53 protein-coding genes and 1 tRNA gene (1 of these 54 running past the window's edge) are annotated in these 56,596 nt (G+C 58.3%); 34 read left to right on the top strand and 20 right to left on the bottom strand.

Going from position 1 to position 56,596, the window contains the following annotated elements:
* The 8 genes from WCA10_RS08130 to WCA10_RS08095 form a co-directional block, all read left to right on the top strand.
* Nucleotides 1-1,236, top strand: the 3' portion of a protein-coding gene (locus WCA10_RS08130; RefSeq protein WP_472822010.1) for an ATP-binding protein. The gene continues 297 nt to the left of window position 1, outside the view; the window shows 1,236 of its 1,533 coding nt (coding positions 298-1,533); its start codon lies beyond the left edge, outside the window; it ends in the stop codon at nucleotides 1,234-1,236.
* Nucleotides 1,233-1,889, top strand: a complete 657-nt coding sequence (locus WCA10_RS08125) for a response regulator transcription factor (RefSeq protein ID WP_472822009.1) — start codon at nucleotides 1,233-1,235, stop codon at nucleotides 1,887-1,889. The genes WCA10_RS08130 and WCA10_RS08125 overlap by 4 nt, the downstream gene beginning before the upstream one ends.
* A 195-nt stretch (nucleotides 1,890-2,084) precedes the next feature.
* Nucleotides 2,085-2,393, top strand: coding sequence for a hypothetical protein (locus tag WCA10_RS08120; protein WP_472822008.1), 309 nt, complete (start codon nucleotides 2,085-2,087; stop codon nucleotides 2,391-2,393).
* Nucleotides 2,390-2,845 carry a hypothetical protein gene (locus WCA10_RS08115; protein ID WP_472822007.1) on the top strand — a complete coding sequence of 152 codons (456 nt, stop codon included), beginning with the start codon at nucleotides 2,390-2,392 and terminating at the stop codon, nucleotides 2,843-2,845. Before WCA10_RS08120 ends, WCA10_RS08115 begins: the two co-directional genes overlap by 4 nt.
* 87 nt (nucleotides 2,846-2,932) lie before the next feature.
* A complete protein-coding gene (locus tag WCA10_RS08110; RefSeq protein WP_472822006.1) occupies nucleotides 2,933-3,322 on the top strand; it encodes a hypothetical protein in 390 nt (129 codons plus the stop codon).
* A 55-nt stretch (nucleotides 3,323-3,377) separates the two neighbouring features.
* A complete protein-coding gene (locus WCA10_RS08105; protein ID WP_472822005.1) occupies nucleotides 3,378-5,036 on the top strand; it encodes an ammonium transporter in 1,659 nt (552 codons plus the stop codon).
* A gap of 160 nt (nucleotides 5,037-5,196) precedes the next feature.
* Complete coding sequence (locus WCA10_RS08100) at nucleotides 5,197-5,775, top strand: hypothetical protein (protein ID WP_472822004.1); 579 nt, start codon at nucleotides 5,197-5,199, stop codon at nucleotides 5,773-5,775.
* Between the two features lie 7 nt (nucleotides 5,776-5,782).
* On the top strand, nucleotides 5,783-7,123 hold the full coding sequence (locus WCA10_RS08095; RefSeq protein WP_472822003.1) for a cation:proton antiporter: 1,341 nt from the start codon (nucleotides 5,783-5,785) through the stop codon (nucleotides 7,121-7,123).
* 815 nt (nucleotides 7,124-7,938) lie between these two features.
* On the opposite strand, the gene WCA10_RS08090 is transcribed toward WCA10_RS08095, so the two are convergent.
* The 3 genes from WCA10_RS08090 to WCA10_RS08080 all read right to left on the bottom strand — a co-directional run bounded on the left by WCA10_RS08090 (nucleotide 7,939) and on the right by WCA10_RS08080 (nucleotide 10,220).
* Nucleotides 7,939-8,754 (bottom strand): dienelactone hydrolase family protein, encoded by an 816-nt coding sequence (locus WCA10_RS08090; RefSeq protein WP_472822002.1) that lies wholly within the window; start codon nucleotides 8,752-8,754, stop codon nucleotides 7,939-7,941.
* A 123-nt stretch (nucleotides 8,755-8,877) separates the two neighbouring features.
* On the bottom strand, nucleotides 8,878-9,444 hold the full coding sequence (locus tag WCA10_RS08085; RefSeq protein WP_472822001.1) for a c-type cytochrome: 567 nt from the start codon (nucleotides 9,442-9,444) through the stop codon (nucleotides 8,878-8,880).
* Nucleotides 9,445-9,692: 248 nt separating this feature from the next.
* On the bottom strand, nucleotides 9,693-10,220 hold the full coding sequence (locus WCA10_RS08080) for a hypothetical protein (RefSeq protein ID WP_472822000.1): 528 nt from the start codon (nucleotides 10,218-10,220) through the stop codon (nucleotides 9,693-9,695).
* Nucleotides 10,221-10,438: 218 nt separating this feature from the next.
* Between WCA10_RS08080 and WCA10_RS08075 the strand changes: the two genes are divergently transcribed.
* The 3 genes from WCA10_RS08075 to WCA10_RS08065 all read left to right on the top strand — a co-directional run bounded on the left by WCA10_RS08075 (nucleotide 10,439) and on the right by WCA10_RS08065 (nucleotide 14,859).
* On the top strand, nucleotides 10,439-11,170 hold the full coding sequence (locus WCA10_RS08075; protein WP_472821999.1) for a molybdenum cofactor biosynthesis protein: 732 nt from the start codon (nucleotides 10,439-10,441) through the stop codon (nucleotides 11,168-11,170).
* Entirely contained in the window at nucleotides 11,154-12,092 is a 939-nt protein-coding gene (locus WCA10_RS08070; protein WP_472821998.1) for a VWA domain-containing protein, read from the top strand. The genes WCA10_RS08075 and WCA10_RS08070 overlap by 17 nt, the downstream gene beginning before the upstream one ends.
* A gap of 229 nt (nucleotides 12,093-12,321) precedes the next feature.
* Nucleotides 12,322-14,859, top strand: a complete 2,538-nt coding sequence (locus tag WCA10_RS08065) for an ABC transporter permease (protein WP_472821997.1) — start codon at nucleotides 12,322-12,324, stop codon at nucleotides 14,857-14,859.
* A 13-nt stretch (nucleotides 14,860-14,872) separates the two neighbouring features.
* Here WCA10_RS08065 and WCA10_RS08060 read toward each other — a convergent pair whose 3' ends face one another.
* Nucleotides 14,873-16,057, bottom strand: coding sequence for a hypothetical protein (locus WCA10_RS08060; protein WP_472821996.1), 1,185 nt, complete (start codon nucleotides 16,055-16,057; stop codon nucleotides 14,873-14,875).
* Nucleotides 16,058-16,339: 282 nt separating this feature from the next.
* On the opposite strand from WCA10_RS08060, the gene lpxD reads away from it, so the two are divergent.
* Genes lpxD through WCA10_RS08045 form a run of 3 tightly spaced genes read left to right on the top strand, consistent with a single transcriptional unit; the run spans nucleotide 16,340 to nucleotide 18,387 of the window.
* On the top strand, nucleotides 16,340-17,392 hold the full coding sequence (gene lpxD / locus WCA10_RS08055; RefSeq protein ID WP_472821995.1) for a UDP-3-O-(3-hydroxymyristoyl)glucosamine N-acyltransferase: 1,053 nt from the start codon (nucleotides 16,340-16,342) through the stop codon (nucleotides 17,390-17,392).
* Nucleotides 17,393-17,394: 2 nt separating this feature from the next.
* Nucleotides 17,395-17,772, top strand: a complete 378-nt coding sequence (locus tag WCA10_RS08050) for a bleomycin resistance protein (RefSeq protein WP_472822083.1) — start codon at nucleotides 17,395-17,397, stop codon at nucleotides 17,770-17,772.
* 36 nt (nucleotides 17,773-17,808) lie between these two features.
* Nucleotides 17,809-18,387, top strand: coding sequence for a hypothetical protein (locus tag WCA10_RS08045; RefSeq protein WP_472821994.1), 579 nt, complete (start codon nucleotides 17,809-17,811; stop codon nucleotides 18,385-18,387).
* A gap of 1 nt (nucleotide 18,388) precedes the next feature.
* On the opposite strand, the gene WCA10_RS08040 is transcribed toward WCA10_RS08045, so the two are convergent.
* On the bottom strand, nucleotides 18,389-18,619 hold the full coding sequence (locus WCA10_RS08040; RefSeq protein WP_472821993.1) for an exodeoxyribonuclease VII small subunit: 231 nt from the start codon (nucleotides 18,617-18,619) through the stop codon (nucleotides 18,389-18,391).
* 4 nt (nucleotides 18,620-18,623) lie between these two features.
* The gene (locus WCA10_RS08035; RefSeq protein WP_472821992.1) at nucleotides 18,624-20,498 is read right to left on the bottom strand and encodes a bifunctional homocysteine S-methyltransferase/methylenetetrahydrofolate reductase; all 1,875 of its coding nucleotides are present in this window, start codon (nucleotides 20,496-20,498) and stop codon (nucleotides 18,624-18,626) included.
* Between the two features lie 275 nt (nucleotides 20,499-20,773).
* On the opposite strand from WCA10_RS08035, the gene WCA10_RS08030 reads away from it, so the two are divergent.
* The 3 genes from WCA10_RS08030 to WCA10_RS08020 all read left to right on the top strand — a co-directional run bounded on the left by WCA10_RS08030 (nucleotide 20,774) and on the right by WCA10_RS08020 (nucleotide 23,872).
* Nucleotides 20,774-22,270, top strand: a complete 1,497-nt coding sequence (locus WCA10_RS08030) for a hypothetical protein (RefSeq protein WP_472821991.1) — start codon at nucleotides 20,774-20,776, stop codon at nucleotides 22,268-22,270.
* 6 nt (nucleotides 22,271-22,276) lie between these two features.
* Nucleotides 22,277-23,014 carry a bacillithiol biosynthesis deacetylase BshB1 gene (bshB1, locus tag WCA10_RS08025; protein ID WP_472821990.1) on the top strand — a complete coding sequence of 246 codons (738 nt, stop codon included), beginning with the start codon at nucleotides 22,277-22,279 and terminating at the stop codon, nucleotides 23,012-23,014.
* A gap of 108 nt (nucleotides 23,015-23,122) precedes the next feature.
* Complete coding sequence (locus WCA10_RS08020) at nucleotides 23,123-23,872, top strand: class I SAM-dependent methyltransferase (protein ID WP_472821989.1); 750 nt, start codon at nucleotides 23,123-23,125, stop codon at nucleotides 23,870-23,872.
* 726 nt (nucleotides 23,873-24,598) lie between these two features.
* On the opposite strand, the gene WCA10_RS08015 is transcribed toward WCA10_RS08020, so the two are convergent.
* A complete protein-coding gene (locus tag WCA10_RS08015; protein ID WP_472821988.1) occupies nucleotides 24,599-25,336 on the bottom strand; it encodes an aquaporin in 738 nt (245 codons plus the stop codon).
* A gap of 300 nt (nucleotides 25,337-25,636) precedes the next feature.
* Between WCA10_RS08015 and WCA10_RS08010 the strand changes: the two genes are divergently transcribed.
* The 4 genes from WCA10_RS08010 to WCA10_RS07995 all read left to right on the top strand — a co-directional run bounded on the left by WCA10_RS08010 (nucleotide 25,637) and on the right by WCA10_RS07995 (nucleotide 31,336).
* Nucleotides 25,637-26,335 (top strand): winged helix-turn-helix domain-containing protein, encoded by a 699-nt coding sequence (locus tag WCA10_RS08010; RefSeq protein WP_472821987.1) that lies wholly within the window; start codon nucleotides 25,637-25,639, stop codon nucleotides 26,333-26,335.
* A 38-nt stretch (nucleotides 26,336-26,373) separates the two neighbouring features.
* The gene (locus WCA10_RS08005) at nucleotides 26,374-27,804 is read left to right on the top strand and encodes a sensor histidine kinase (protein ID WP_472821986.1); all 1,431 of its coding nucleotides are present in this window, start codon (nucleotides 26,374-26,376) and stop codon (nucleotides 27,802-27,804) included.
* 96 nt (nucleotides 27,805-27,900) lie between these two features.
* Nucleotides 27,901-28,902: a phosphate ABC transporter substrate-binding protein PstS gene (pstS, locus tag WCA10_RS08000; protein WP_472821985.1), complete on the top strand. Its 1,002-nt coding sequence runs from the start codon at nucleotides 27,901-27,903 to the stop codon at nucleotides 28,900-28,902.
* A gap of 151 nt (nucleotides 28,903-29,053) precedes the next feature.
* Nucleotides 29,054-31,336: a GH92 family glycosyl hydrolase gene (locus WCA10_RS07995; protein WP_472821984.1), complete on the top strand. Its 2,283-nt coding sequence runs from the start codon at nucleotides 29,054-29,056 to the stop codon at nucleotides 31,334-31,336.
* Between the two features lie 7 nt (nucleotides 31,337-31,343).
* On the opposite strand, the gene cyaY is transcribed toward WCA10_RS07995, so the two are convergent.
* The 5 genes from cyaY to WCA10_RS07970 all read right to left on the bottom strand — a co-directional run bounded on the left by cyaY (nucleotide 31,344) and on the right by WCA10_RS07970 (nucleotide 37,153).
* Nucleotides 31,344-31,667, bottom strand: coding sequence for an iron donor protein CyaY (gene cyaY, locus WCA10_RS07990; RefSeq protein WP_472821983.1), 324 nt, complete (start codon nucleotides 31,665-31,667; stop codon nucleotides 31,344-31,346).
* A gap of 514 nt (nucleotides 31,668-32,181) precedes the next feature.
* Nucleotides 32,182-33,174, bottom strand: coding sequence for a maleylpyruvate isomerase N-terminal domain-containing protein (locus WCA10_RS07985; RefSeq protein WP_472821982.1), 993 nt, complete (start codon nucleotides 33,172-33,174; stop codon nucleotides 32,182-32,184).
* Nucleotides 33,167-35,836: an ADOP family duplicated permease gene (locus WCA10_RS07980; protein ID WP_472821981.1), complete on the bottom strand. Its 2,670-nt coding sequence runs from the start codon at nucleotides 35,834-35,836 to the stop codon at nucleotides 33,167-33,169. Before WCA10_RS07980 ends, WCA10_RS07985 begins: the two co-directional genes overlap by 8 nt.
* 19 nt (nucleotides 35,837-35,855) lie before the next feature.
* Entirely contained in the window at nucleotides 35,856-36,170 is a 315-nt protein-coding gene (locus WCA10_RS07975; protein ID WP_472821980.1) for a PadR family transcriptional regulator, read from the bottom strand.
* A gap of 272 nt (nucleotides 36,171-36,442) precedes the next feature.
* The gene (locus tag WCA10_RS07970) at nucleotides 36,443-37,153 is read right to left on the bottom strand and encodes a hypothetical protein (protein WP_472821979.1); all 711 of its coding nucleotides are present in this window, start codon (nucleotides 37,151-37,153) and stop codon (nucleotides 36,443-36,445) included.
* 392 nt (nucleotides 37,154-37,545) lie between these two features.
* Between WCA10_RS07970 and WCA10_RS07965 the strand changes: the two genes are divergently transcribed.
* Genes WCA10_RS07965 through WCA10_RS07950 form a run of 4 tightly spaced genes read left to right on the top strand, consistent with a single transcriptional unit; the run spans nucleotide 37,546 to nucleotide 41,507 of the window.
* The gene (locus tag WCA10_RS07965) at nucleotides 37,546-38,301 is read left to right on the top strand and encodes a TetR/AcrR family transcriptional regulator (protein WP_472821978.1); all 756 of its coding nucleotides are present in this window, start codon (nucleotides 37,546-37,548) and stop codon (nucleotides 38,299-38,301) included.
* Nucleotides 38,285-39,352: an HlyD family secretion protein gene (locus tag WCA10_RS07960; protein WP_472821977.1), complete on the top strand. Its 1,068-nt coding sequence runs from the start codon at nucleotides 38,285-38,287 to the stop codon at nucleotides 39,350-39,352. Before WCA10_RS07965 ends, WCA10_RS07960 begins: the two co-directional genes overlap by 17 nt.
* Entirely contained in the window at nucleotides 39,349-40,398 is a 1,050-nt protein-coding gene (locus WCA10_RS07955) for an ABC transporter ATP-binding protein (protein ID WP_472821976.1), read from the top strand. The genes WCA10_RS07960 and WCA10_RS07955 overlap by 4 nt, the downstream gene beginning before the upstream one ends.
* Complete coding sequence (locus tag WCA10_RS07950; RefSeq protein WP_472821975.1) at nucleotides 40,395-41,507, top strand: ABC transporter permease; 1,113 nt, start codon at nucleotides 40,395-40,397, stop codon at nucleotides 41,505-41,507. Before WCA10_RS07955 ends, WCA10_RS07950 begins: the two co-directional genes overlap by 4 nt.
* 338 nt (nucleotides 41,508-41,845) lie before the next feature.
* On the opposite strand, the gene WCA10_RS07945 is transcribed toward WCA10_RS07950, so the two are convergent.
* Together WCA10_RS07945 and WCA10_RS07940 are read right to left on the bottom strand one after the other, a co-directional pair.
* The gene (locus tag WCA10_RS07945) at nucleotides 41,846-42,565 is read right to left on the bottom strand and encodes a TraB/TrbI/VirB10 family type IV secretion system protein (RefSeq protein WP_472821974.1); all 720 of its coding nucleotides are present in this window, start codon (nucleotides 42,563-42,565) and stop codon (nucleotides 41,846-41,848) included.
* A gap of 26 nt (nucleotides 42,566-42,591) precedes the next feature.
* Nucleotides 42,592-43,491 carry a hypothetical protein gene (locus tag WCA10_RS07940; protein ID WP_472821973.1) on the bottom strand — a complete coding sequence of 300 codons (900 nt, stop codon included), beginning with the start codon at nucleotides 43,489-43,491 and terminating at the stop codon, nucleotides 42,592-42,594.
* A gap of 374 nt (nucleotides 43,492-43,865) precedes the next feature.
* Here WCA10_RS07940 and WCA10_RS07935 point away from each other — a divergent pair, with 374 nt between their 5' ends.
* From WCA10_RS07935 to WCA10_RS07925, 3 genes are all read left to right on the top strand, one after another.
* Nucleotides 43,866-44,423, top strand: coding sequence for a hypothetical protein (locus tag WCA10_RS07935; protein WP_472821972.1), 558 nt, complete (start codon nucleotides 43,866-43,868; stop codon nucleotides 44,421-44,423).
* A 106-nt stretch (nucleotides 44,424-44,529) separates the two neighbouring features.
* Entirely contained in the window at nucleotides 44,530-44,712 is a 183-nt protein-coding gene (locus WCA10_RS07930) for a hypothetical protein (RefSeq protein ID WP_472821971.1), read from the top strand.
* Between the two features lie 11 nt (nucleotides 44,713-44,723).
* Nucleotides 44,724-45,275, top strand: a complete 552-nt coding sequence (locus tag WCA10_RS07925; protein WP_472821970.1) for a 3-hydroxyacyl-CoA dehydrogenase NAD-binding domain-containing protein — start codon at nucleotides 44,724-44,726, stop codon at nucleotides 45,273-45,275.
* Between the two features lie 22 nt (nucleotides 45,276-45,297).
* Here WCA10_RS07925 and bshA read toward each other — a convergent pair whose 3' ends face one another.
* A complete protein-coding gene (gene bshA, locus WCA10_RS07920; protein ID WP_472821969.1) occupies nucleotides 45,298-46,437 on the bottom strand; it encodes an N-acetyl-alpha-D-glucosaminyl L-malate synthase BshA in 1,140 nt (379 codons plus the stop codon).
* A 103-nt stretch (nucleotides 46,438-46,540) separates the two neighbouring features.
* Complete coding sequence (locus WCA10_RS07915) at nucleotides 46,541-47,410, bottom strand: ChbG/HpnK family deacetylase (protein ID WP_472821968.1); 870 nt, start codon at nucleotides 47,408-47,410, stop codon at nucleotides 46,541-46,543.
* Nucleotides 47,411-47,535: 125 nt separating this feature from the next.
* On the opposite strand from WCA10_RS07915, the gene WCA10_RS07910 reads away from it, so the two are divergent.
* Both WCA10_RS07910 and WCA10_RS07905 read left to right on the top strand, forming a co-directional pair.
* A tRNA-Val gene (locus WCA10_RS07910) sits at nucleotides 47,536-47,612 on the top strand.
* 111 nt (nucleotides 47,613-47,723) lie between these two features.
* Nucleotides 47,724-48,998: a nickel-dependent putative hexonate epimerase gene (locus WCA10_RS07905; protein ID WP_472821967.1), complete on the top strand. Its 1,275-nt coding sequence runs from the start codon at nucleotides 47,724-47,726 to the stop codon at nucleotides 48,996-48,998.
* A gap of 19 nt (nucleotides 48,999-49,017) precedes the next feature.
* On the opposite strand, the gene WCA10_RS07900 is transcribed toward WCA10_RS07905, so the two are convergent.
* The gene (locus WCA10_RS07900; protein WP_472821966.1) at nucleotides 49,018-49,833 is read right to left on the bottom strand and encodes an energy transducer TonB; all 816 of its coding nucleotides are present in this window, start codon (nucleotides 49,831-49,833) and stop codon (nucleotides 49,018-49,020) included.
* Nucleotides 49,834-50,069: 236 nt separating this feature from the next.
* Nucleotides 50,070-52,304, bottom strand: coding sequence for a S9 family peptidase (locus tag WCA10_RS07895; RefSeq protein WP_472821965.1), 2,235 nt, complete (start codon nucleotides 52,302-52,304; stop codon nucleotides 50,070-50,072).
* A 137-nt stretch (nucleotides 52,305-52,441) separates the two neighbouring features.
* Here WCA10_RS07895 and WCA10_RS07890 point away from each other — a divergent pair, with 137 nt between their 5' ends.
* The 4 genes from WCA10_RS07890 to WCA10_RS07875 all read left to right on the top strand — a co-directional run bounded on the left by WCA10_RS07890 (nucleotide 52,442) and on the right by WCA10_RS07875 (nucleotide 55,273).
* Nucleotides 52,442-53,161, top strand: a complete 720-nt coding sequence (locus tag WCA10_RS07890; RefSeq protein ID WP_472821964.1) for an SDR family NAD(P)-dependent oxidoreductase — start codon at nucleotides 52,442-52,444, stop codon at nucleotides 53,159-53,161.
* 168 nt (nucleotides 53,162-53,329) lie between these two features.
* The gene (locus WCA10_RS07885; protein WP_472821963.1) at nucleotides 53,330-54,145 is read left to right on the top strand and encodes a TPM domain-containing protein; all 816 of its coding nucleotides are present in this window, start codon (nucleotides 53,330-53,332) and stop codon (nucleotides 54,143-54,145) included.
* Nucleotides 54,146-54,295: 150 nt separating this feature from the next.
* Complete coding sequence (locus tag WCA10_RS07880; protein ID WP_472821962.1) at nucleotides 54,296-54,874, top strand: LemA family protein; 579 nt, start codon at nucleotides 54,296-54,298, stop codon at nucleotides 54,872-54,874.
* 177 nt (nucleotides 54,875-55,051) lie between these two features.
* Entirely contained in the window at nucleotides 55,052-55,273 is a 222-nt protein-coding gene (locus tag WCA10_RS07875) for a hypothetical protein (RefSeq protein ID WP_472821961.1), read from the top strand.
* Nucleotides 55,274-55,594: 321 nt separating this feature from the next.
* Here the strand turns inward: WCA10_RS07875 and WCA10_RS07870 are convergent, their stop codons facing one another.
* Together WCA10_RS07870 and WCA10_RS07865 are read right to left on the bottom strand one after the other, a co-directional pair.
* Complete coding sequence (locus tag WCA10_RS07870; protein WP_348261832.1) at nucleotides 55,595-55,939, bottom strand: STAS domain-containing protein; 345 nt, start codon at nucleotides 55,937-55,939, stop codon at nucleotides 55,595-55,597.
* 151 nt (nucleotides 55,940-56,090) lie between these two features.
* Entirely contained in the window at nucleotides 56,091-56,531 is a 441-nt protein-coding gene (locus WCA10_RS07865; protein ID WP_472821960.1) for an ATP-binding protein, read from the bottom strand.
* Nucleotides 56,532-56,596: the final 65 nt, after the last annotated feature.

The raw sequence follows: 56,596 nt of genomic DNA, 5'->3' as shown, positions 1-56,596 counted from the left end.
GCATTTGTCGTGTGTGCAATTGCCATCACCGTTGTGAGTTCGGCGCGCAAACGAGCTGAAAACGCAGTTCGCAATGCCCGAGATCATCTTGAAGCGAAGGTGCAGGAGAGAACTGCTGAGCTTCAACGGTCCAATTTGGAGATTCAGGAAAACGAGCGCCAGCTGCGAATGCTCACCGAGGCGATCCCACAACAGATATGGCGAGCCGATGCTGCTGGCTGCGTTGAGTACTGCAACCAGCATCTCCGCAATTACCTTGGTGAAGCTTCCAGCGCGCTGGGAGGTGAGTCTTTCTTTAGCATTCTCCACCCTGAGGATGCGGTGCTCTTTCGCCAGGGATGGGAAGTGGCGCTTGCGGCTGGCGGCAGATTTGAGACCGAAGCCCGCGTTCGTGGTGCAAACGGAGAGTATCGCTGGTTTCTGATTCGTAGCATCCCGCAACGTTCCGAGGACGGTCAAATCGCGCGCTGGTATGGAATCCACATCGACATCGAAGAGCAGCATCGCGCGCAACAGAGCCTTGTGCTGGCTCAGGACGATTTGACGCGTTTGTCGCGCACCCTGAGCATGGCGGAAATGGCGGCCTCCATCGCTCATGAGCTGAATCAGCCGTTGACCGCCGTCGTAACCCAGGCGTATGCCTGCCGCGAGTGGCTGAGCAGTGAGCCCGCGAACGTTGAGAGGGCGTCAGCGACGGCGGAAAAAATCGTGCAAGAGAGCACACGCGCAAGCGCCGTTGTAAAGCGTGTTCTTGCGCTCTATCGCAAAGAGGCGCAGGTAAGAGAGCCTGCTGACATGAATCAGTTGATTCAGGAACTGGCGCGTCTGCTGCGCGACGAGACGATCCGGCGAGGCATATCGATTCGATTGCTTCTGGCACGTGATCTTCCAAGGCTTGAGATGGATCCGGTGCAGATCCAACAGGTGTTGCTGAACCTCGCCACGAACAGCATGGATGCAATGACGGAGAATCCTGGTCCACGCCACCTTACAATTCGGTCACATCAGCGCGACGACAGTGAGATTCTCGTTACAGTGGAAGACAACGGCCCCGGCATCTCGACAGATATCGCCGACAGAATCTTCGAGCCGTTCTTTAGTACCAAAGCACAGGGGACGGGTATGGGTCTGGCGATTTGCCGCAGCATTGTTGAAACACACAATGGCCAGCTTTGGGCGGAGAACTCCCCGAAGGGTGGCGCGGTCTTTCAATTCACGGTGCGAGCTCAGTCATGACAGATGGATTAGGTAGCACGAGGGAGTGTCACGAGACGGTCTTCATCGTCGACGATGACGAATCCATACGCGAAGGGCTTTGCAATCTTTTGGAAGCAGTTGGAATCAACGCCAAGAGCTACGCCACGGCGGAGGGATTCAGCGCGTACTGGTCTGAAGCGATGGCAGGGTGCCTGCTCCTCGACGCGAGGCTTCCTGGAATTAGCGGGGTCGAGTTCCAGGAACGACTTCGTAAGGCGGGCGTTCGAATCCCGGTGATCTTTATGACGGCGCACGGCGATATCCCGATGGTGCGCAAGGTGATGAAGGCGGGTGCGATCGAATTCCTTACGAAGCCATTCCAGAAAGAGGAACTACTGCATGCTGTAGGCCAGGCGTTCGTGTTCGATCGTGCTCGACGCAAGGAAGAAGGAATCATCGCCACGGTCCGCGCGCGCGTCAACTCGCTTACGTCCCGCGAACGCGAAGTAATGGCAATGGTGACTTCGGGCCTGATGAACAAGCAGATCGCTGGAGAGCTGAATCTGAGCGAAATCACCGTCAAGCTGCATCGAAGACAGGTCATGGAAAAGATGCAGGCCGGCTCTTTGGCGGAACTGGTGAAGATGTGCGAGCGCGTCAAGCCGTCGTCCTGGCCTGGACCGCGGGTCTGAGCTTGATTGAGTTTCACGCTCCAATCAACCCGCCCACTATACCAAAGTATAGGTTGTCCTTATTCCATCTTTATCGGCTGTGGGCTCTACTTTAAAAGAGTTTGCACTCGCCTTCCGTAACCGGACGCATTTTCCGCGCAACGCCGCACCTTCACGTAGATTCCACCCATCGTGATCTACCTCGCGGAGGAGTATATGGGCACTAAGGAACTGCTTGTTGAAATGTTGCTTTCGGCATTTTTCGCAGTGGCGTGCTTTCGCGCGCGAGCCGAGTCACCTGGCTTGCATGGCCTTGCTCCGCTAAGACTCTTTGTCTTGGCTGATCGGCTGGAGAGATTGCGCCGCACACGTTGGCAATGGTTTGCCATGGTTCTTCTGCTGGTTCTGGTTCGCTTGCAACTGGGAGCACCCATTGTCGCAGAGCTTACCGCGTTGGCTCAATTCATTGTTTTTCTAGCATTGCCCTCGCAAAAAGCGGCAGCCGAGGCGCGGCGCCATGTATGAAGGAACTGATTGAAGCCGCAGGCTTTCTGCGAAAGGCGCGCAAATGGCTGCGTTACGGAGCGCTGTCGCGGGAGTCGATGCTCCTGCTGAGGTTCCAGTGGAAGGGAGACTCGGTGGAATGCGACTGGTTGATGCGCCCGGTCGATCCATGGGATAGGGACTTGCCTGAGCATGTGGCAAGGGAGAACCAAACGCTGCAGGCCTTGCGCGATGCACTCAAATTACGCGAGGTCGTTTTCGAGTCGTTTCCGGCCGTAATGAACGCCGATTTGCGCATGTTTCGCGCCGATGCAGATCGTCGATTGGAACTGGTGATGACGGGCAACGTGAATCGCTCTAATGAAGTGCTAGAGCGTGTCGCATCGATAGCCATGCGGGCCAGGCTGTGCGGCTTTCGCTTCGTTCGAACCGAGGGTTCGCTGGAAAGCATGACTCCGTTGGGCTGCTCCTGAGTTGAGCTGATCAGGCGGAAGGTTCTGTTTTGTCGGACAGGCGCGAAGCGCGCTTGAGATTTCGAAGTTGATTCAAGGAGGGTGTTAATGGCGGCAACAAAGGCACAAGGCAGGGCGTTCACGCTATTCATGGGGGGGCTGACCGCAGCTACCGCCGGAATCGCATTTTTCTCATCGGGCAGTGGCAAGGCGGCTTTTGTTCTGGGCGCGCTTGTCCTTGCCTTCTCTCTCTTTCGCTTTCTGAAGATCAAGCCGGAAGAGGGCAAGATCGCGCTTGGCGCGCAGCCCGCCCTACTTAAACTCGTTGGCGTGGCTGTGGTCCTACTAGGCTGGGTAACCGTTCTCTTCGGGCTACATCTGACGGCTAGTGTCTCGGGCCGAATGACCACTACGCTGATCGGATTCGCGATCTCGCTGGTGGGCGTTCTTTTCGTTCTGCCCGCGGCAGTCAACAAAAACGCGATCTGGAAACCATAACGGAATCGTCCCCAATCTTCCTCGCGATAATCAACCCACCATGGAGCTGAAATAGATGAGAATTGCTCGCATAGCATCTTGTATTAGCGCACTTGCCTTCGTGCTGACGGTTAGCGCAGGGATCGTGGCTCGCGCGGACGCCCCTCCATCGGCGTCGGCTGCGGAGCTGAAGGATGCCGCCGCAAAGGCACCCGCCACCGCTACGCTCGCGAATGGCGATCCAGGCGGCTCCCTCACCGGCACCGTCAACGACGTACCCGCCGCCGACGCCAAAGTTGGCGTCACACTGGCCGATGTTGCCAACCAGGTCGGCCAGAATAAGATCGGCATCAACTTTACCTGGACCCTGATCACGGGCTTCCTGGTCATGTTCATGCAGGCCGGATTCGCCATGGTCGAGGCGGGCCTGTGTCGCGTGAAAAACGCCAACCACACCTACATGATGAACTTCTTCGTGTACGCGTGCGGGCTTTTTGCATACTGGATTATCGGATTTGCTATCCAGATGGGCGGTGCGGCCGGTAACGGCAATCTGGGTGGCTTGCAACCGCTCGCCACTGAATTCCCAATCACGATATTCGGAACGCATTGGGGCATCTTTGGACAGAATGGCATGTTCCTGGCGGGACATACCTATGATGTGGGCGTCATGGTCATCTTCCTATTCCAGATGGTGTTCATGGATACGGCGCTGACTATCGTGACCGGAGCCGCCGCGGAACGTTGGAAGTTCATGACTTTCGCGGTCTCGTCGGTGCTGATGGGTGCCTTCACCTACCCGCTCTTCGCTAACTGGGCATGGGGCGGCGGCTGGCTCGCGCAGATGGGAACAAATCTCGGACTCGGAAAAGGCTATTGCGACTTTGCCGGTTCCGGTGTGGTGCATGCTGTGGGTGGTCTCACTGCTCTCGCGGTTGCACTGATTATCGGTCCACGTATCGGCAAGTTCAACCGCGACGGGTCTGCCAATGCCATCATCGGCCATGATATCTCCGCCGTTCTTATCGGCTGCTTCATCCTGGCTTTCGGATGGTTCGGCTTCAACCCGGGCAGCACGCTCGGAGCATCGGGAGCCGGTTGCCTACGCATCGGATCGGTTGCAGTCAACACCATGCTGGCCGGCTGCACAGGAACGTTCGGCGCACTGCTCTACATGTGGATCATGAGGGGCAAGCCCGATGCGTCGATGAGCGGCAACGGATTGCTGGCTGGCCTGGTTGCCATCACTGCACCCAGCGGGTTCGTCAACACCACTGGCGCGGCCATCATCGGCTTCGTGGCGGGAGTGCTGGTCTGCTTCAGCGTCGCCTACATTGAAAACCACCTTAAGGTCGATGATCCGGTCGGAGCTATCTCGGTGCACGGAACCTGCGGACTGTGGGGCGTACTTTCCGTGGGGTTGTTCGCCGACGGCACCAGCAATTATGGCGGCTCCTGGAACGGAGTCACAGGTTCCGTTACCGGCCTATTCTACGGCGACGCAAGCCAGTTGGTTGCGCAGTTAGTGGGCATCGCAACGCTTGTCGGCTTTGTATTCACCTTCAGCTTCGTGCTCAATTGGGTTCTGGACATCTTTCTTGGTCAGCGCGTCTCCGCGGCGACCGAGGTTGCCGGTCTCGATCTTCCTGAGATGGGCCAGCTCGGCTATCCAGAGTTCGTCTTCCGTCCGGAGCCCGATTTTCTGCTTGCCGCAGAGCGGGTAGCCGTCGCCTAGATGCCGAACCCCCTTGCCCATTGGCCGCCGGAGATGAGTTCCGGCGGCAATGGCGTACGCGGTTCTCAATTCTGCCGAAACGGAATTCTCCTGGCGCAGCAAGGCAAAGTTCTGCCAAGCCTTGCTGCCCACTTTTTAGATTGACTCTGGAGTTCACCCGATGAAAAAGGTTGCACATCGCGATTTTGCCGAAGAAGAAGAGATGTTCCTTGTTCCACAACCCCAAGCCCCTTTGGCGCTCCCAGCCACGCTTGGTGCTGAGACTTCTCGCATGCTGGAGCGGATGTTCCGCGATCCCCGTGTACTTGAGCCGCACGAGCGTGGCGATCTGATCGCCCAATTGCGGGATGCCGCGGCGTTGGCGCCGCACGTACCCGAGATCAAAGTGCTTTTGGGAATGGCGCTCTGCGTGGACCTGCTAGCGCAAGAAGCGATGGAAGTGATGCGCGAAGCAGCAAAGGCGAATCCCGACTGCTTTATCGCCAGGCTCAAATTTGGCGAATTGCTGATGCGTCTCCGTGTCTGCGATCAGGCAGCGGAACACACACATTGTGCCGCTCAACTCGCATCGAACGCAGTTCAGTCGGAACTGGCTCGCAAGCAGGCAGCGACGATCCGCACTATGCTTAGAGAGGGAATTGAGCGTGGAGGTTATCGCGGGCTCCTGCCCCGTATCCTCCATTATTTCCGCAAATCCAAGCAGCAAAGCAGTGCACCCGTACTAGTTGGTTCCAAGTAGGGAGAGGATGCCCGCAACTCTGCAATTGGCGCTGCTGATCGCCATACTCCTACCAGCAGGGAAGATCGTTGCGTCTATAAGCACGCGCTTCGGCATCCCAGCCATTCTTGGCGAACTGATGGTGGGCGTGGCGGCCGGCCCGGGCTGCTTCAACATCCTCCACATGCGTCTCTTCAGTGGCACCCCGGCAGGGGACGCCTTTCTGCTTCTTGCCCAGATCGGTGGCTTTGTCCTCATGTTCATTGCCGGTCTTGAGACTGACATTGACCGGATGCGCGAAGCAAGCGCTACGGCATTTCTGGTGGCATTCTCCGGCGTCATCTGGCCGTTTTGTCTTGGTGCGGGAGCTGCTCATCTTCTCGGGCTCCCGTGGAACAGTGCATTGTTTCTTGGTGGAGCTCTCACGGCGACAAGCGTTTCGATTTCCGCGCGCACATTGATGGACGCGGGAAAGATGACGTCGCCTGAAGCTTCTGTAATTCTCGGCGCTGCAGTCATCGACGACGTGATGGGTCTGTTCGTCCTGGCATTTCTCGCGGCTTCCTGCAGCAGTACTGGTGCAACTGCGTTTGGTGTGGCGCCTATGCTTTCTTCGTGGCTGCAGCATCATGTAGCGGTGGCAGGCCGGCATCCGCTGATCGTCCAAATGTCACTCATCGCCATCTCTGTTACCGTGTTTTTCGTTGTTGCCTATGGCGCGGCGCAACGCTGGGTCGATCCGCTGATGCGCCTCTTTCGCAAGCTCGATGCCAACGAGGCTGTGACCAGCTGCGTGCTGGCGTTGGTGCTTCTCTTCGCCGTGAGCGCGGAGTGGCTGGGCAGCGTGGCTGGGATAACTGGAGCCTATCTACTGGGATATGTCTTCGCTGGAGCAAAGCTCAAGACGCTGATCGAGCGCACTTTCTACGCCATCGGCCACGGACTTCTGATTCCGCTCTTTTTCGTGTCCATCGGACTTTCGAGCAACTTTCGTGCACTGGGTGGCCACTGGTCGCTGCTCGCTGTCATTTTTGCCGTAGCGGTGGTCAGCAAACTCCTAGGCTGCGGAACTGCGGCCTTGGGAATGGGTATGGGCAAGGTGCCCAGCTTTCGTGTCGGCTGCGGTATGATTTCGCGCGGTGAAGTGGGATTGATCGTCACCGCGATGGGAGCCAGCACTGGCATCTTCAAGGAGCCGGAGGTTGCTGTGATGGTCACCGTGGTCCTGCTGACCACGTTGCTTACGCCGCTCATCATGCGCGGCGCTTTCATGATTAGCTGTCCCCAGGACTTCGAGGAAGAGCGAAGGCCGTCATCGGAGAAATCAGCCCAGTACTCTGATATTGCCGAAATGCAGGCGGAAGGCTGATGGTTTTGTGCTTCATCTGAGCCTCCAGATTTGACCCTAATTCCAAACGCAGTGCAGTCCCAAGATCCGGCCTAAGGCAACTGTGCCCCAGGAGGGCCGCCAAGTGTCGGTCAGTGCTCCTAGATTTGACGAAGGCTATACCTTCGTATAGGTTGCGCGACGTTTTGGCGCTGGATACACTCCGCCTGACATTACTACCATCGGCGCGTCGTCTCTGTCGGATTGAGACAGACGAACGGATCGGTCGCAACAGTGATTTTCAGGCTGATGATCTGGGGCATGTACCTGCATGAAGGCATGTTCTTCACTGGACTGATCGGCTGCGTTTTTGTGGTGCTCATTAATTGGGTTTTCATCTCAAAGAAGGCTTCTCCGATAAAGCAGATTGACTATATCCACTTATCACTTCGAGAACTCCAAAGGCTATGCTCACGGGGAGTGAGACTTGGCCGCACAAACGGCTGGGAGCGATCACGGTCCGTGGCGTCTGGCCCACAGTCCGGCAATGCAATGTGCGTTTCCAAACGCTCACTTCGACTCGTTTGGACTTACGCGGTTGTTGGAGGGAACTAGCTCAATCTGACCGAACCGCCGGATGCGGACCCGCACGTCCGGCGGTGTGGCAGGGGAGCAGAGGTGACTCTCCCCCCTATGCCGATCCGTCGAATCCAACGCTGTATCATTGCGAGCAATTCCATTAGTCGTGCCATTCCGAGCGACACTGAGCGCAGCGAAAGGGGTAGCGAGAAACCCGCAGGTGCCCTTTGTCCACCCGGCACTAGAATCTGGGCAGGAGACTACGAACCCAACTCACTTCACTTCACTTCTTTCAGCAGCTTCACCAACCGCGCAAACCCCTTTTCCCGCGCCGTCTTGTTTGCCGGATTCGTATCCGTCGGGTCCTCACCCGCCCGCATGAATCCATGCCCCGCGCCATCGTAGGTTACCGGTTCATACGTTTTGCCGGCCGCCTTCATTGCCTCGGTCGTTGCTGGAATCGTAGCGCCAATGCGCGCATCGTTCCCCGCATAGAATCCATACACCGGAGCGGTGATCGATTTGACATCCGCTGGCCCCGGCCCATAAAAGACGAATGCCGCGGAAAGATCCTTGCGGTGCGCTGCAAATGCGAATGACTTGCCCCCGCCCCAGCAGAATCCCACCGAGACAATCTTGCCGTTCGCCGCAGGAATCTTCTTCGCGTAATCCGCCGCCGCGTCAAGATCGGCCAACACCTGGTTTGGATCGAGTCCGGAAACGGCCTTGACGGCTGCGTCCCGATCGGGCATCGAGTTCGAATCGCCGCCATTCGGTCCCAGCCCGGAGATCAAATCCGGCGCGACCACGATGAAGCCCTGGGCGGCAAGCTCATCGGCCATTTCCTTGGCCCAGTCGCTCAGGCCGAAGATCTCGTGAATCATAACAATGACAGTTGCCTTGTTCTTTACCTCGGGGTAGACGACAAAGGCCTGCAAGCTGCGGTTGTCGTGCTTGAGGGTCACATACTCATGGTGTCGTGGCGAAGCATCGAGTCGGGCCTTGGCCCAGTCTTGTGCGTAGGTTGTAACGGCAGCTAACAACAGCAAAGCTGCGGCAATAAATCTGGCAATGTGGGGAATCGGTCGCATCATGCGAAGGAGTCTAGCCGCGATCCATAGCTATTCGCAAGCTCCGAGCCTCGTCTTGTCCGTATAGCTGGAGGCAGATGCGACCTGGCGCCAGGAGGACACCACTCAATGCCCGGACATATCCATTCACTTGTCTTTTGTTGGGGCTTTCGTCCCCGCATCTGCGGAAACCGCCGTTCCGGGTTCAATCGCAGCAGTCTTCCAGGCAGCCAGGACTTGTGGCGGCAATTTATCCATGCTGCTCAAAAAGGTAGTCACCTGCCACGCTTCCGATTCCTTGAGACTCGTCTTCCACGCTGGCATTCCACTCAAACGCACCCCGTGCAGGATGATGTAAAAGTTCTGATTCTCCGGCATGTCTGGCGCGTCCTCGACGAATTGGGGCGCTCGTGGATAGAACGAATCGCCGAAGGGAGAGTGCCGGTGAGAGACATCCCCATGGCAGCCCGCGCAATCCGACTGGTAGATTTTCATGCCGGCCAGCAGGTTTTCCTCGGTGGGTTGAATGGGATTCTTCACATCGGGTGCGCGCCGATCCACTGAAGCATCCAGAGCCGGCATAGCAAGATTCGATTCAAGCGAACCTGGCTCAAGGTCGGCGCGTGGGTCGATGAACCCAAAGCGTACATAGCAGTACAGCGCCAAAAAGACCAAAACGACTGCCGTTAGAAATCCGACGAGAAATCTGATCATCCGGGTTCTCCCTTCGCGATACCGCCGGGTCTTCATTGGATGTTGAGGACGAGCGGTCAGTGGCCCCCAGCTCACAGGCGTTGTCAGGCATTTCCGTCTACAAGCGAATAGGTAACTTCATTTTGAAGAGCCTTTCGCACCGTGCGGCCGGGAAATTGCGCTGAAACCGCTGCCATCGGTCGCACCGAGCGAAGAAGTCTAGCCGCGAATCCTGGCTGTTCGCAAGTCCTGGGTTCGGCGGTCCGGACCTAACACTTTGGATGCGGGTTCTTGAAGTCCACTTCGATCGGCATCCAGTCTGAAATGCGCTTGTTGTTCAGTTCGGCATCGCTGGGCTGGTTGGAGAGCGACGACCGCGCAAGCGCCACCGTGAGCTTTACCTTTCCGTGAAGGCAATAGGCCTTCAGGAAGGACGACAGCCCCTTGTCTGCCGCATCCATATACTCCGCCGGAAGGGCGCCCTCCGCGGTAGGAACGTCGACCGGGCCCATGACCATCTGGTTCGACACCGGCCCGTCTTTTTTCACTCCGGAGGTGTCGAATCGCACCACGAGCGTTGCTCGCGTTTCCAACGCCTCAGGATTCGCGGAGTACTTGATGGCCGGAATCGTGACGCCCGACGGATTCGGCTTTGCCGCATTAGTTTCAAACGAGAGATGATACGCAGCCCCCGGCCACTTGGGCTTAACCGGGACCTTGGCTGCATTGTCTCCCTGGTTGCCGCACCCCGTCAAAAAGGCCAATCCCGCCATCGCCAGCATGATGCACTGTCTCAAATCATCCTCCTCGTACCCATCAAACGACGGGCCAGAATAACACCCTAGGGCACGGTCGAATGTGATCGCCATAACTTGGTTTGTGGCCAGCCGTTTCGCCTGGTTTCCCCCGCTTGATGCAAATGCGACCCTTTCCAGAAGCATCGTGACCAATGTTATGGACCACACCGCCCGCACCTTCCTGCGTCTAACACCCAAGGCGGTATTCTTACTCCATCATGCACGTACGCGTTCTCCCTTTCGGCATTCTCAAGGAGTCTCTCGGTTCCGATCCGTTCGCCCTCGACCTTCCTGGCGGGGCGACGGTCGCCGACCTCCTCGCCCGCCTCGGCGTCCACGCACCCGCCGTTGAATCCCTCGGTATAGCCGTCAGCGTCAACGCCGAATACGCCGAACGCGGGCAGGTGCTGCGCGAGAATGATGAAGTCGGCCTGCTTCCGCCCGTCTCCGGCGGCACACCATCAAACGAACCCGCGAAAACCGAAGATTGCGTTCTCATCAGGCTTGTCCGCGAACCCATCGAGGCTGAAGAGCTCGTAGCTGCCGCCAAGCAAGGCGAAGACGGCGCCGTCATCGTCTTCGATGGCATCGTCCGCAACAACTCCTGTGGGCGCAAGACCCTCTACCTCGATTACGAGGCATACGAAGAGATGGCGGTGAAGCAGATGAACGAGTTGGCGCGCGAAGCGATCACCCGCCTCGGCGTGCGCAATGTTGCCATCATCCACCGCCTGGGCCGCCTGCAGGTTGGAGAAACCAGCGTGCTCATCATTGTCGCTTCCTCACATCGCCGACAGGCCTTCGAGGCCAGCCGATGGCTCATCGACACGCTCAAGAAAACCGTGCCCATCTGGAAAAAGGAAACCTTCGTTGACGGCGCAGTGTGGGCCGATGGCGAGCCCTTTCCCCCCGGATACGCCGTGGAGGGCGCTGATGGCCCTGCGGCCTGACCTCAAAATCGTTGTCCCGAGCCTCCTCGCCATCGCCCTCTCACTCGGCCTTGCTCTTCGCCTCGCTGCGCAGGAAGACAAGCCTCTCCGTCTCGATGTCAAACTGGTCAGCCTCTTTGTCAACGTGACCGATAAGACCGGCGCCATCGTCGGCGGCCTCACCAAGGAGGACTTCAAGATCACCGAGGACGGTCGTCCGCAGACCATCCAAGTATTCGAGCGCCAGTCCGAAATGCCGCTCAACCTCACGCTGGCCATCGACACCAGTTCCAGCACGTACAAGGACCGCTATATCGAGCAGCAGGCCGCGAAGAAATTTGTCCGCGCGCTCATCCGGCAACAGGACCAGATGAGCGTCATTGAATTCAATACATACGTGTATCAGCTTACCGACTTTACGAATAAAGTCGCTCTGATCGACCGCGGTCTCGATCGCATGCGTGGCGCCGGCGGCACCGCTCTCTACGACGCTATCTATGCGGGTTCGCAGGCCCTCGGCAAAAAAGGTGGCCGTAAAGTTCTGGTGCTCGTCACAGATGGCGGAGATACGGTAAAGGGATCAACCTACGACGAAGCGCTCGAGCAGGCGCTGCGTAACGAGGTCATGATCTACTCCATCATCGATGTGCCCATTGAGGCCAGCGCGGGCCGCGACCTCGGTGGCGAGCACGCCCTTATCACGCTGGCCGAGCAGACCGGCGGCAAGCACTTCTACGTCGACCAGGGCGGACTCGACAAGGCGTTCGCCAAAGTGAGCGACGACCTGCGCACGCAGTACATGATTGGCTACTACCCGCGCAATCAGGAGCCGGGCAGGGCATTCCATCGCATTGACGTCACCATTCCGCGCGCCGCGACCGAGTCGTTTAACATCCGCCACAAAACTGGCTACTACGCCGAACCGCAGAAGAACAAAGAGTAGCTGGATTCGACACGAAACAAAGCCTGCGCCCGATGGCACAAATTCACCGCGAGATGGGTGGGAAAGCACAGGCCCAGGCTCAATTGCACCGTTCAAATTCGAACAGTTCGTCCCGATTTTGAACGCTCCGCCCACCACATCCCCTGATAAACTCCGGATTCAATGGGGTGCATCGTGGCCTCTAACGTGCAGCTTTCATCGGACATCGTTTTGTGTCCGGAGGTCGTCGATGGCGGTTTTGCTCCAGGATCTGGTCTACGCGTTTCGCCAGTTGCGGAAGACGCCCGGCTTCACCATCACCGTCGTCCTCACCCTCGCTCTCGGCATCGGCGCCAACGCCGCCATCTTCACCCTGGTCAACGCCGTCCTCCTGCGCAACCTCCCCGTCGGCGATCCCAAGACGCTTATTCGCCTAGGCGATACCGACGATTGTTGCGTCAACTCCGGATCCAAGGAGAACGGCGACTACTCGCTCTTCTCCACCGACACCTATCTCCTGATGAAGAAGAATCTCCCCGAGTTTCAGGAACTGGCTGCGATGGAAGCCGGCTTCGATTACCGCCCCCTTACCGCTCGTCGCGAAGACGCGCAGAGCGTCGCGAAATCGATCATGGGCGAGTTTGTCTCCGGCAACTACTTCCGCAACTTTGGCCTTCAACCCGTCGCTGGCCACTTCTTCACCGACGCCGACGGCGCCAAGGGCGCAGCATTTACCGCCGTGATGAGCAACGACACCTGGGCGCACGACTATGCAAGCGATCCGAATATTATCGGCTCTACATTCCGCATCAACACCCAGCCCGTCACCATCATCGGCGTGGCCCCCAAGGGCTACTTTGGCGATCGCCTTACCAGTACACCGCCGAATTTCTATCTGCCCATCGAAAGCATGGGCGTCATCTCCAACGCCCCCTACCTCCACGATCCCGAGGTGGATTGGGTTTACGTGATCGGGCGCGTCAAGCCGGGCGTTGCGCTGCCGGGCTTGCAAGCCAAGATCAGCGCGATGCTTCGCCAGCAATTTTCCACTTTCAAGATGTTCAAGACGGAACGCGGCAAGAAATTCCTCGACCGCACGCATGTCGTCCTGATTCCTGGAGGCGCCGGCATCCAGCAGTTGCAGGACAACGCCAAGTCGCAGCTACACCTGCTCACCTGGATCGCTGCGCTTGTTCTTTTGGTGGCCTGCGCCAACATCGCCAACCTGCAGCTTGTGCGCAGCATGGGCCGCCGCGCGGAAATGTGCGTGCGCACTGCCTTAGGAGCGCAGCGCAGCCGCATTATCCGCCAGTTGCTCACGGAAAGTGTGCTTCTCGCCGGCGTCGGTGGCATCGTGGGTCTGGCTGTGGCATTTCTCGGGGCGCGCATGCTGCTGGCGATGGCTTTTCCAGGCGCGCAGAATGTTCCCATCGATGCAGCTCCCTCCGCTCTCGTCATCCTCTTTGCGTTTGGACTTTCGCTCGTTACCGGCATTCTGTTCGGCGTGGCACCGGCGTGGATTGCGGCCCAGGCGCAGCCGGCAGATGCACTTCGCTCGGGCACACGCACCACCACCGGCGGCGCATCCCTGCTGCAGCGCGCGCTCGTCATTCTCCAGGCGTCGTTATCGCTTGTACTCCTTGTCGGCGCGGGCCTCTTTGCGCAGAGCCTCAACAAGCTTGAAAGCTACGACATGCATCTCGACGCGAAGAACCGCTACATCATTCACATGAATCCCCAGGCGGCGGGCTATGCCACCACCCAGGTTGAAGCGCTTTATCGCAGCATTGAGGACCAGTTTCACGCGTTACCCGGCGTTGTCAAAGTTGGCATTTCCACCTACACGCCGATGGAAGACAACAACTGGGGTACGAGTGTCCAGATTCAGGGCGAGCCCGATCCCAACAAGGGTGCGTCGTTTGTCAAAGGCAATGCCGAGTACTTCGATTCTGTGGGCACCCACGTTTTAATGGGGCGTGGATTTAAGCCTCAGGATCTGCTCGCGGCCCCGCCTGTCGCGGTCGTCAACCAGCAATTCGTAAAGACCTTCTTTAAGCCCGGCGAGAATCCCATAGGCCATCGCCTGGGTTCGCCGGGTCCTGAGGGGCAGGGAAAGTACGAGATCGTGGGTGTGGTTGAAGACACAACCTACACCGCGGTGCAGTGGAAAGACCACGCGATGTTTTTCGTTCCCATCACGCAGCGCCCCGCGAATGCGAAAGAGCCGATCACCGAGGACATCTCCCTCTACGCCGGCGCCATCATCATCCAGACCGACCGCCCCATCAACAACATGGAGAAGCTCGCCCAGCGCACGCTTTCCGGGATCAATTCGAACCTCACCATCGTGAAGTTCCAGACCTTCGACCAGCAGATCGCCGACCGCTTCAACGACGACCGCATGATCGCGCGGCTCACATCGCTCTTTGGTGCTCTTGCCCTGCTGCTCGCCACCATCGGCCTCTACGGTGTCACGTCCTATACCGTTGTTCGCCGCACGCCGGAGATCGGAATCCGCATGGCGCTGGGTGCGGAACGGATCCGCGTGATCGGCATGGTGATGCGGGGAGCCATGATGCAGGCAGTGATCGGGTTGGCCATTGGCGCACCGATCGCCATCCTGTGCGTCCGCTACATCAAGTCGCAGCTCTATGAAATCACCCGTGTCGATACCGGCGTGATGGTGGGAGCCATCTGTATTTTGATTGCAGCGGCTGCTGTTGCCGGAATGATTCCGGCGCGACGAGCTGCCTCCATCAATCCAGTGAAAGCGCTACGGGTGGAATAACAGACCCGCGGCTTCAACGTCGCTCATCCAGCTTGCCGATGCGGCCGTGGGGGCCGACAACATAGGGGAGGGAAAGGGCGTTCCAGTTGCGGTCGGCGTCGGGGGCCTCGTGGAGCGCCGGATCGGGATGGAGAGCGCGCCAGTGTTTTCCGTCGTCGGTAGAGATGTCGGTGCCGTTGGGGCCTACGGTGATCCAGGATTTGGTGGTGGGGTTGTAGGCTACGGCGGAGCGGTAGCCGTGGGGCGGGGTTTGGGCTGGCTGCCAGGTCTTGCCGCCGTCGGCGGTGATAGCGGCCGCTCGTGTCCTGGCATCTGGTTTTTTGTAATCGCCACCGACGGCTGCCCCAATCAGGTCAGTCCGGAAATCGAACGAGAAGACGCCTGCACTATCAGTTCCCTGAGAAATGGGGATTTCGGCTCTGGAAGCTTCTTGTCTGCAGGGCTCACACGTTGGGGTCTCTTCGAACCTCACTGACGACATATAGGCGTGTGCGGGTACGCCGGAGACAAATCGAAAAGCGAATTTCCATGTTGGGTCGACCTGTCTTGTGTGCGCAATCTGCAAAACCGAATTGCTCGCTGCGAAGGATCCCTCGCCGACATCACTTTTGCCTTTCATTGAGTAGCTCAATTCAAGTTCGCGCCCTTCCCACCCCTCTTTCCATTCCCACAACCGAAGCTGCCCTTGCACTGAATCTCCGAGAATGAGAGCTTCATCAGGAACTGGGGCTTTGGAAGGTTCATCGGGATCGCCCGCCTGAATTGCATCCCAGAAACCGTCCTTATCCGGATTAGTAGCTACAAGTTTCCAGGAGTGGCAGCCGTCGGTGGTTTTGTAGAGGCGGGATTGGTCGCCGGGGCCGCTGGACATGACGATGGCGGTGTTGGCGTCGAAGGCCTGGATGCCGCGGAAGTCTAGCTTCTCGGCGCCGGGTGGAATGGAGCACGATTGCCAGACGTATCCGCTGTCTTCGGTGCGCAGGACAGTGCCGTTGGTGCCGGAGGCCCATGCGACGCCGTTGCCGACACTGTCGATTCCGCGCAGATCGGCGGTGGTGTTCGAGGTCTGGAGCGTCCACTGGGCGTGGGATGATGTGGTTGCGAGGAATGCGAGGAGGATGAGGGCCAGGCGCATGAAGTCAGTGTAGAGTCGCCGACCATGGATTGTGTTTACGTAGGCAGCAAATGCAGCTAGCACCAGAAGGTTTCCAGGGATGGGGCAACGCTTTGAGTGGCTGGAGAAAGACAAAGCAGGTCCTTCGACTCCCCTTCACTGCGTTCAGGGTCGCTCAGGATGACGAAGTTGACTTTTGTGATTTCTCCCACCCTTGCGACAAGAGCGTCGCAAGGATGGGGCACCCGGCTGTGTTGTGATCCGGAAGAATTTGGGAGGAGGAGTAGTGCCCTTCGGCGTGGTTACATAACCAAAAGGGGATGGCGCGGGCGGCCGGCGGCGCTAACCTTTCAATGGAGCAATCCCATGACACTGCAAGAGCTGATTGAAGAACTGGGTGGAAACCTGGTGCAAGGCGATCCGGAGTGGATGGTTGAGGGCGTGAACGCACCCGAAAAGGCCACTGCCTTCGACCTAGCATTTGCCGACTCCGATGCGGCGGTCACTGCGGCGTTTGCGAGCAACGCGGGCGTTGTCGTGTTGAAGCCCGGCGCGGTCAAGGAGTATCCGCGCGGCAAGTGCATCATTGAATCCGACCAGCCGAAACTCTGGTTCGCGAAGGCAGCGAGGCTGGCAAAGAAGCACATCCATATTGCGGGCATTGCTCACTCCGCTGTCGTCGCGCCGGATGCGAAGGTCGATCCGGGTGTGGTGGTCGGTCCCTGCGCCGTCATCGGCTCCCACGTGACGATCGGCGACGGCACACTTATCGACGCGGGCGTGGTCCTCGGCGACGGAGTAAAGATCGGGGAACACTGCCACATTCATCCGCGCGTAGTCATCTATCCCGGCACAACCATCGGCACTCGCGTGGTGGTGCATGCGGGCGCGGTGCTCGGTGCTGATGGCTTTGGATATGTGCGGGATTCAGTGACGGGAGAGCACACGCAGTTTCCTCAGCAGGGAACACTCACCATCGAAGACGACGTCGAAATTGGCGCGAACTCCACCATCGACCGGGGAGCGCTCGAGGCCACGCGCATACGCCGCGGCGTCAAGATCGACAACCTCGTTCACGTCGGCCACAACTGCGACATCGGCGAGAATGTGATCTTGGTGGCGCTTACCGGCATCTCGGGCTCGTGCACGGTAGGCAAAGGCGCGGTGCTGGCCGGGCAGGTGGGCATGGGCGACCATGCGCACGTTGGTCCGGGGGTGATTTTGGGCGGGCAGTCCGGCGTCTTCAGTGGTAAAACCATTACAAATGATGGACGGCGGCCGGGAACGGTCATGTTCGGAACCCCCGCGCGGCCTTTGAAGCAGGTGTTGCGCGAGCAGGCGGTGCTTTCAAAACTTGCGAACGAAGCAAGACCGGTCGGGAAAGACAAAACACCCGAAGGCGGCGATGGGCCAGGGTAGAAATTCAGCGAAGGAGGGATGCGATGATCCGACGCGCAATTCCCCTGTTACATATATCGAGCGCGGCCGAGGCGGTTGACTTCTATTGTCAGGGCCTGGGATTCCAACTCGAGTTTGAGCATCGGCCCGAGGGCGTGACAACGGACCCGTGTTATTTGGGCATCTCGCGCGACGGTGTTTGGGTTCATCTTTCGTCCTTCAGCGGCGACGGTGTTGCCGGAGGCGTTGCCAATTTCATCGTCGACGACGTCGATAAGCTCCACGGGGAGTTCATCACCAGGCACGTACCCATCGTTGTTCCTCCGGTCGATCAGATATGGGGAAGCCGCGAGATGTATGTCAAAGACGCCGATGGAAACAGCCTGCGCTTTATCGCCTGACGCACCTCAATTCCAGAATCTTCGAATGGAATAACCATGGCCATCCTCGTCGTGGGCGGCAGCACTAAAGATATCGGAAAGACCGCACTCGTCTGCGCAATTATCTCGGCGCTCCGCGACTTCGATTGGACCGCCGTAAAAATCACCGCCCTTGACCACATCGGGGATAGCGTCGATGAAGTTTCCGCTGGCGCGGTAATCCGCGAAGAGACTACTGCAGGCAGCGAGACAGATACGTCCCGCTACCTTGCCGCCGGCGCTCGCCGCGCCCTGCTTGTAATGCGGAGCGGAGCGGAGGTTCCGGTCGAGGAGATTCGGCGTGCTGTTGGAGCGGACCGCAACGTGATCTACGAATCGAATCGGATCGTTGATGCAATTGAGCCGGACGTGTGTCTCGCTCTCGTCGCGGATCCCATAGTGGAATGGAAACCAAGCTTTGTTCGCTTTTTGCGGAGGGCGGACGCGCTGGTGAGTTTCGGATTTCCGGAAATTGAAGCGGCAAATCTGCGGACAGAGATTCCGCGATTCGCATTGCAATCGAAGGAACGACTGACGCCGGAAATGGTTGACTGGCTTCGATCGCGACTCAACCGATCTCAGATGCGAAACAAGTGACCTACTTGCTGGCCTTGTCGGTCGGGAAGGGTTCTGTCTTCAGCGAACCATCGCGCTGCTTGATGAGGATTTGCACCTTGCCCTCGGCGGTGTCGAGTTCCTTCTTGCAGGCCGCGGAGAGACCCACGCCCTCTTCGAAGAGTTTGAGAGAGTCTTCAAGGGTCAAGTCGCCCTTTTCCAGCTGATCGACGATGGTTTCAAGCTTCTTGAGCGAATCTTCGAACGATGGCATGGCATTACTCCGTGACTGATGCGTCCTGCGGCAATACGCTGGCGATCACTTCGGCTGCGGCGATGTAGCGCCCGAATGGCGCGCTGACCTGTACACCCTGCACCAAGGGGCGCACGGCTTCGAGCATCTCCTGCGCGATGAGAATGCCTTCCTTGCGAGCGGCGTCCGGTGTCGTAACCTGCGCCATGCGCAGCATGATCTCTTCAGGCATGGAGACGCGCAGGTCGTTCTTCATGAACTCCGCGTTGCGCAGGCTGGTGAGCGGCCAGATGCCGGCGATGACGGGAATGCGGAACGACTCGATGCGGTCGAGAAATTCTTCGAGCAGGCGCAGATCAAAGACGGGCTGCGTGATGGCGTATTCCGCCCCGGCTTCAACCTTGTAGGCGAAGCGACGCAGTTCATGCTCGATATCCGGAACGCCGGGATTGGCTGCAACGCCGATGGTGAAGTTGGTGGATGCTGAGATCGAGTTGGAGCCGATGTCGAGGCCGTGATTGAGACGCCGGACAATATTGACGAGTCCAATGGCGTCGACGTCGAAGACCGCCGTAGCGTCGGGGTAATTGCCGAGCTTGGGTGGATCGCCGGTGAGGCAGAGGATGTTCTTGAGGCCGATCGACGAAGCGCCGAGCAGGTCGGACTGGATGCTGAGAACGTTCCGGTCGCGGCAGGTGTAGTGAAGAATGGTCTCGATGCCGGTGTGCTGCTGGATCTGGATGCAGAGGCTCTGAGCGCTCATGCGCGCGGAGGCGCGGGGCGAGTCGGGGACATTGATGGCGTGGACGCCGAGTTGGGCAAGCAGCCGTGCGCCTTCAATCTCCTTGCTGCAATCGATGCCCTTGGGCGGCACGATTTCGACGAGCGTGACAAATCCCTTCTGTTCAATGAGCGAACCGATGCGGGAACGTTGGCCAAGAGGTGCGGGCGGCGTTTCAGTGGAAATCTCAGCGTGCTTGCCACCGTCGGCTACGCGGGCTTGCGCGTCGATGGCGCGCATGGCCGATCGCATCGCTCGGATATGGTTGGGTGTGGTGCCGCAGCAGCCGCCGACAATTTGAGCGCCGGCCGCGATGGCCTTGCGGGCGAAGCTGGCCATGTATTCCGGCGAGCAGAGATAGATGTTGCGGCCTTCGATGGCGCGCGGCATTCCGGCGTTGGGCATGGCGGCGAGCGGCAGCGTGGTTGAACTCCGCATTGCTTCGATCGCCGTGAGAACGGTGGAGGGCCCGGTGGAGCAATTGACGCCGATGGCCCCTGCGCCCCACTCCGTCAGGAGCGCGGCGGCCTGCTGCGGCGACGAACCGTCGAGGCAGTTGCTTTCGTCGTCAACTGTAACCATTACCAGAACTGGCAAATCGGGCGCGGTTTCTTCGGCGGCCAGCAACGCCTCTCGTGCCTCGTTGAGCGCGGGCATTGTCTCGATGATGAGCATGTCGACGCCGGTATCCGCGAGGGCACGTATCTGCTCAGCGAATGCTGCGCGTGCCTCATCGAGTCCGGTTTTTCCCAGCGGCTCCAGCCGGACGCCGAGCGGCCCTATCGATCCGGCAACGTATGCCGTACCTGCCTGCTTTTCCTGGAGGTGTTCAACGGCCTGGCGTGCCAGCTTGACGCCGGCCGCATTGATTTCGGCAACCCTGGAGGCGAGGCCGTGCCGCGTGAGGCGAAAGCGGTTGGCGCCAAAGGTGTTGGTTTCCAGAATCTCGGCGCCGGCCTGGAGATACTCCTCATGAATCGAAAGAATGAGGTTGGAGTCGGAAAGGTTCAGCTCGTCATAGCAACGGTTGATGAAGACCCCACGCGCATAGAGAACCGTACCCATGGCGCCATCGGCGAGAACGTTGCGATTTGAGAAGATATCGGCAAACTGGGCCATTCTGTTGTCATGCTATCGCAAGCCTTCGGGGAATGTATCTGAATGTGCGGCGAACGGCGACTTGAGCGGGGCCGAATGGAAGCGCGGCGCATTAAGTCGAGCGAGCGGGTTGCTTTGTTATACTTCGAGAGTCAAAAGCTATGCAGAACCGGTCCAGGATCAGCCAGTTCGGACGGGCAGGTTCTGCGGCAATCGCCATTCATTTTGTCCAAGTTGCGGTAACCGCGGTGCAATCATTTTCGGCCTGTCCGCGACGATTTTTGAGGGAAGCGATTTTGAAGAAAAGAAGTCTTTGGTGTAGCGCCGCCGGATCCCTGGTAGCGGCAATTGTGCTGGCGGGATGTGGTTCCACGACATATTTTGCGGGAAGGACGCTGCCCCCAAGCGGCCTTACGAACCGCGTTCTGATTGCCATACAGAACCCGAGCATCGCCGCGTCTGGCGCGCTGGTCTTTGTGGATGCCTTCTACGATATTCGCTTCAGCTTTGACCAGAAGGTTGGCAGTTTCAGTATCACAGGGTACTCCGGACAGTTGCCGGTCACGATCCAGAACATGCCCGAGGAGCAACTTGGAGCGGTATACGGAGCTGGTGACGGATCGCTGCACACGGTGAACTATCAAAAAGAGACTGACAACGGTACTCAAAAGGGCTTGAACGGCCTTTCGTCGAGCATTTTCATTACGCGTAATCAGAACTACATTTTCGCGGCCAGCCAGCAGGCGACGGTGCTCACGGCAGTCGACAACACCAATGGCGGCACCTACGCGTTGAGCTTGCCGGGCGTTTACCGGGTGAGCGTCAATCCTGGCGGATCGGCGGCGATGGCGTTTGTGCAGAATTCCAACTATGCGTATTACGTGCGCAAGTTGACCGCGAATGAGACGCTTACTTACTCCGGCGGGTCGAGCACCTGGCCGAAAGCTGCCATGGATTGCGAGCCGCAGAATTCGCCTGGCTGGTGCCTGTTCCAGATGCAGAGTCCTGACAATGTTGACTCGACGGGCAATGCCTACGGCGCGCCGCTCGTGTTCGATCGGCCCGTGAAGGCGGTGTTTTCGGCCGATGGCAATACGGCATACGTGTTGAATTGCGGCGCCGAGTGCGGCGGCTCAACTTCTTCGATTACCAAGATGTCGGTCGCTCCGCTGATCTTCCTGTCTGGGCAGCACTCCGGCAGCTTGCCGACCAATAATGCCCTACACGCCGACTGCGCGACAACGCCGAACGCAAGTTCCTGCACGCTGGCGATTCCCGGCGGATCGAGTAACGCGCTTGTGTCGACGACGACGATGTTTGTCGTTGGTCAGCAATTGCAACCGGATGGATTGTTTACGGGGAACCTGACGCTCGTGAACCTGGCGCAAGCCGCTTCGAGCACTATTTCGGCCTCATCGCCAATTTCGATCAGCGACGGTGCACCGGGAGCGCCGAGTCGCATGCAGATGGCTGACGACAACACACTGTGGATCGGCATGACCAAGTGCAATAACGGCGAGCGGTTCAAAACGGGCCAGGCATACGGTTGCCTCACGATGTTCAACACCAGCACCAATACGGTAACTCTGCTGGAGCCGTACCTCGGCGATCTGGATGGCATCGCGGCCGTGATCGGTTTGCACAAGGTCTACGTCGCGCAGGGTGGACAGGTCTATATCTTCCATACCACCGATGGATCGTCGATCAACAACCAGTATGTGACGGTGACGGGAACTGCGTCAGATGTCGCATTTATGGACGCGCATACAGACGGCAACAACACTGTCTACTAGTCAGCCATGCTTGCAAGCGAGGAGTCCAATGTCCGGCGTGCAGATGTACTGGCCATCGCCGCGCACCGCGATGACGTGGAACAGACTTGCGGGGGAACGCTGCTGCGCATGGCGGCGCGTGGACTGCGATCGGCAATTCTTGACCTGACAAGGGGCGAGGCTGGTACGCGCGGAACCGCGGAAGATCGTGCGCGGGAAGCATCTGAAGCGGCCCGCCTGCTAGGTGTAGGCCATCGCGAGGCGCTTGACCTGCCCGATGGGGCAATCGAGAACTCGCTCGAAAATCGAAAGAAGATTGTGCGCGTGCTGCGCGAGGTTCGGCCAAGGGTTGTCATTCTGCCTTATTGGCAGGCCCGCCACCCTGACCACGCAATCGTGGCTACGCTTGGATACGAGGCATGTTTTCTGTCAGGTCTGGCGAAAGTCGAGACTGGAACCGCTCCGCATCGGCCTTTCAAGATTGTTTATGCGAGCTTGTATGCGGATGTGAGACCCAGTTTTATTGTCGACATCACGCCGTTCATCGAACAGCGGCATGCGGCGTTGATGGCGTACAAGTCGCAATACGCGAACCAGGATGCGGGGAGCGCGCTGTTTGTTCCGGAAGAAGAGATCCGGGAGCGTACGTTTGCTGAAGCGCGGCACTATGGCTTGCTGGCGGGTGTGAAGTATGGAGAGCCATTCGTACAGAAGGAAGTTGGCCTGGTCGACGACCTGACGCTTCTGCCCGTGCAATCGATCTAGGCATACTTAGCCGCCAGATTGGCTATTACGATTTCTTATCAAAACCCAAAAGAGAATAGCTTTGCGTTATGTATCGTACCTCGCCGAAAATGAAGGTGGAGGTTGCCGATGATGCAGACGTGGGATCCCTTTGCCTACGACCGCAATGGCGGATTTGTGCACGGACTCGCGGAGGGTGTACTGGATTTGCTTGATGCGCAGAAGGGCGAGTACATCCTTGACCTCGGCTGCGGCGATGGCCAGCTAACCCAGCGACTCGCGGCAACTGGCGCTCATGTGTTGGGGGTCGATGCTTCTTCGAATATGGTCGAAGCGGCGCGTGCGAGAGGAATCGAGGCGGAACAGGCGAATGCTGAATTGTTGCCGTTTCATGATGGGACCTTTGATGCGGTCTTCTCGAATGCTGCGCTGCATTGGGTGCGCAATCAGGATGAGATGCTTGCGCAGGTGCATCGTGTGTTGAGAGCCGGAGGTCGCTTTGTGGCGGAGATGGGCGGACACGGGAATATTGCGGCGATTCGTGTGGCGCTCATGGCGGTGCTGGATCGCCATGGATACGGTGATAGTGAAGATGGCGTTAATTACTTTCCGACTGCCGAGTACTACACGGAGCGGCTGAAGCGGCATGGATTTCGAGTGGGACACATGGCGCTGATTCCACGGCCGACGCAGCTTGCGGAGAGTGGAATGGAAGGATGGCTGCGCACGTTTCGCCGGGGAGTCCTGGATGGATTGCCGGAGGATGTCGGCGACGCCGTGGTCAGAGAGACGGCGAAATTGCTTGCGCCGGCTCTGCAGAATGAGTCCGGGAATTGGATTGCAGATTATGTGCGGCTGCGATTTGCTGCCATTGCCTGATAGGTGCAAATCGCGGAGTAAGACGATAAGTGCAATTGAGATAGATTGAATTGCAACAAAAGTATCTTCGGATGCTTGATTTTGGGAATTACCTGAAAGAGAAGAGCTACTTCCCTCCCCGAAAGAACGCACAGGCGAGGAGACCTGCCGGCCGTGCTCAGTTCGCGGGGCGAGGGCGTAGTCCCGATCTGAAAGGTTCCGCGAACCAAAGGCGCCGAGTCCGCACTCCTTTTGCGAGTTACCCGGCGTGGTGTTGGTGTTGCGAGATATACGTGGTTCTGCCGGTGGTGTAGGTTACGGATACTTCGCTCCGGCACGTCGTGGAATGGCGTTGCGCGACGCGCTGGACCAGGCCAGTCGCGTGGCGGAACGTACCTGGGCAAAGCGATCGGGCAGGTTGAGGCCGATATGCGGAAGGGATACGAACGCATGGTGGTGATCACCGGCGAGCAGTCGCACGACTAGGTGCCTGCACCTCGCGGATGTGGCTATGTGATCAATGTAGCCTCGAACCGCAACGGCGTTGGATACGGACCGTGGAGCCACATCGACGGCTGAAGCGAGGCAGTGGTTGAGCTTATTTCCGAGCTGGAGACCGTGGACGGTGATTGTCTGAACCAACCGGCGGAGATACGAGGGCTCGCTTATTCGCCCCCAAAAAGTAAGACAGGGAGATCTGCGGAAGCGGATCTCCCCGTTTGTTCTGGCAGAAATTAGATGGATCAGCTAAACCGCGATTTCGTTCTCGACTCCGCGGCGGTTCTTGATCTCCGGCATAGGCTCATCGGCTTCCAGTAATTTCAAGCGGAACAGCAGCCCTGCGACAAGGCCGGCGACGCTTGGAACAACGAGAAAGAGCCATAACTGTGTGAGTGCGGTACCCCCGGCGAAAATCGCCGGGCCGAGGCTGCGTGCCGGATTCACGCTCACGCCTGTAATGTGAATGCCAAAGATGTGAATGACGACCAGGGTCAGGCCGATGCCGAGGCCCGCGAAGCCTGCGGGAGCGGCTTTCTGCGTTGCTCCGAGGATGACGATTACAAAGATCAGCGTAGCCACGAATTCAAATACTATGGCGGAGGTGACGTTGTATCCACCTTGGTAGCCGGCGCCCCAACCGTCCTGGCCAAGGCCCCTGGTTGCGATGTCGTAGCCGGTGCCGACTCCGCGAACGATCAACGAAAGCACGCCGGCTGCGAGAATTGCGCCAATGAACTGGCCGATCCAATAACCGATCATGTCACCGGTCTTCATCCGGCCCGCGGACCACACGCCGAGGCTGACGGCAGGATTGATATGGCAGCCGGAGATGGGTCCGATTCCATATGCCGCTCCGATGAGCGCTAATCCGAAGGCGAAGGCAATGCCGAGGATGCCAACCTTGTCCCCTGCGACCACGGCGGTGCCGCAGCCGAAGAGCACGAGGATGAATGTGCCAACCAACTCAGCGAAATACTTTTTCACGGGTTCCTCCAGTCCTTGTTTGAAAGCTGAGAATTGCCGCTGCCCGGTTTCGTGCGAGTGCGGGACATCGAAAACTGCACCGGTGAGGGAGGAGAGACGGGCAGAGGCCCTTTGCTTATTGCGGAGCGAGTGTCGCAGAGGGGGCCAAATAGAGTCAAGCAAGTCAATGGGATGCCGCTCTGGCGTTCCCAAATTCATCAAACGTTTGCAATTTGTTTGCCTGGCTGAATTACTCTGTTAACGATTCCGAGCGGCCTCGGCAATCGAATTCCACTGGCCGCTGGTGAAAGGCATCCCGGTTTGAGCCAAACCGTATTTGTACTGGAAGACGACACCGACATAGCGCGGCTGGTGCAGCATCATCTTGAGGCCGCTGGATTTGCACCCCGAATTTTCCATACACCCGGTAACGTGATTTCCGATGCCGAGCGTCAGCCTCCGGCACTTTTCCTGCTCGACATCATGGTTCCCGGAGGCGATGGGCTGGACGTTTGCCGGAGGCTGCGGTCTCATCCGGCACTTTCCACGATTCCTATCATTTTTTTGACGGCGCGGGCGGGCGAAAACGATCGCGTTCTTGGGCTGGAACTGGGCGCGGACGATTACATTACAAAACCGTTTGCCACCCGCGAGCTGGTTGCACGCGTGAAGGCGGTGCTGCGGCGATTTGAGCGCCCGACCACGCCTTCGGTCATCAGCTTTGAAGAAGTGGTGATCGACGCGAATGCCATGCAGCTTAAGGTCCGAGGCGAGCTGACGACGACGACAGCCACGGAATTTCGGTTGCTGGATTACCTCGCGCGGCATCCGGGACGGGTATTCAGCCGCGATCACCTGCTTGATTCGGTCTGGGGCGATGCACGTTTTGTGACACCCCGCTCGGTGGACGTATACGTGCGCCGCATCCGTGAGAAAATCGAGGTCGATCCGGAGAATCCGCGCTATCTGAAAACCGTGCGTGGAGCGGGATACCGGTTTGAGATTCCCAAGGGTGAGTGAGACCGCAGGCCAGAAACCCGGCGTGAGCAGGCCCTGAATTGACACGTAAAGTATTCACAAAACTGATGGCGTTGTTTGTGCTCCTGCTGCTGTTTGAGACGGCAGCCATGGAGATAATTCTGCGGCGGATGATGGAGCACTCCGAAGGAGAGACGCTGCATCGTCTGGGCGGGGAGGCCATTTGGTCGGGGCTGATCGCGCTGCTGGTGGCGCTGCCGATTGCAGCATGGGCGGCAAGCCGTATTGCGGCGCGGTTGCAACGTGTGATGATCTTTGCCCGCCGCATTGCGCAAGGAGATCTGAGTGCGCGCCTGGAGCACGATCGTGGAGGGGAACTGGCCGCGATAGAAGCCGCGCTGAACCAGACGGCGGAGCGGTTGGGACAGAGTTTCGCCGAGATAGAGAGCAGTCGGCACGAGCTGGCGACGATGCTGGACTCGATGCAGGAGGCAGTGGTGGCGGTTACGGCGGAGGGATTGGTCCGTTGGTCGAATACCGTGATGAAGCGCACTGCTGGAACTGAGATTCGAGTTGGCCGTCCCCTGGTGCATTCGGTGCGCGATCCGGAGTTGCTGGATTGCGTGAAAGGCGCGCAGGAATCGCGTGAAGTACGGTATGGGCGGTCGAGTTCGCTGGCACCGGGCCGGACTTTCGAAATTAGCGCAGCACCGTTACCGACCGGTGGGGTTATCGCAGTTCTGCATGACGTGACTCGAATTGAGTCGGCGGAACGGTCGCGCCGGGATTTCATCGCCAATGTGAGCCATGAACTGCGTACGCCGTTGACGTCGATTCAGGGATACGTTGAAACGCTTGTGGAGGACCCGCATCCAAATCCCGCGACGACCAATGAATTTCTGCAAGTAATCCTGAAGAATGCGACGCGCATGAACCGGCTGACGGAGGATTTGCTCGCGTTGGCCACGATCGAGAGCCCGGATTACAAGCTTGCGATGCAGCCGACGCGGGCGAGCGAAATGGTGAATGATGCAATTGATTCGCTGGGCGGCCTTGTGGTGGATTCCGGAGTGGAGTTGGAATCGTCGGGAGCGCCGGATGCTTTGGTGATGGTCGATCCCGACGCCATGAACCAGGTTTTTGGGAATCTGATCGAAAATGCTGTCAAATATGGAAAGTCGGGCGGAAGGATCCAGGTAGGCGCTCGGACACTGGACAGTGAGATCGAGTTCTATGTGCGGGACTTTGGCCCGGGCATTGCATCGGAGCACCTGGACCGGATCTTCGAACGGTTCTATCGCGTTGACAAGGCAAGATCGCGGGAAGCCGGAGGAACGGGGCTGGGGCTGGCGATTGTAAAACACATCGTTCAGGCGCATGGAGGACATATCCGCGCGGAAAGCGAACTCGGCTCGGGGACGACATTTCTATTCACTTTGCCGGTTGTTCCCGCAAAACATCGCCATGAAGAGCACGCCGATGCGCAGACAGTGGCACAAAATGGCGCTTAACTTGATAAAAATCAGAAAGCTGCCTCCTTTTCAAATCCCCGTAACATTGCGTAGCGAGAATGAATTACGGCAGTGATCCTGCATGGGAGCGAATCCGTGAAAAAAACTTTGCTTGCAATAGGTATGTTGGTTTTAGCGATGGGCGTCGCCCAGGCGCAGAAGTTAACCGCAGCCGGTGCGACTTTCCCCTACCCGATCTACTCGAAGTGGTTCAGTGAATATAGCGCTGCTCACCCAGGCGTGGAAGTCAATTACGCCTCTATCGGTTCGGGCGGCGGTATTGCGCAGGTGACGAAGGGGTTGGTGGATTTTGGCGCGTCGGACATGCCGATGACCGACGAGATGCTGTCGTCTTCGCCGGTGAAGCTGATTCATCTTCCAACCGTGTTGGGTGCCGTTGTGCCGGTGTACAACGTACCCGGCGTCAAGGATCTGCGCTTCAGTCCTGACGTGCTTGCAGACATTTATCTTGGCAAGCTCACGAACTGGAATGATGGCCGTATCGCAAAAGACAATCCCGAAGCGAAGCTGCCCGACCAGAAGATCATCGTCGTGCATCGTTCGGATGGATCGGGAACGAGCTTCATCTGGACTGACTTTCTCAGCAAGGTGAGCAAGGATTGGGCCGGCGGGCCAGGCAAAGGTACTTCACCGAGTTGGCCTGTGGGAGTTGGAGGCAAAGGCAATGAGGGCGTCGCCGGTCTGGTGCGCCAACTGCCCGGTGCGATCGGATACGTCGAGCTGATTTATGCACTTCAGAACCACATGACGTACGGTGGAGTTAAAAATGCGGCTGGAAACTGGATTACGGCATCGATTGAGAGTGTGACAGAAGCGGCGGCGGGCGTGAAGCAGATGCCGGCGGATTATCGCGTTTCAATTACGAATGCTCCGGGTGCGAACGCGTATCCGATTTCGAGCTTCACGTACCTGCTGATCCCGGTAAAAGGAATGAACCAGGCGAATCGTACGGTGATGAAGGATCTGTTCAGCTGGATCTTGAAATCTGGCGAAAGTCAAGCTTCATCGTTGTCGTATGCTCCGCTGCCGGATACGCTGGTTGAGAAGGAATTGAAGACGGTGTATTCGCTGCAGTAGAACAGTTACCCTTGGCGAGATGTTCGAGGCCGCGCTTATGCGCGGCCTCGCTCTTTGGATGGAGTGAGCGCCGATGGTTGGCCTTAAGCGATTCGGATCGGAAGAGTAGAATTCGAGGCTGAGAATTCTTTCGAACCAAAGGAACTTTCCGATGCGCGTAATTCCTGCTCTTTATACTTTGGCATTGCTGCAGATTTTTCTCATCTCGTCGGCGCAACCTCAATCGACGACATCTCCATACGATTCGGTTGATCCGCTCATTGGTACGGCGGGTGGAGGCAACACGTTTCCTGGTGCGACGCTGCCGTTTGGAATGATCCAGTGGAGTCCGGATACTAATACGGATGCGTGGTACAGGTACGACGAGAAGCAGTTGTATGGGTTCAGCCTGACGCATATCAGCGGAGCGGGATGCCCTTTGTATGGGGATTTTGCAGTGCTGCCCAAGACTGACCAACTTACGATCAGCAAGGGTACTGTAACAGTCCATGTTCCCTTTGATCGGCGCGATGAGCAGGCTCATCCGGGCTATTACGCGGTAACTCTGACGGATGGAGTGCGGGTTGAACTTACGGTTGGGGAACGCGCAGGTATCGCGCGATTTACATTTCCGAATGGAGCTGATGCCGGACTCATCGTGAACGCTGGAAGCAGCGCGAACTCAATTGCGAATGGTGAGGACAATTCTCGTATTCGCGAGGCATTTGGCGATCATATCGAAGTTTATGCCGACGGAAGTTTCTCTGGCTGGACGAGCGCGGGGCGATTCTGCGGGAGTGACTCGCATTACAAGCTCTATGTTGCCGGCAAATTCAGCCGGAGTCAGAAGTCGGCATCGCTCTGGCAGGATGATTCTCTGGAATCGAAAGCAGCGAGCGGCAAACACACTGGCGCATGGTTTGACTTTGGGAAGGAACGGGAGATCCTGCTGAAGGTGGGCGTTTCGTTTGTGAGCGAAGCGGGTGCACGAGCAAACATGGAAAAGGAGATTCCGGGATGGGACTTTGAGCGGGTCCATCAGCAAGCGGAGGGCAAATGGAGCACGCTGCTGAATCGCGTCGCCGTAGAAGGCGGGACGGACGAGCAGAGGAAGATTTTCTACACGGGCGTATACCATTCATTTTTGTCTCCGAACCTCTTTAGCGATGACGACGGGCAGTACATCGGGTTCGACGAGAAAGTGCGTTCGCTTGCGGGGACGAAGCAGAAAGCGCAATACGCGAACTTTTCCGATTGGGATATCTATCGGAACACAGTGCAGTGGCAGGCGCTTTTCGAGCCAGAGAGCGAGAGCGACATGATGCAGTCGCTGCTGAACGATGCGGAACAGAGCGGTTGGCTGCCGAAGTGGGAAGCAGCAAACGATGTTACCTACGTGATGGGAGGCGATTCTCCGGATACGGTGCTGTCGTCGGCCTATGCGTTTGGCGCGCAGAATTTCGATACTGGGAAAGCGCTCGAATATATGGTGAAGGGCGGCACGCAGCCCGGCGTGGGGCCGCATCACGATTCAGAGAGGCCTTTCCTTGCCGATTACCTGAAGCTGGGATACTCGCCGATTGACAGGGACATTGGGGCAGCTTCGCACACGCTTGAGTATGCAAGTGACGATTTCGCGATTGCACAGTTTGCGAAAGCGATCGGACGCGAGGATGAATATCATCGCTTTCTGAAGCAATCGGAGAACTGGAAAACGCTGCTCGATCCGGAAACGCACTGGATCCGGCCGCGCAACGCAGACGGATCCTGGCTGGCGGGATTTGATGCGGAGCGGTCGCTGCCCAAGCGTCCCAATGTGCCTGTGCCCAGCGACCAGATGGGGTTCGAGGAAGGAAACACGTATCAATATTCATTCATGGTGCCGTTCGACTATCCGGCACTGTTTGCTGCGATGGGCGGCGAGCATGTTGTGGAATCCCGTCTCGATCACTTCTTTACCGCGCTGCGTTGTTGGGGCAAGCCGTGTTTTAACATCGAAAATGAGCCGGATTTTGTGACGCCCTACGCTTACGTCTTTTTTGGCAAGCCGTGGAAGACGCAGGACGTGGTGACGCGCATTGGCAAGGAGACATTCAAGGCTGCGCCGGATGGCATCCCGGGCAATGACGATCTTGGAGCCACATCGGGCGTGTATGTATGGAACGCGCTGGGGTTCTATCCGGCGGTTCCTGGCGTGGGTGGGTTGGTGATCGGCACGCCGATGTTCGACAAGGCTACTTTGAGTTTTGCGGGCGGTCGAACGGTGGTGGTATCGCGCGAAGGGCAGGGCATCTATGTGCAGCAGGTGGAGCTGAACGGTGTTCCTTACGCGAGTTCATGGCTGCCGATCAGCAAGATCCGAACAGGAACGAATCAACTGCAATTCAAAATGGGCACGGAGCCAAACATGCAGCGAGGAACAGCTTCAGAGGATCGCCCACCGAGTTTCCGTTAGTGCAGGATCAGTCGTGCCTGTTCTCGTGGATGAGCCGGTCGACGAGCGGGATCAGTTTTTCGCCGGTACGGGAAAGAACGAATGTGCTGGATGAGGCGTCCCAGTCGAGCTTGAAGCTGGTGGAGAGAGCGGAGATCCAGATCTGGCGTACCGGGGTGTTGGGTGTGATTACGAATTTGACGGCCGGTTCTTCGAAAACAACGTTGAGCACGCCGCTTTGCTCCTCGACCTCGAAGCCGGCCTCGTCTTCTTCTTCACGGGCGATCAGATGTTTTTTCAACGCTTCGAGAGCGCTCTCCGCGGCACGCCGAAACTCAATTTCATCCTGCATGGTTCAAGTGTAGCAATCGATGGCCGGCTGCGGCGAGGCGACGGGCGGCGAGACGAACAGAGCGGGTAGACTGTTTTCGCGTAAGGCCAGATGTTGCGGGCATGGGCGAGGCTGACGGCCCACCAGTGAAAACAAGGCGAAGCTGGTCGACCGCGCGCAGACGCCGGAGATTCCGCCGTTTGCAGATAGGATGTGACGGTCGTCGATGGCTTAGCCGTGTTTCAATCGGCTGCGCTGTTAGGTCCGTCTGATTCAGAAACCGAAGTTAACTCTCCGCGTGAATTGACGGTCCATTTCTGTCGACGCAGATTGTGTGGTGAGTATGAAGTTCTTGAAAGAGACCCAGAAAAGCCGAAAAGCAGATTCTTCGCTCACCACCCCCAAACTGAACTACGTTTGGGGCTCCGTTCCCTCAGAATGACACCGACATTGAAAGAAGCCCGAGAAGCAACTGCAGGTTCCTCCGCTCCCGTTGGTCGGTCGGAATGACAGCGGATGGAGTGGCCTTGCATTGTTAGCCGACGATGGCCGTGAGATGAAAGATGCGTTCGGCGAGCGCGGCGTCTCCTTTAACAGATGAAAGCGCAAGGGCCTCGTTGCGATCGATGCCCTTGGTGAATACGCGCCAGGCGATTTCCTGCGGAATGATGACTCTGGCGGTTGGAGGGTTCGCGGATGTTGGAGCGAATCTCCAACGTTGATCGTTTTTCAAAAGAAGCCAGGTACCTCCGCAGTCGCCGGAGATATCGAGCTGTACGGTCGTTCCAACCGGCGAATCCACATTTCGAAACGCGTAGGGAAGTCCACGGACGAAGCAGTCGAGAACAGGATGGTAGAGCTCGGGCGTCATGATTCCGGGGCGATTGGTGGCGTGGCGTATCTGCTGCTGGTGATGCCAGCGCTCGGTGAGTTCGCGGGCGGTATCGAACCAATTGAGTGATGTGGACTCTCCGGCCCAGCTCACGTTGAAGATGGCGGGCGCGAAGGGGTCGAGGGATTCGTGGAAGTCGGCGCTCTGACGGCAGGCGATTTCCATCATGTCGATGAGAACGGGCGGGCTGAGACGGCGATAGACGGTGACGCCTTCGCGGTTGAGGCGATTGACGAGGTTGACGACGTCCTGTTCGGAGTGGATCTTAAGCTGTTCGACGAAGAAACGATCGCGGACGAGCGAGAGCTTGCGGAGAACGGTGTCGAGCAGGTGAGCGGCCACGTCGCGGACTTTCCAGGCTGGCGCGATGGTCTGCAGCTCCCATTCTTCGGTGCGGAGATCGCGGAGCAACTGGATCAGCTTTGCGTCGACATGGCGAAGCAGCGGTGCGCGGAGGATCGGTGCGGTGCCTGAGATTTGGTGGGACATGGGATGAGGGTTATGGTAAATCGGCTTCGCGGAGTGGCGCGCGATGGTTCGTGCTTTGCCACCCTTGACTTCGTCAAGGATGGGGTACCCGGCAGGTAGACATTCTTTTGCGAATGCTCGAATGATGGGCCGGTTTCCGTTATTCATTGCGCAGGGCCTGCATGGGGTCAATCGCTGCGGAGCGGCGTGCGGGAATCCAACAGGCGAGCAGCGCTGCGAAAAACAGGAGGGCGGTGACAGCGGTGAGACTGTAAAAATCAGTAACCTGAACGCCATACAGCGTGGCGTGCATCAGGCGACCGAGGACGACAGCGCCAGCCAGACCGATGCCCAGGCCAAGCAGTGACAATCGCATACCACTGCCCACAATGAGGCGAATGACTTCGCTGTATTGGGCGCCGAGCGCCATGCGCACGCCCATCTCGTGGGTGCGCTGCACCACGGCGAAGGACATAACGCCATAGATTCCGATGACGGCAAGAAGAAGGGCAACGGCTGCGAACGCTCCGAAGAGGATCATCTCAAAACGGTCGCTGGATTGTTCCTGCTCCATATTGTCGGTCATGGTTCTAACGTGGTCAATGGCAGCGCCGGGCATGACGGAACTCACGGTGCGCTGCAAAGTAGTCGTGATGGTCTCGGGATCGATCGCGAGCGTACGGACGGCTATCCGGAAGAGTGGCCATCCCACCTGCCATTGCGAAACGTACATCTGCGGCTGCACTTCGCCCGTGAGATGTTCGTTGTTGAGCACGTCGTGGAAAATGCCGATTATCTGGAATTCCTCAGCTGCCGGGATTTGTGTCGGACCGGGGTTGGCCCTGCGGAAGACAGGGATCCGAAGCAACAGTTTCTGATTCAGCGGATGGCAATTTGCCAGGTAGCGGCGTACGAATGTTTCATTCACCATGACTACGCGCGGCGACTGCAGTCCGTCTTCTTCGCCGAAGAACCGTCCGCGTACAAGTCGGATTCCGAAGGTTCTGAAGAAACTTGGAGTCACAGCCTCGAGGTCGGCCGTCGGCATGTGGTCTTTGTCCACAGTTTGATTGGCAACCTCGAAGCGGAATGAGTTGGCACCTTCCATTGGCATCCCGATGCCTCCTGCCGCGTCGGCAACGCCGGGAATCTGGCGCACGCGATCGAGGAGTTGATGCTGCTGAACCGAAGCCTCCTCAGGAGAAGAGACGGAAGGCTTGCCGCCCGGGCCGTTTTCTCGAGGCCTAAGCTCCGCCGTCAGGACGTGGTCCGCCCTGAATCCTACATCGATATGGCTGAGGTTCCAGAAGCTGTGCAGAGCCATCCCGGCGCCGGCTAGCAAAACCAGCGAGAGAGCGATCTCCGTGATTACCAGCGCAGACTGCAGTCGTGTTCGGCCGCGACCGCCTGCGGCTCGCGAGCCTTGCTTCAGCGCCTCATTCTGATTGATGCGGGCGCTGCGCCAACTGGGAGCGCAACCGGCAATAACTCCGGCGAGCAGCGCAATGAGAATGGAGAAGCCAAGAACAGGCAGGTTCATCTCCACCAGAGCGTCGGTGGCTTCAAGTGCGAGATTGGGCAAGAGAACGATGCTCAGCTTCATGATCGCCCAGCCTAAGGCGATACCGATAGCTCCGCCGAAGATCGCAATCGTCAGGCTCTCGGTGAACAACTGCATGAAGATCTGGCTGCGTGTGGCGCCAAGAGCGGACCGAACCGCCAGCTCCTGCGTGCGGGTGGTTCCGCGTGCGAGCAGGAGATTGGCGATATTGGCGCATGCGATCAGCAGCACCAGGCCAACGGCATACAGCAGCAGCCAGAGGTTGCGCTGGGTCTTCAGGTCGAGCCAGTCGTTGCGGAAGTGCTCCACCGTGAGCACGTAGGGGCTGGTGCCTTGAGGAGCCCCGTGCTGCCTCGCAATCTGATTGTTGATTACGGAAAGCTCCGCTTGTGCCTGCGCGAGCGTAGCGCCCGGCTTGAGGCGGCCGATCATGATGCCGAATTGGCGGCTGGGTTGGCCGGGTGTAAGACGAACGGGAACGTTGAATTCGACACCTCCACCGTTTTCGTGGGGACTAGGTCTCAGGACGCCAACGACGGTGTAGGGCTGATCTTCAATCAGGATGGACTTGCCGACGATGTTGGGATCGGAGTTGTAGCGATGCCGCCAAAGCCAGCTTGAGAAAATCACGACATGATCGTTGCCGGGGCTGCCTTCATCCGGCAGAAAGTCGCGCCCAAGGAGCATCGGCTGCCGCACCGTTCTGGTCTGCAGGCCGGGGCTGCAGGCTAGTCCCGCTTCCTGGTCTGCGGCGTGGTCAGCATTGGTGAGGTGGAGGGCGATCCAGGACTGAAACGAGAGGCTCTGGAACGAGTGGTTTTGAGCGGCTAACTGGGCGTAATCTTCACCGCTCGTGGGCGCGCGTTCGCCTTTGTAGTGGCCCCACACCACCACGAGCTGGTTGGCATTGGGATACGGCAGCGGCGCGAGGAAGGTGGCCCAGATCATGCTGAAGATCGCTACTACCGGCCCGATGCCGAGGGCCATGCCGAGGATTGCCGTGATTGCGAATCCCGGCGAGCGGCGCAACTGGCGCAGGGCATAGCGCACACTCTGCGCAAACCGCTCGGCTGGCTCCCAACCCCGATGCGGCCGTGTGGCGTCGGCTACGAGGAGCAGATTTCCCATCTCTTTCGCTGCGGCAGCGTGCGCCTGATCGGGCGACTCGCCGCGAGCGACGTGGTCCTCCATCGTCATGCGCAGGTGCGATTGCAACTCTTCGTGCAGATCCTGCCTCCACCGCTCCCAACTCCAGGGCCAGAGTTTCATGTCTGTTCCTTTCCCGGTCTCATGATTTCGGTTTCATGATTGCTGGTTCCATGATGGCGGCGATCGCCTGCACCATCTGCTGCCAGCGTTTGTGATCGGAGGCGAGTTGTTGTTTCCCTTTGGCGGTGATTTCGTAGAACTTTGCGCGTTGCTTGCTTTCTGTCAGACGCCACTTCGACTTGACCCAACGCTGCCGCTCGAGACGGTGCAAGGCAGGATAAAGAGAACCGGTTTCAACTTGCAACATCTCACTGGACTTGAGGCGAATGGATTGTGCAACGCCGTATCCGTGCATCGGGCCCCACTGGAGCGCCTGGAGGATCAGCATGTCCAAAGTGCCCTGGAGAAGCTCGATGCGATTGCGGTATGTTTCGCAAGGATTCATCGGGACGTAGACAATCTACGCCCAAGGAAGAAGATTGTCTAAGGGGTACTGAGCTCAACCTTTCTCGGCAAGCTGTGAAGCGGTGTCCTTTGAGGATCCGATGGCATTCGGGCGGCCACCCGGACGCGAACGGATGTTGACTGTGATCCCGCGGGTTTCACCGAGGCAATTTTTGGGCGACGCCTCTGGGGGCGGTTGTGGTTTCTGCATGATCCAAAGTGTCAGGCCGAGTCTTGGCGGGCTGTCGAGCTATGGCGTCTGACAGAGCTTGTTGACGGGTGGGTGCGCGGATTTCGAAAGAAACTTTTCGCTTTCCTGATTAATGCTGCTTCGTCGTCTGCAAAGACCTCGTCATTGTTGCCTTCATCGTTTGGTTGATAGCCGCTATCGTCGTCGAGATTTTCTTCTTCGGGCTCCTGGTCTTCGAAGTTATCGCCTGTTGAGAGTTCCGAACGGTGCTGCTCTTCCTCTTCCTCCTCTTCTTCCTCTTCTTCTTCTTCTTCTTCTTCGGGCTCTTCGTATTTTTCGCAGGTATCTTTGCGGGGGCAGTTGCGGCAATCGAGGGGAGGCTCGCAGACGGATTTCTCGGGAGCGAGGGCGACGCCGGTGGATTCTTCGAAGGTGCGCACGGACTCGCCGGGTTCGAGGGCGGGGGCTTGTTTGACGAGCTGGGCAGCGATCTGGAGGCCATAGAGGAGAAGGCCGGCGCGGCGGGTATCCATATAGGGCGAGTTGAGGGCGGCGAGGACCTGGGTGAGGGCGATCTGGATGCCTCGGACGTCTTCGATGGGGAAGACGGCGAGTTTGTCGGGATTGGCCGGATTGCCGTAGCGGTGAAGGTTCTGGTGGTAGTAGCAATACGGCAGGTTGTGGAGGGCCGGGGAGTGGCATTTTCTACCGCTCGGCATGATGTGTCGGCATTCGTTGTACATGGTTCGTTCTCCGGGATACCCCCACCCCATCTCTGGGAGGAAGTTCGGTGTTTTGAGCAGGTTGCGGGTGATGTTTTGGCCAAAGTCGTCTGCGGATTGAAGTTAGCCACAGAGTCGTCTCAGCATTGCACTTAGGGCGGAAAAGCACGAAGCAGGGACCAGGGACTAGGGACAGAGGGACAAAGGGACAAAGAGAACTGGTTCTTGAACTCTGTTTCCATTGTGCGCCGGAGGGGGGAAATTATCTGCAAAATGGAGGTTGGGGGAAGAGGCTGAAATAGAAGGAGATAGGGGAAAAGATTTGAGGAGAGGGATTGACATTTGGAATCTTGTTGCATTTTTCAGGCTTCTTCGTTAATTTACTAACCAGTTAGTTTAACTGATTGGTCAAAATGAATACTGAGACACAAAACGCATCCGTACCTGCTGATCGATCGTCGGAAACACGCGCGCGGATTCTCGATGCAGCGTTGCGGGAGTTCAGCGCGCTGGGGATGGCGGGAGCCCGCATGGATCAGATTGCTGCGGCTGCCGGCGTGAACAAGGCGCTGCTCTACTACCACTTCGACAGCAAGGAGAACCTGTACATCGCGGCGGTGGAGATGATTTCGGCGAAGATTCGGGATCAATCGATGGCGGTCTTTCTCCGTGATGCTTCTCCGGGCGAGCGGCTGTTGAGGGCCGCGCTGAATCACTTTGACCGCATCCTGGCGCAAGGGGAATTTCAGAGCCTGATGCAGCAGGAGATGATGCGGCTGCACCAGGGCGAGTCCGATGTGATGCCGGTGTTGGTGAAGCGCGTGTTTGCTCCGCTGCAAACGATGTACCAGTCGATGATGCGCGAGGGAATTGCGTCGGGCGAGCTGATTGACGTGGACTGGCTGCAGATTCACCTGGCTGCGCTGGGAGCGAATGTTTTCTATTTTCTGGCGGCGCCGGTGTGGCGAATGCTGATGCCGTTTGAGCCATTCGCGCCCGATGTTCTGGCGGCGCGGCGGCGCGCGGTGGTGGAGTTTCTGGGGCAGGCGGTCTTTATCGATCGCACCCATGGCGCAGAATTAGCGGCTGGCGTGCTTGCCGACACGCCAATGCCGGAATTGCCGAGCACGCGGCATTTATATGGGAGATCCGATGAACGCAAGAAATAGAGTTTTCATGATCCTGGGGCTGCTGACGCTGGGATCGTTTGTTTGGTATCTGTTTACGGCCCACACTTCGGGCGATCTGAAGCTGATTGGTACGGTGGATGCGAACGAAGTGCTGGTGAGTGCGAAGATACCGGGGCGCCTGCAGACGCTGAACGTGGATGAAGGGCAGAGCGTGAAGGCCGGCGAGCTGATTGCGACGGTGGAAAGCGACGACCTGGCGGCGGCGGAGAAGGCGGCGCAGGCGAATGTCCAAAGCGATCAATCGAAACTGGCCGAGACGGTAGATACGCAGCGGCAGAATGCGGGCGAAGTCTCAAGCGCGGCGGTCAATGCCGAGGCACAGGTGAAGGCGAGCGAGGCGGCACTGGCCCAGGCGCAGGCGAACCTCGCGCACCAGAAGGCGGATACTTCGCGAACGGTGGCGCTGGCCAAGCAGGGAATTGCGAGCGAACAGGCCAAAGAAGAGGCGGTGACCAGCCTGAATGCGGCTGAAGCCGCGGTGGAGACGGCACACGCGAATGTAGCTGCGGCGAAGGCGGCGCTGCAGCAGGCGAAGGCGCACGAGCTGCTGGCGCAGGTTTCAGCGCGTACCGTGGCCTCGACGCGCGGCATTGTGCAGAATGCTAAGGCGCTGGCCGATGAGGCAAATGTTGAACTCAAGTATGCGCAGGTGTTTGCCCCCGTAACTGGCAAAGTGAATGTGCTTGCTGCACGGCAGGGTGAGGTGCTGGCGGCGGGAGGGACCATCGCAACCGTGATGGACCTTTCGCAGACGTGGGTGTACGCGCCTCTGCCTGAGACGCAAGCCGACGCGGTGCAACTGGGTGACAGTCTGAAAGTTGTGATGCCGAGCGGAGCGATCGTGCAGGGAAAGGTGATTGCGAAATCGGCTGAAGCGGATTTTGCGACGCAGCGCGACATCAACGGCGGTCGCAAGCGCGACATCAAGACGGTGCAGATCAAACTCCTGATCGACAATCCGGAAGAGAAGTTTGTGCCGGGGATGACGGCCGAAGTTTATGTGCCGAAGAACAAGCTGGTGAAGCAATGACGTCGCATGCGCGTACCGTAACACCGACGCCGGAGCCGTTGCAGAGCCAGGCGGAGCCAGCGATTCGCGTGGAACACATCGTGAAGAAGTACGGCGACTTTGTGGCGGTGAAGGATGTGAGCTTCGAGGTCGCCGATGGAGAAATCTTTGGATTGCTGGGGCCGAACGGCGCGGGAAAGAGCACGCTTATCCGCATGATGACGACGCTGATTCCGGTGACGAGCGGGAAGGCAATTGTTGGCGGGCACGATGTAAGCAAGGAATCGGACGCGGTGCGCCGGATGATTGGTGTGATTCCGCAGGCGCTGACGAGCGACCAGGATCTCACTGTCGAAGAGAATTTGAGTATTTACGCAAAACTGTACAGCGTTCCGCGGGTGCAGCGGGAGAAGAATATTGCCGATGTGCTGGAAGCCGTGGACCTGACCAAGTGGCGCACGGCGCAGACCAAGACGCTTTCAGGCGGCATGCGGCGACGGCTGGAGATTGCGCGCGGATTGGTTCACGATCCGCGGATTTTCTTTCTCGACGAGCCGACAACCGGACTCGATCCGGTATCGCGCATCGCGGTGTGGGAGATGCTGAACAATTTGAAGAAGACGCGGAACCTCACGATGCTGCTGACAACCCACTACATGGAAGAGGCGGACCGCCTTTGCGACCGCATCGCGATTGTCGATCATGGAACGCTGGTGGCGTTGGGCAGCCCGGTGGAGTTGAAGCAGAGCGTGCCGGGATCGAATGTGGTTGAAGTGCAATTCAATCGTGAGGATCCGGAGTGGAAGTCGCGGCTGGAGGCGCTTCCCGATGTGACGGAGGTGCAATCGCAATCGGCCGGGGTGTATCGCGTACTGACTTCGAATGGCTCGCAAACGACTTCGCAACTGGTGGAGATGGCGAACCGTCTGGGAGAACAGCTGACTTCGCTGAGCGTGCAGAACACTTCGCTGGATGACGTTTTTGTGCATTACACGGGCCGGCAACTGCGCGATGAACAGGTGAAGACGGTGTTTCAGATGCCGCCGCGGCCGGGAGCACAACCATGAACAGATTTATGGCGATTGTTGAGCGCGAGATGCGGAAATTCTTCCGCTCGCCCGTACTGATGATCATGTCGATGATGCTGCCGCTGGTGCAGCTGGTCATTCTGGGAAATGCCTTTGGCGGAAAGATTCGCGGGGCGAAGGTTGCTGTGGTTGACAAGGATCACGGCCCGCAGGCGGTAAAAGTGCGCGAAGCCTTCGATGCGATTGCTGTGAACATCGCAACGTTTACTACCGTTGATTACGCCGATGAAGATCAGGCCAAGGAAGATGTCAGGACCGGCAAGGTGGATGCGGCGGTGATCATTCCGGCGCAGTATTCGCGGCGCGTGTATGCCGAGGATGCGCCACGGATCGGGCTGGTGGTGGATAACTCCGACCAGTTCATGAGCTCCTCACTCGAAGGCGAAATGCAATCGCTGGTGGATGCGCTGAATCAGCCGGTGATCCAGGATCGCGTGGTGAAGAAAATCGCGCTGCAGATTGTCGAGCTTTATCCCTTCGTCGAGTACATGAAGTACCTGTTGGCGGGGTCGATCTCGCTGGCGATGTACATCTCGGTGATGATCGGCGGCGGGATGCTGTACATCGACGACAAGGCGCGCGGCGTGCATGAGGGATACCTGGTGACGCCGATCAGCAAGCTTGAACTGGTGATGGGGCTCAATGCAGCAGGCGCGATCAAGGCGGTGCTGGCAGGGATTTCGCTGACGGTGATTGGATCGCTGATGGCGGGATTGGGGGTGATTTTCCATCCGATGGCGCTGCTGCAGCTGTTTCTGCTGATCGTGGGAGTCTCGATCGCCTTCAACGGAATGATGTTTCTGATGATGGTGCGGGTGGACGACCCGCTGGTGCCGCGCGCGATGTTCGGCGTGCTGAACACACTGCTTTTCTTTCCTTCGGGCGCGATTTATCCGATTGCGGCATTTCCGAAGTGGCTGCGCGCCATCGCGATTGTCGATCCTTTCACGTACGCGATTCACGGATTCAAGGCGATCCTGCTGAAGGATGGCGGATTTGTTGCGATTCGTGGGGATTTGTTGTTTTTGTTTTTGTTTGGAATCGGCACGCTGCTGATTGCTACACCGCTGTTCAAGCGGACACTGTGAAGACAGTGAACAGTGGGCAGTGGACAGTGAATGAGTGAAGAAGTGAAGAAGTGAATAAGCGAATGAGTGAAGAAGTGAAGAAGTGAATTAGTGAACTAGGGAACAAGGGTTTGGGGTTTCCGGCGGGTAAGCAGGTTAGTCCGGAATGCGATGAGGCGGTCCATTCCTTGTGGGAGGGTGGGCCGCCTTGTTGCGTTTGATGGGTAATGGAGGCCAAGTGCGAGTGTTGGTGCCCCAGGTCGCAAAAGCGAGACCTGGAGCGCCCGGGTTTGTGCTTTCCCACTCATGACGCAAACTGCGCGTCATGAATGGGGCACGGCAGGTTCCTGCTCTGGTCTTCAGTGTGCGATGGTGGTGGCGGCGGATATTTGTGCGGGATCGAGTGCCAGCGGTTCCTGCAACGCCATCTGGAATTGCCATCCCGCGTCGAAAAGGATGAAGTCCGCGCTGTTCGCGCGGTGATGACCGATTACCAGGGAGAGAACCAGAATCCCCGCGCCAGCGCCGATTCCGATGCCAGCCAACGCGCCAGGGGATGGTCCCATCGAGGGCAGGGGCGGAAGTTGCGGAGGGTTCTGGCCGGAAGCGGCGAAACCTTCGCCGAGATACGGAGCACCGTCGCGGGCGTCGGCAAGTTGATATGTGGCCTGCGTTTTCGCGTCTGGAACCAAAAAGTTTGCCTGCACATTTGTGGCGACCAGCGGAACCGAGTATCCATTTGCGAAGAGAAGGCGGGTGAAACGAAGTTGCACGCTCGCTGATCCGCCGGCTCTGGGGTGCGCATTCACCTTGTCGACAACGCCTTCAACGTAGGTGCCGGCAGGGATGGCTACCCGAGATCCAATGGCCAAAGGAAACGCTACAACGGCGCGCACAGGATCGCCGGGCCTGGTGGATTTGCTCTTGATGGAGGTGATGAGGTTGAGGGCAACGAGAGTTCCCATCGGGACTGTAATGGTGTCGGTCGTCGCGGGTGGATTCACTGGCTGCGGAATGGTTGGCGTTTGTGCAGCACTGATGGAGGCGATCAGAAGGAAGGCAACAATTCTAAGCAGCATGGTGTGTCCCCCGTTTGGCTAAAGCGTCAATGGTTGTTCGCGGATGAGGAGTTTGGGCTGCGAACCGCTGCGTATGGGATCGGCACGCTCGATATCACAATGGGAGGTCCGGGACAATCTCGTCCAGGAAATCCTGGTGTGCCCGGAGATCCTGAAATGACGGTTGGAGGTGTCGATGGGGTTCCAGGGATGACGGTATCGGGCATACCTGGACCGCCAGGAATGGTTGTATCCGGTGTTCCGGGTGAGCCGGGAATCACGGTGTCTGGTGTGCCGGGACTGCCAGGCGCGCCGGGAGTTGGGCGGCACAGAGTTGCCGATTTGAACTTGCCCAGATCGACGGCGCGACTCAGCGGAATCGCGGCCGCGACCTGTTTTGCGTCGAGCGAGAGGGGAGAGGCGAGCGTGATATCGAATTGCGTGCCGTTATCGAGCAGCAGGTCATTCGAAGAACTGACGTTGACGGTCAACTCCATTACCGTTGGCGCGAATGGAGAAAGTGCACGCGGGGTTTGAAGCGAATCTGTAACTGGTCGTGCAGGACTGGCGGCCGCAGCGAAACCGGGCAGCAAGACTGCATACCCATTGGCGAAGATGACGGTCGTAAACAGGGCCTGAATTTGAGCGCGACCTCTGAAGCGCGATGGCCGGGCGATGGACAGAATCGTACCCTGCACATAGGTCCCGGCTGGAACGGCAGTGGATTTTCCAGCGATGACTGGAAAATCCACTTGCGTGTAGAGCGCGTCTCCGGCTTTTGCGGCGCGGGCCCACACGGGTGCGGTGACGGCGAGTTCAATTCTGGTGCCGGCAGGGAGAGTTGTGAAGTCTGTGCTGGTTGTGTTTGTTTGCGCAGGTGCGGTGAAACCCAGCCCAATTGCGCATACGATGAAAGCAAAGCCTGGGAACGTTGCGATCCGTTTCACGCTTTCGCCTCCGTTTCGTCACCCGCGGGTAAACGTTCAGCTGGGTGCGAAACTGCGACAACTGATATGGAGACGGTTGCACGAAGCGATTGGTTCTACGAAATTAGCGATGGAAGTAGAGAACAGAGAACAGTGGTCAGTGAGGAGGGAGTTCTGGACGTGAACGGGGATTGCAATCCCGCAGGGGCTGAAAAGCCCGACGATTTTCAAGTTGCACTTTCGGCCCGCGACCCATAGATGGGTTCCCCGAGTCGTGCCCTTTTACAAAACCTTCGCTGCGGCGGAGGAAATTACTCACCAAAAAGTACCGTTACCCTGCACGGTAGTGGCAGTTGTTAAAAAGTGAACCTGGGCTAACATCGGAAAAGCCCCCTATGCCTACGACAGCCCAAACCCAAACCGCATCTGACGCGATTTCCAAGCGCATCGCCGAGGTAACTAAGCCGGTGAGCGGTCCTGCCGCGCCCGAGAAAAAGGTTCCCTTGACCTGGGAAGAGGAAGAACTGGAGAACTACGAGCCCAAGCGGTCGGTCGCCGTTGAGGTAAAACGGAAGGCGGACGCGAGGGCGGCTCTCCTGGTTCGGCAGCTTCCGCACCAGTGGAACGGGTTGTGCGAGGTTATGTCGATTCGTTGCGAAAGCGTCAATACCAAGGCGGGTCGCACCGTTCTGCGCGGGGCCATGCCCGATCACAATCGGCTGGAAATCCGCCGTGAAGATGATCAAGGATTTTTGGTGCAGTTTGATCCCGACAAGAAAAAGATTGTCTTCAGCGGGAAAGTGCTTGGATTCGAGCGCGTATACGAGCTGGTTGTGCAAGAGCGCGACGGTGTGGATGCGACCGCCTGGTTCTCTCAGACGACTCTGGTCACAGAGCAGACGGACGACCTGGCAAAGGGAATGATCTCCACACTCTTGCGATTTGACCAGTAAGGCAGCATTTTCCAGGAGCAGGTCCTGGTCACCGCTCATCCCGCGCGCTTTCCCTCAGTAGCCATACCGCCTACAATGGGGACTGACTTCAATCAAGAGGATCCCAATGCCGCTGTCTGGTGAAGCCATTCGACTGATGAATTATATCGATGACGTTGCGGTGACGCTCCGCCGCATTCTTGCTCTCGTACCGACGCTCTCTGCCGAGGAGCGCGCGCGGATCGCCGACCACCTCGAACACTCGAGCCCGAGTGCAGATGACGTTGCCAAAGCACTCACCGCGAAGTAATCCGGATTCCAATGCAAGTTGCCATTATCGGTGCCGGGCCTTTGGGCAGATGGCTCGCGCACGCAGCAGCCCGCGCAGGCTACGCAGTGCTGCTGGAAGATGTAATGCCCGCAAACCTGCACCATGCGCAGGAGTATCTGCGCCAGCAACTGGGGCCGGCGGCATTGCCTATGGTCAAGTTTGTCTCCACGATTGAAGATGCAGTGCGCGAGGCCGACCTGGTGATCGATTGCGTGCCGGATGAGCTGGAATCGAAGTTGGAGATTTTCTGTCTGCTCGACCGGATGGCTCCGCCGCGAACGGTTTTGATTACTCCTACAACGAGACTTTCGATCGCGGACCTCGCGTCGTGTACCTACCGGGCCGATAAGTGCGTGGCGCTTGCAGTAGATATGCGGGAGCTAACCGGCAACTCGATGAAGGATGGCGCCCAACTGGTGAGCGGCGCGGGAATTCTGCTGCGAACGCCGCCCCAAGCGACCCCGGAAACGGTGGCACTGGTGCAGGAGTTCTGGACGCGGGTGGGATTCGTTCCGAGATTCGAGGCCGACCGAACGCAGTAATCCAACTTGTCAGGAATGAATTTCAGCCTGCGAGAATCTCTTCGTAATACTTCACATATTTGGGAACAACCAAGGAGGCGCAGAAGCGTTTCTGTGCGTCTTTACGTGCTGCGTCGCGCATGGCATCAAGCCGGGTCCGATCTTTCAGGAGCGCGATAGCGGCGGCGGCCATTTCGTCGACGCTTCCCACGGGAAAGAGCAGCCCGGTCACGCCATCTTCAATGAGTTCGGAAACGCCGCCCACGCAGGTGGCGATCGCGGGCACCTTGCAAGCCATAGCTTCGAGGGCGGCCAGTCCGAAGGATTCGAGAGAGCTGGGCATGACCATCAAGTCGGCGAGAGGAAGAAGCTCATTGACGCGGTCTTGCTTTCCGAGGAAATGAACGCGATGGTTGATATTGAGGTCGTGCGCAAGCCACTCCGCGGCAGAGCGGTCGGGGCCGTCGCCGACAAGGACCAATTGAGCCGGAACTTCACGCACCACCTGGGCGAATACCTTTACGACGTCCACGACGCGCTTTACGGGGCGGAAATTTGACAAGTGGATCAGGATGGCTTCGTCGGCACCGGCTAATTTGGCTCGCGCACTTGCCCGAGTCTCTTCGTCCGCAATTGGCGTGTAGACATCGCAATTGACGAAGTTCGGAATGACCTCGATGGGTCGCGAGATTCCGAAGTCTTCGACGGTTTTTGCTTTGAGATAGTTTGAGATGCTGGTTACGCCGTCACTTTCCTGGATAGAATAGCGCGTGATGGGCAGGTAACTGCGATCAAGGCCGACGAGCGTGATGTCTGTGCCGTGCAGCGTAGTCACAAAGGGCAGCCTGCGGCCGCGCGCAGCCAGCATTTGCCGGGCGAGCATGGCGCTGACGGAGTGCGGAATGGCGTAGTGAACATGGAGTAGGTCGAGATCGCAGAATTCGGCAACCTCAGCCATCCGCGAGGCCAGGGCCAGGTCGTACGGGGGAAATTCGAAGAGAGGATAGCTTGAGACGGGAACCTCGTGGTAGAAGATACCGTCGTCGCGGCCGCTGAGGCGGAAGGGCTGTGAGTATGAAATGAAATGGACCTCGTGGCCTGAGGCGGCGAGTTCAATGCCGAGCTCGGTGGCGACCACTCCCGAGCCGCCATAGGTGGGATAACACGTGATGCCGATGCGCATACCGGTGCCTTACATTTCAGAGAACCAGGTTTTAAGAGCTGCCCTTCTCAAGTTTGACGCATGGGGTTTGACGGAAGATGCAAAACCCGCAATTTCTGTGGTTTCAGCTGGCAGCCTTCTCCTGGACCGGGTGACCGAGGCCGGCAAATGAGATGAGGTCGATGCCCCCATAGTCCCGGATCGCCATGAGGGCGTTGCGCTCGATTTCACGCGATTCCAACAGACGGGTGTTTGCTTTTGCCAACTGCTCGTCGCGATAGCCGGGGTGGGAGACCAGTTCAAACGTACCTTCGGGCATTGCGGTTATCAGCGCATGCACGGTGGCGATGTTGAGGGTGCCGGTGGCGAGCACGCCCACGGCGCCATCGGTCGTCTGGAATCCTTCTTCGGCGACGATCCGGCGAAACTTGGATTCGAAGCGGCGCAAGAAGACGACTTCAGCCCGACGCAGTTCAGGTGCATTGGTTGTGGCGTTCAAGCTCCAGATCGGCTCAAAGGGATTGCGAATGGTGTGGATGCCGGCCGCCTTCGCAGCGCGCAGCACGGACCGCAGGATCGCGGGGAACATGTGGATGTGCTTGTGGGTGTCGACATGGGTGAGCCGAAGGCCGTAACTCTGCAGAAGTGCGATCTGGGCGGAAGCTTCGGCCTCGACATCGGCGCTGCGGATGCGCGCCGTGAATGATCGCTTCAGGAAGGATCCAAGGCCCGAATAGAAGTTTCCGGTGGTTCGATCGACGAGGGAAGGAATCCTGTTTTTGTCGAAGACCGGCGTGCCGTCGACCAGGACGATATGACATCCCACGCCGAGTGTCGGCATCGCCAGGGCCATGTTTACCGCCTCTTCTGTAGCGCAGGACTGCGCCATGAGCGTGGCGCTGGTAAGCACCTCGGCAGCATGAAGCTCGAGGATGGCGCGATTGACACCTGGGGCGAGACCGAAGTCGTCGGCATTCACAATAAGACGGGGCACGAAGATTAGCTTATCAATCGAGGCTCGTGTCAATGCGGGCGTCCGGCGGAGTGGACGGCAGCCTGCCGGGGAGTTCCTTCGCTGATATGATGAAGGAGGGCTGTTTCTCGGTCCTTCGCCTCAAGGGGCGGTTAGCTCAGTTGGTTAGAGCGCCTGCCTTACAAGCAGGAAGTCGGGGGTTCGAGTCCCTCACTGCCCACCATCCACCTCCATCCAATTGTCGCTCATCCCATATCGTCCGCTGCTCAATCAGCATCTCCATGAAGGTTATAAGTTCAGATTCTCTTTAGATAATTGAGTTAGAGTTGAGCGCATGGGTATGTTTTGCGCAGTCGGCGGCGTCGACGTTGAGCTCGGGCGCGGACAGTTGAAAGAGTTGCTCGCGGAGAGCCTTGAGAAGCTCGGACGGCGCGAGAGCGTGCTCGCGGTGCCGCCGGACATTACGCGGCTGCATTCGCAGGCAGGCGTGCTAACGTGCGCGGCCAGGGAACTTCTGGGCGATCGGCTGAAGGCGGTACTGCCGGCGATCGGAACGCATGCAGCAATGACGCCGGCGCAGTTGGACCACATGTATCCCGGCGTACCGCATGAGTTATTCCGAATACATCACTGGCGCACGGATGTGGAGACGCTGGGCGAGGTTCCGGCGGAGTTCATCTATCAGCAGTCAGAGGGGAAGCTGAACGTGCCCTGGCCGGCGCAGACGAACCGGTTGATCTCGCAGGGCGGGTTTGATCTGATCCTCTCGATCGGGCAGGTGGTGCCGCATGAAGTGATCGGGATGGCGAACTACAACAAGAACATACTTATCGGCGCCGGCGGTCGCCTGAGCATTAATCTCAGCCATTACATGGGCGCGGTTTACGGGATGGAACGCATCATGGGGCGCGCCGAAAACCCGGTGCGCGCGGTGCTGAATTATGCTTCGGATCGTTTTTTGCGCACGCTGCCGATTGTGTATGTGCAGACGGTAGTGGGGCGGCGTGCGGACGGCGGGCTAGCGGTGCGGGGGCTATTTATCGGGGACGATGTGGAGTGCTTCCATCGGGCGGCAGAGCTGAGCCTGAAGGTGAACTTTGAACTGGTGGCGGAGCCGATCAAGAAGGCCGTGGTGTATCTCGATCCGCACGAGTTTCATTCGACCTGGCTGGGGAACAAGGCAGTGTATCGGACGCGGATGGCGCTGGCCGATGGCGCGGAGTTGATTATTCTTGCGCCGGCGGTTCGGGCGTTTGGCGAAGACAAGACAATTGATGGGCTGATTCGCAAGTACGGGTATCGCGGAACGCCGGCAACGCTGGCGGCTGTCGAAGCGAATGCCGATCTGGCGGCGGAGTTGAGTGCGGCTGCGCACCTGATTCACGGATCGTCAGAAGGGCGGTTCACGATTACGTGGTGCCCCGGGCGGATGAGCCGAGAGGAACTTGAAGGCGTTGGCTTCAAGTACGGCAATTATGCGGAGATGTCGGAGCACTACAACCCGGACAAGTTATCGCATGGGTATAACCGGCTGGATGGCGAGGAGTTGTTCTTTGTTTCGAATCCGGGGCTGGGATTGTGGGCGCATCAATCGCGGCTCTCGAATTAGTTTGAAATCTTGAAGTTCGTCATCGGCCCCGCATGGTGAACCGAAGGCTGATTTCAGTGCGAGCCGGTACAGGCCGTCCGTTGAGCATAGCGGGCCTGAAGCGCCAGACGCTCATGATTCGCGCGATCTGCTGTTCTTTGCCAGGTTGAGCGGAATCGAGAATCCTGATGCTTGAGGGCATCCCATTGCGATCGACCAGGACGGATACTTTGTAGTCGCCGAGGTCGAGAAGTCCGCGGGCAAATCTCATTTCGTCGGTGGACGGAGGGAAATAATGCGGCGGCTTGACATCCCCTCCGACCTTATAAACAAGCGGATTTGGCTCTTCTGGCGTGGGAGTCACGCCATTCCCGGAGACGAGCACGACCTGCTGAGGCGGATCGACAGGAGGCTTGAGTTCCTGCTCGGGTTCGGCGGCGAGGTGAAGGACCATGCGCGCCTGCCCGCGAGCATCTTTTTCGTCGCGCAGGCAGGTGCGGACGGACACATCGAGCGACTCGGCCACAGCGACAGGCTGGCCATTCAGGGTGCCTGGTTTGAAATGGTCTTCGGTGACGTGTTTGAGCGCAAGCACGTCGAGGTCGGCGCCGAGAGGATGGAGAAAAAAGACATTGCGGGGTTCTCCATTGGCGTCGACGATAAGCGAAAACGTGACTTTGCCTTGCTGGTCGCCGGTGCAATGGTCGTTGACATATGGCTGGGACACTTGGTGAGGCAATAGCTCGGGGGCCGTGACGTCGGGTCCGGCGGAGTAGATCTTTGCTGGAGTGTCGGACGCGGATTGCGCGGTGAGGACTGAGGTGGAGAAGAGGATGAGGAGCAGAGCGGGTTTCATGGTGGTTTAGGGAAGCACAGACACTTTATCACGAGGGGTGGGCGCAGCGGAGAGCGCGAACAGCGCGAGAAGCAACTGCAGGTTCCTCCACTCTCTTCACTTCGTTACGGTCGGTCGGAATGACAGCGGATAGCGTGGGTAAGAGAAGCAGATCCTTCGCTCACCACCCCCGAACGGAAGTACGTTCGGGGCCTCGTTTGCTCAGGATGACACCGCGTTGCGGTAGTGGTTCAGATTCAGACGATACCTAATTCGCGGAGGAGGAAGGCGTAGTCGAAGGCGATCTCCTTTAAGTAGTCGTAGCGGCCGCTGGCGCCGCCGTGGCCGGCTTCCATGTTGGTGACGAGCAGGAGCGGATTCGCATCGGTTTTTAGAGTACGAAGTTTGGCGACGTATTTTGCGGGTTCCCAGTACATAACCTGGCTGTCGTTGAGCGAGGTCTTGACTAACATTGACGGATAACTTCCAGGCTTCAAGTTATCGTAGGGCGAGTAACTCAACATGTAGCGGAAGTATTGTTCCTGATTGGGGTCGCCCCACTCTTCGTACTCGGGTACAGTGAGCGGGAGAGAGGCGTCGAGCATGGTGTTCATGACGTCGACGAAGGGGACGTGGGAGAGGACGGCGCGGAAGAGATCGGGGCGGAGATTGGTGACGGCGCCCATGAGCAGTCCGCCGGCAGAGCCGCCTTCGATGGCGACGCGCGCGGGATCGCCGTAGCCGTTAGCGGTGAGGTGCTCGGTGGCGGCGATGAAGTCGGTGAACGTGTTGCGCTTGACGAGCATTTTTCCGGCGTCGTGCCAGGGCTTGCCGAGGTCGCCGCCACCGCGGATGTGGGCGTAGGCTATGACGATGCCGTGGTCGAGCAGACTAAGCCGGTTGGAGTTGAAGCCGAGCGGAAGAGCGTAGCCATAGGAGCCGTAACCGTAAACATAAATTGGGTTATGGCCGGGCTGGCGCCTGTCTATGCGATAGACAAGAGAGATGGGCACCTGGACGCCGTCTGGTGCGGTGGCGTGGACGCGCTCACTGGCGTAGAGCGTGCGATCGAAGCCGCCGGGGACTTCCTGCTGCTTGAGGAGGATGGATTCGCGCGAATCGAGATCGTATTCATAGACGCTACCGGGAGTGACGAGGGACTGGTAGCCGTAGCGGAAGCGGGTGGTTTCCCAGATGCGGTTGATGCCGGGTGAAGCGCTGTAAGTGGGCTCTGGGAACGCGATTTCGCCTGCGGGATTGGCTGCGGGGGTTTCGTCCTGAAACTTCCAGAGGCGGAGGCGGGGCAGGCCGTCTTCGCGTTCGCAGGCGACGAAGAAGTTGGCGAAGAGATCGACGTCCTCAAGCATGACGGTGTCGCGGTGGGGGATGCGCTCGACCCAGTTTTCGCGCGAGGGCGCATCGAGGGGCGCGGTGACGAGACGGAAGTTGCGGCCGCGATCGTTGGTGCGGATGAACCATTGGCCGTTGCGGTGGTCGACGGCGTATTCGTGCTCGTCTTCGCGGGGACTGATGAGGGTGAACTCGGCGGTTGGAAGATCGGCGCGGAGGACGCGGCACTCGGTTGTGGTGTGGCTGCCGGATTCGAGAACGATGAAGTTGCCGTCGCGGGTGCGGCCCGCGCCAATGTTGAAGCGCTCGTCATCGTCCTCATAGACGAGGATGTCGGAGGGGTGTGGCGCGTGAAGCGTGTGGCGATAGAGCTGAAACTGACGCTTCTGCTCTTCGTCTTCGACGGTGTAGAAGAGGGTCGAATTGTCGGCGGCCCAGGTTACGGAGCCTACGCGCTCGACTTCACCCGGAAGGGTTTCGCCGGTAAGGAGATCCTTGACGTGGAGGGTGTATTGGCGGAAGCCGGTGAGGTCGACCGTATAGGCGAGCCAGCGGCCGTCGTCGGAGATGTCGGTGGCGCCGATGGCGAAGAAGGCCTGGCCTTCGGCGAGCTGGTTGCCATCGAGGATGATTTGTTCGGGAGCGTCGGTGGAGGGTTGAGTGTTTTTGTTTCCCACCCAAGACAGCGATGAAGCCGCTGTCTTGGCACCCTGAGGGTCTTGAGTTTCTGGACTTGAGTTCTCAGTTTTCCCACTCATGGCGCGATAAGACTGCGCCATGAATGGGGCACCCAAAGTGGGTGGGGCACCCAGGGTCGTGAAGGAACATGGCTTGCGGCAGAAGATGGAGTATTGTTTACCTTCTTCGGTGCGGATGGTATACCACCAGTCGCCTTCGCGGTAGGGCGCGGACTCGTCGGTCTGCTTGATGTGGCTGAGCATCTCGTTGTAGAGCTGGTCGCGCAGGGGAGCGAGGTCGGCGGTGACGGCTTCGGCGTAGGCGTTTTCAGCATTGAGGTAGGCGGTGACTTCAGGGTTTTCCTTGTCGCGGAGCCAGGCGTAGTCGTCGGAGAGGGTGATGCCGTGGAGGATGGTTTCCTTGTGGTCTTTGCGGGCGATGGGGGGGAGTGCTTGATCGGTCATGGCTTGTTCAAGTGTAGAAGAGCGGGGACGAAGGGACAGAGGGACAAAGGGAAGAGGGACATAGGGACATGGGGACCTAAGGGCCAAGAGGCAGGTGTCAGTGATATAACAGCCATCACGAATTTTCGAGGTGGGCGATGAGTGCGAGTTTTGCGAGCAAGGTGGTGCTGGTGGCGGGGGGAACGGGCGGGCTGGGTCGGGCGGTGAGCCTTGCGTTTCTTGCGAAAGGTGCGAAGGTGGTGGTGACGTATCGAAGCGACGAGGAATTTGCAGCTTTGAAGAGGACTGCAGGCGCAGGGGCTTTTTCGCTCGAAGGGCATCGCGTGAACGTGACCGATGAGATCGCGGTGAAGGAACTTGTCGACGGGATTGTTGGGTTGCACAGACATCTGGATGCGATGGTGAATACGGTGGGCGGTTATGCGGGCGGCATCAAGCTTTGGGAGCTCGAAACGAAAACCTTTGAGCAGATGCTGGCACTGAATCTGCGTGCGGGTTACGCGCTGTCGCGCGCGGCGGTTGTGCCCATGCTGAAGCAGAAGCATGGGGCGATTGTGAATGTGGCGGCCAAAGCCGCGGTTGATCACGGCGCGGGGGCTGCGGCATATGCGGCCTCAAAGGCGGCGGCGGTGGCGATGATGGATTCGCTGGCGGCGGACGCGAAGGGCACAGGGGTGCGAGTGAATTCGATATTGCCGAGCATTATCGATACGGAAGCGAATCGGAAGGCAATGCCGGGAGCTGACTTTGCGCAATGGCCGAAGCCGGAAGATATTGCGAAGGTGATTCTGTTTCTGTGCAGTGAGGATGCGAAGGTAGTGCATGGGGCGGCGATTCCGGTGTATGGGGATAGCTAGAGAGGTGAGGCTAGGAAGACAAGAAGCGGATTCTTCGCTCACCACCCCCAAACTGAAGTGCGTTTGAGGCCCCGTTCGCTCAGGATGACACCTTCCTAATCAAGAAGGGCATCCCTGCGGGACTGGTGCGGGAACTTTGGGGCGGGGCGGCACGTACAATTGAGTGCGATGGAAGGTTTTCACCGCACGGGTTCGACGATGTTCCGGCTGATGCTGGCGGTTTTGTTTCTCCTACCTTTGCAGATTGCAATGGCCGAGTCGGTCAGCAGTCTGCCCAAGCCCAATGACTATGTAAATGATTATGCGCATGTGCTGTCGGCGGACGCCGTGGCGAAGCTGGACCGTATTTGCGCGGAGCTGGACCACTCGCAGGCGAACGCGCAGGTGGCGGTGGTGACGGTGCACAACCTGGACGGAGATGACGCGGCCGATTGGGCAAATGAGCTCGAAAACAAGTGGAAGATTGGCAAGAAAGGGTCTGACCGCGGAGTGCTGGTGCTGCTGGCTGTGGACGATCACAAGTACCGGATCGATGTGGGATATGGGCTTGAGGGGATCCTGAACGACGCCAAAGTGGGGGACTTTGGGCGGGCGATGGTTCCGTCGCTGCGGGCGAAGGATTATGACGCGGCGATTGTGGGCGCTGTGGGGCAGGTGGCGCAGGTGATCGCGACGGATGCGCATGTGACGCTGAGCGATCAGTTGCCGGCTCCGCCTCCGGTGCGGCAGAGGAGCAGCGGCGGACTGGCGAATTTGATTCCATTCATTTTTCTGATTTTGATCTTCTGCGGATTTGGCGGGCTGCGGCTGCTGTTTGCAATGGGACTGCTAAACAGTGCGCTGGGCGGACGCCGGTACGGCGGAGGTGGGCCGTTCATGGGTGGTGGAGGATTTGGCGGTGGCGGCGGTGGCGGCGGCGGTGATGGGTTTGGAGGGTTTGGTGGTGGAGGGTTTGGGGGCGGAGGAGCGGGGGGAAGCTGGTAGAAGCAGGGGATGAGGGACAAAGGGACATAGGACGAGAGAACTAGGGAAAAAGGGACATTACAAGGGACAGAGGGACAAGGGAACTAGAGAACTAGGGACAAAGCGAACGAGGGAATAGGGACCTTTGAGGTCGGAGGAGAAGGAAACGGTATGAGCAAGGGATTGATGGTTGGGTTGGGTGTGGTGGGCGTGATCGTGGTGGCGCTGCTGCTGGTGGGTGGCAGCTACGTGAGCGCCAAAAACCAGATGGTGGCGAAGGACCAGGCGGTGAAACAGACCTGGTCTGAAGTGGATGTGCAACTGGAGCGGCGGGCGGACCTGATTCCGAACCTGGTGGAGACGGTGAAGGGGTTCACGAAGGAAGAGAACTCGGTGTTTGCCGATATCGCGAATGCACGGGCTGGGATGTTGAACGCGCAGACTCCGCAGTCGAAGATTGCGGCGAATGGACAGCTGGATGGGGCGCTGGGTCGGTTGCTGCTGTTGACGGAGAATTATCCAAATCTGCGATCGAGCGAGCAGTTCATGCGGCTGCAGGATGAGCTGGCGGGGACGGAGAACCGGATCGGCGTGGCGCGGCGGAGTTATAACCAGGCGATCCAGGATTACAACACGTTTATCGGGCAGTTTCCGAACAGCATCTGGGCGGGGATGGCGGGATTCCACACGAACGACGCGTATTTCAAGGCGAGCCCGGCGGCGCAGCAGGTGCCGAACGTGAAGTTCTAGGAACAGGGATCAGGGGACACTGGTCAAGGGCCGGAGTGGCGTGTGCTGCTCCGGCAGGATTGTTTGGGACCGGGAGGATCCGGGTACCTCGGATTCGGATGGAGTGCGATAGATCACCGTAGATCGGGCGGACCTCTGGCAGATTGGAGGTATTGGTGGAAGCTGGTGTTTGCTGTGATGCGGTTAGACTATTTGTCTTGTTTGCTTACGGTGTTGTCGACGGTGTTGGTGGGGCGGAAGCGGTGGACAGGGCTCGTTGTGGCGAGCGTGAACAGCGTGATTGTTTGTGTCATCGGCATGCGCACGGGGCAGCTTGGGTTTATTCCGGCGAACCTGTTTTGTATCGGGGTGTATGCGGTGAGCATTCGATCGTGGGTGAGGGCGGAGGGCAGTTCTTAGTTCGTAGTTCTTAGTTTTGAGTTCTTAGTTCTGAGTTTTCCCACCCCTGATTCGCAAGGATGGGGCACACGGTTTCGGTCATTAGGGTTCGTGCTATCCCACTCATGGCGCGATGAGACTGCGCCATGAATGGGGCACCCAGCTTCGTGCAGGACGATCAATCCGGCAAATACATAGTGATGGAAAAGCAAAAGGGCCATCCGTGGAGGATGGCCCTGGAGTGTTTGCAGAAAAACGGGCAGGGGGCTGCCTTGCTGAGATGGCGCGATTCAATGGAATGAGATCGCGAACTTCGACTCACGGAACGAGCTTGCGGACCGGCTATTTATAGGAGGCGATGGCGCTGGCTTCGTCGTCGTAGATGTCGAATACGGTGTAAAGCTTGGTGAGCTGCAGAACGTCCTTGACCTTGCGGGTCAGGTTGAGCAGCTTGAGAGCGGCGCCCTGATTCTTGGCAGTGGTATAGGCGCCCACGAGTTCGCCCAGGCCCGAGCTGTCGATGTAGTTCACGTCGCCGAGATTGAGCAGGATATTTTTGGAACCTTTGCTGATCAGGTCGCGAATCGCTTCGCGCAGTTGCACGCTGCCCTCGCCCAGAGTGATCCGCCCGCTGAGGTCCAGGACGGTAACGCCGTCCAATTCACGGGAAGCAATAGTAAGTGCCACGGAAATTCCTCCTTTGTGAGTCATACAAGTTATAGCATCTGGCGCCCCGCAAACGAAGACCAGTTTGCTGGGCATTACCGCGCCATAGCGCACCTGAGATTATGTGGAGCGGTTCCCGCCGAATCCACAGTTCGAATGCAATCGAGATGCGTCAGGTTGTTTCCTGCGCCGGGACGAGATGTTTGATCAGAGTCAATTCTGTTCCGGGTTCGAGTTGACGGAAGTGGACCTCATCCATGAAGGAGCGGATGAGGAAGATGCCGCGGCCAGTGCCGCGCAGGAGATTTTCAGGAGCGAGCGGATCGGGGAGGTGTTCCCAGTCCACTCCTTTGCCTTGGTCTGCGACGGTGAAGACGAGCGATTTTCCGTTGTTTTCGAAGCTGGCGGTGACTTGTTTGGCGGGGTCGTAGTCGTTGCCGTGGAGGACGGCATTGACGGCGGCCTCGCGCACGGCCATGGTGATGCGGAAACGTTCTTCTTCGTCTACGCCGGCGTCTTCGGCCAGCTTTTCAGCGGCAGCTTCAATCTCGCCGACGCTCTCCATCGTAGAGGGCAGCGAGAAGCTCCGCTTACCTGGTCTGGGATCGATCAAAGGCTTCGTCTCCGCCTCTACCGGGAATGGCAAAGCGCCGCCTTACCGCGAGAGGAAGTGTTCGG

Origin of the sequence: Occallatibacter sp. (assembly GCF_049582745.1) — a bacterium.
In the GTDB taxonomy this organism is placed as follows: domain Bacteria; phylum Acidobacteriota; class Terriglobia; order Terriglobales; family Acidobacteriaceae; genus Telmatobacter.
This window is presented reverse-complemented; position numbering and strand designations above follow the sequence as displayed.

Bases quoted from the DNA above. Each gene is read 5' to 3' on its own strand.
- WCA10_RS08110 (WP_472822006.1), top strand. From the start codon at position 2,933: ATGGCGGCAACAAAGGCACAAGGCAGGGCGTTCACGCTATTCATGGGG.
- cyaY (WP_472821983.1), bottom strand. From the start codon at position 31,667: ATGCAGGATGAAATTGAGTTTCGGCGTGCCGCGGAGAGCGCTCTCGAA.
- WCA10_RS08120 (WP_472822008.1), top strand. From the start codon at position 2,085: ATGGGCACTAAGGAACTGCTTGTTGAAATGTTGCTTTCGGCATTTTTC.
- WCA10_RS07875 (WP_472821961.1), top strand. From the start codon at position 55,052: ATGCGGTTAGACTATTTGTCTTGTTTGCTTACGGTGTTGTCGACGGTG.
- WCA10_RS08100 (WP_472822004.1), top strand. From the start codon at position 5,197: ATGAAAAAGGTTGCACATCGCGATTTTGCCGAAGAAGAAGAGATGTTC.
- bshB1 (WP_472821990.1), top strand. From the start codon at position 22,277: ATGCTTGCAAGCGAGGAGTCCAATGTCCGGCGTGCAGATGTACTGGCC.
- WCA10_RS08115 (WP_472822007.1), top strand. From the start codon at position 2,390: ATGAAGGAACTGATTGAAGCCGCAGGCTTTCTGCGAAAGGCGCGCAAA.
- WCA10_RS07890 (WP_472821964.1), top strand. From the start codon at position 52,442: ATGAGTGCGAGTTTTGCGAGCAAGGTGGTGCTGGTGGCGGGGGGAACG.
- WCA10_RS07905 (WP_472821967.1), top strand. From the start codon at position 47,724: ATGGGTATGTTTTGCGCAGTCGGCGGCGTCGACGTTGAGCTCGGGCGC.
- WCA10_RS08020 (WP_472821989.1), top strand. From the start codon at position 23,123: ATGATGCAGACGTGGGATCCCTTTGCCTACGACCGCAATGGCGGATTT.
- WCA10_RS08065 (WP_472821997.1), top strand. From the start codon at position 12,322: ATGGCGGTTTTGCTCCAGGATCTGGTCTACGCGTTTCGCCAGTTGCGG.
- WCA10_RS07900 (WP_472821966.1), bottom strand. From the start codon at position 49,833: ATGAAACCCGCTCTGCTCCTCATCCTCTTCTCCACCTCAGTCCTCACC.
- WCA10_RS07995 (WP_472821984.1), top strand. From the start codon at position 29,054: ATGCGCGTAATTCCTGCTCTTTATACTTTGGCATTGCTGCAGATTTTT.
- WCA10_RS07880 (WP_472821962.1), top strand. From the start codon at position 54,296: ATGAGCAAGGGATTGATGGTTGGGTTGGGTGTGGTGGGCGTGATCGTG.
- WCA10_RS07935 (WP_472821972.1), top strand. From the start codon at position 43,866: ATGCCTACGACAGCCCAAACCCAAACCGCATCTGACGCGATTTCCAAG.
- WCA10_RS07970 (WP_472821979.1), bottom strand. From the start codon at position 37,153: ATGTACAACGAATGCCGACACATCATGCCGAGCGGTAGAAAATGCCAC.
- WCA10_RS07980 (WP_472821981.1), bottom strand. From the start codon at position 35,836: ATGAAACTCTGGCCCTGGAGTTGGGAGCGGTGGAGGCAGGATCTGCAC.
- WCA10_RS08040 (WP_472821993.1), bottom strand. From the start codon at position 18,619: ATGCCATCGTTCGAAGATTCGCTCAAGAAGCTTGAAACCATCGTCGAT.
- WCA10_RS08035 (WP_472821992.1), bottom strand. From the start codon at position 20,498: ATGGCCCAGTTTGCCGATATCTTCTCAAATCGCAACGTTCTCGCCGAT.
- WCA10_RS07895 (WP_472821965.1), bottom strand. From the start codon at position 52,304: ATGACCGATCAAGCACTCCCCCCCATCGCCCGCAAAGACCACAAGGAA.
- WCA10_RS07885 (WP_472821963.1), top strand. From the start codon at position 53,330: ATGGAAGGTTTTCACCGCACGGGTTCGACGATGTTCCGGCTGATGCTG.
- WCA10_RS08070 (WP_472821998.1), top strand. From the start codon at position 11,154: ATGGCCCTGCGGCCTGACCTCAAAATCGTTGTCCCGAGCCTCCTCGCC.
- WCA10_RS08105 (WP_472822005.1), top strand. From the start codon at position 3,378: ATGAGAATTGCTCGCATAGCATCTTGTATTAGCGCACTTGCCTTCGTG.
- WCA10_RS08095 (WP_472822003.1), top strand. From the start codon at position 5,783: ATGCCCGCAACTCTGCAATTGGCGCTGCTGATCGCCATACTCCTACCA.
- WCA10_RS08125 (WP_472822009.1), top strand. From the start codon at position 1,233: ATGACAGATGGATTAGGTAGCACGAGGGAGTGTCACGAGACGGTCTTC.
- bshA (WP_472821969.1), bottom strand. From the start codon at position 46,437: ATGCGCATCGGCATCACGTGTTATCCCACCTATGGCGGCTCGGGAGTG.
- WCA10_RS07925 (WP_472821970.1), top strand. From the start codon at position 44,724: ATGCAAGTTGCCATTATCGGTGCCGGGCCTTTGGGCAGATGGCTCGCG.
- WCA10_RS07985 (WP_472821982.1), bottom strand. From the start codon at position 33,174: ATGAATAACGGAAACCGGCCCATCATTCGAGCATTCGCAAAAGAATGT.
- WCA10_RS08045 (WP_472821994.1), top strand. From the start codon at position 17,809: ATGGCCATCCTCGTCGTGGGCGGCAGCACTAAAGATATCGGAAAGACC.
- WCA10_RS07950 (WP_472821975.1), top strand. From the start codon at position 40,395: ATGAACAGATTTATGGCGATTGTTGAGCGCGAGATGCGGAAATTCTTC.
- WCA10_RS07965 (WP_472821978.1), top strand. From the start codon at position 37,546: ATGAATACTGAGACACAAAACGCATCCGTACCTGCTGATCGATCGTCG.
- WCA10_RS07945 (WP_472821974.1), bottom strand. From the start codon at position 42,565: ATGCTGCTTAGAATTGTTGCCTTCCTTCTGATCGCCTCCATCAGTGCT.
- WCA10_RS08090 (WP_472822002.1), bottom strand. From the start codon at position 8,754: ATGATGCGACCGATTCCCCACATTGCCAGATTTATTGCCGCAGCTTTG.
- WCA10_RS08085 (WP_472822001.1), bottom strand. From the start codon at position 9,444: ATGATCAGATTTCTCGTCGGATTTCTAACGGCAGTCGTTTTGGTCTTT.
- WCA10_RS08075 (WP_472821999.1), top strand. From the start codon at position 10,439: ATGCACGTACGCGTTCTCCCTTTCGGCATTCTCAAGGAGTCTCTCGGT.
- lpxD (WP_472821995.1), top strand. From the start codon at position 16,340: ATGACACTGCAAGAGCTGATTGAAGAACTGGGTGGAAACCTGGTGCAA.
- WCA10_RS07960 (WP_472821977.1), top strand. From the start codon at position 38,285: ATGAACGCAAGAAATAGAGTTTTCATGATCCTGGGGCTGCTGACGCTG.
- WCA10_RS07930 (WP_472821971.1), top strand. From the start codon at position 44,530: ATGCCGCTGTCTGGTGAAGCCATTCGACTGATGAATTATATCGATGAC.
- WCA10_RS07955 (WP_472821976.1), top strand. From the start codon at position 39,349: ATGACGTCGCATGCGCGTACCGTAACACCGACGCCGGAGCCGTTGCAG.